The organism is Streptomyces katrae, assembly GCF_000717655.1.
In the GTDB taxonomy this organism is placed as follows: domain Bacteria; phylum Actinomycetota; class Actinomycetes; order Streptomycetales; family Streptomycetaceae; genus Streptomyces; species Streptomyces katrae_B.
Map to the genome: position 1 here is coordinate 55,710 of NZ_JNZY01000011.1, position 56,579 is coordinate 112,288.

A 56,579-nucleotide genomic window follows, 5' to 3' on the forward strand; every position below is an offset into this window, starting at 1 on the left:
GACGTCGGTCACGCTGCCCGACCCGGGCGGCCTGGAGAAGACGGGAGGCCGCTTCTTCGTCTGGATCTTCATCAGCCCGTTCGCGACCATCGCCCCCAAGCCGGTCCGGCGGCGCATCGCGGCCTGGCCGGACCGACCCGTGCTCATCGTCCCGCCGTCGTCGAGATCATGGGCGACACCGGACACGGACCCCGGATCGACCACGCCGACGAGACGAACGCCCGGATGCCGGAGTTCATGGACCCCCTCGGCCGAGCGGAGAGTAGACAGTGTCTACGCGGTCTGGTAGACACGGTCCATGGAACAGCACAGCCCGCTCCGGGAACGTCTGATCGACGTCGGCGTCGACCTCGTACTCACCGAGGGCACCGCCGCCCTCGGCCTGCGTGAGATCGCCCGCCGCGCCGGGGCGTCGCACGGCGCACCCCGGCGCTACTTCCCCACCCACCACTCCCTGCTCTCGGCGATCGCCCGGCGCGGATTCGCCGACCTCGGCGGCCGGTTCGCCGCGGCGACCGCCGGTGCTTCCTCGCCGCGCGAGCAGGTGCGGACGCTCGGATGTGTGTACATCGGCTACGCGCTGGAGCACCGCGGGATGTTCGAGCTGATGTTCCGTCACGACCTGCTCGACAGCGAAGGACAGGAGAGCGCCGGGCCGTCGGACACCGTGCAGGAAGGCTCCGGGCAGGGGGACTCCGGGCAGGGGACCTCAGGGAACCAGCCGAGGCTGCGCGAGTCCACCCTCCCCCTGTTCCGCCTGCTCGTCGGGCTCGTCTCCCGCTGCCGGGCCGGCGGGGACCCCGAGGTCACCGCCGCCGCCCTGTGGGCCAACCTGCACGGCGTGGCCCAGTTGTGGGCCTGGGGCAGTTTGCCCCTGGTCCTCGGCGATACGGCCGGCCACCGGGCCGGCGTCGAACGGCTCGTCGACGCCGCCCTCGACGCCCACCTCGGGGCGGTCCCCGCATGAGCCGCCCCCGGCAGCGGATCGCGCTCCTCGTCAGCGTCGGCGGCGCGATGCTGGTCGCCCTCGACGGCACCGTCCTCAGCGTCGCGCAGCCCAGCCTGCGCCACGGCCTCGGGGCGAGCGTGGCCCAGGTCCAGTGGACCAGCACCGCCTATCTCCTCGCCGTGGCCGCCTTCCTCGTGATCGCCGGCCGCCTCGGCGACCGGTACGGGCATCCGCGGCTGCTCCTCGTCGGCGTGCTCGGCTTCGCCGCGACCTCCGCCGGGATCGCGCTCGCGCCCGGGATCGGCTGGGTCATCGCCCTGCGCGCCGCCCAGGGGGTGTTCGGGGCCCTGCTCCAACCGGCGACCCTCGCTCTGCTGCGGCTCGCGTACCCTGCCGACCGGCTCTCCACCCCGGTGGCGGTCCGGACCGGTGCCATCGGCGTGGCCGCCGCGGCCGGTCCGCTGCTCGGGGGCGTGCTGGTCGCGCAGTCGGGCTGGCGTTCCGTGTTCGTGCTGAACGTGCCGATCGCCCTCGCGATCGCCGCGCTCGTTCTCGTCGTACGGGTGCCGGCGCCGCACCGGGCCGGGCCGGACGGCCCCGGATCGGCCCGGCCCTCGCTGACCGGGGCGGCCCTGCTGGCCGCGGCCCTCGCCGTACTCGTCCATGCCCTGACCGGCGTACCCGCCCAGGGCTGGACCGCGCCGCCGACGCTGCTCGGGCTCGGCGGGGCCGCCGCCCTCGCGGCCGCGCTCGTACGGTACGAACGGCGGGCGCCGCAGCCCCTCGTGCCGGCCGTGGTGGCGCGGTCCCGGCCGGTCGCGGCCTCGATGGCCCTGCTGCTGGCCGTCTCCGGCGGCATGTTCGGGGCGCTGTTCACGGCGACGTTCCTGCTCCAGGACGTACGGGGGCTCGGCCCGCTCGCCACCGGCCTGCTGGTGCTCCCGCTGACCGGCAGCATGGTCGCGGGCGCGCCGCTGGCCGCAACGGCGCTGCGCCGGTACGGGCCGCGCCGGACCGCGCTCACCGGTACGGGCCTGGTCGTCCTGGGGGTCGGCGGACTGGGCGCATGGTCCGGCCCGGCGGTCATGGCGGCCTTCGCGGTGCTCGGCGCCGGGTTCGCCGCCGTCATGGTGACCGCCACCGGCACGGTGGTCGGGGACGCCCCGGCCGGGTACGCGGGGGTCGTCGGCGGGCTCAAGCAGACGGCGATGAACGTCGGTCCGACCCTGGGCATCGCCGTCGCGGCGGGCGGGGGCGCGGGCGCCGGGGCCGCGTCGGCCGCCCTGTACGTCCTGGCGGCGCTGGCCGCCGTGGGACTGCTGCCGGCATCACTGCTGCCCCGCGGCGCGCGCCGTGCAGCTGCGGGCGACGTCGTCGGCGAACACCCGGGCCAGCGGGGACAGGGACGCCCAGCGGCGGACGGCCCAGCCGACCGCGAGCGCGGGCAGCGCCGGGACCGGGACGAGGCGCAGCGGGCCGTCTGATCCGGGGACCCGCCAGCCGGGCAGGGCGGGCACGACGGCGTGGCCGAGGCCGAGTTCGGCCAGCAGCAGGGCGGTGTCCCAGTCGGCCACGCTGGTGTCGGACCGTATCCGGATGCCGGATTCCGCGAAGGCGGCGTCGAGGTGGGCCCGGGACGCGGAGTGCTCCGGGAGCCGGATGTGGCGGATGCCGGCGAGGTCGGCCGGCTCGATGCGGGGCCGGGCGGCGAGGGGGTCGTCGGCGCAGACCGCGAGCACCCAGGGCAATTCCATCACCGGGCGCTGTTCGATGCCGCGCACGGGCCTGCCGATGGTGATCCAGGCGAGGTCCAGGTCGTCGGCGGCGAGCGCGTCGAAGCAGCTGCGGCTGGAGTTCTCGGTCTGGAACTCCAGGCTGACCTGGGGGTGGCGGCGCCGGAAGTCGACGACCGCCTCGGCCATGAAGTGCCGTACGGTCGTCGCGCCCGTGGTGATGCGCACCGAGCCGGTGTCCCCGCGGACGAGGTCGTCGAGGCGGCGCAGGGCGCCGTCGAGCCCGGCGATGCCGTCGGCGGCGGCCGCCTGGAGGATGCGCCCGGCCTCGGTGGGGACGACGCCGCGGGCGTGCCGCTCCAGCAGATCGGTGCCGGTCTGCTTCTCGAGGCGGCGGACGTGCTGGCTGACGGCCGACTGGGTGCAGCCGAGGTCGCGGGCGACGGCGCTGAGGCTGCCGGCCCGGCAGACGGCCACGAAGACGCGGAGATCGTCGAGAGTCATGGGATCCAAGCTACAGCTTGGGTGTTGATAGGAATTCAGAGGATTGACTTGGGTTTACGACTGAACCATGATCAATACAGGGCCCGGGGCGGCAACCCGTCCCCGCCTGCACCACGGTCCGGACCCGGCGCAGGCGGGGACGGGTGTCGACCCACACCATTCGTTCAGGCGCGAGGAAGGACCACGACCATGCCTGTACCGGCACAGCGCGACGGGCCGGAGGCCCGCGCCCTTGCGCTGCTGCGCGAGCTGGGCGCCGGGCGGCTCGAACACCCCGGCGGCACCCTGCTCGCTCATCTGGAACGCGTACAGGCACAGCTCGGGGCGTGGGGTGCCCGGCCGGCGCTCCGACTCGCGGGTCTGTGCCACGCGTTCTACGGTACGGACGGCTTCGCCACCGCCCTGCTCCCGGTCGACCGGCGGGCCGCGCTCACGGCGGTGATCGGAGCGGAGGCCGAGGAGATCGTCTACTTCTACGCCGGTTGCGACCGCGCGGCCTCCTATCCGACGCTCGCTGCAGACGAGGAGGGCGCGGCGGTGTTCCGCGACCGGTTCACCGGCCGTGTTTACTCCCCCGGCCGCAGGGCGCGGCGGGATTTCGCCGAGCTGTCCGCGGCGAACGAACTGGATCTCGCCCGGATCGACCGCGCGTTCCGCGCGGCCCACGGCCCCGGTCTTCTCGCGCTGTTCACCCGGCTGCGGGGCCTGCTGACCGAGCCGGCCTGGCGGGACTGCCAGGCCGTGCTCGGCGGTGCGTCCTGAGCCGTGAGCGGGGTCAGGGTGTGAAGGTCCAGCGCTGGGCGGGGCTGTTGTCGCAGGTGGTGCGGGTGAGTGCAGTGCCGTTCGCCGTGCCGGCGCCGACCGGTGCCAGGCACTGGCCGAGCGTACGGAGGCTGCCGTCCGGCCCCGGCTGCCAGGTCTGGCCGGCGGCTGCGCTGCACGTCTGGACGGTGATCCGGGAGGCACTCGTACCGTCGAGGCAGACCCCTGCCAGGCCCGTGACGTGGCCGTCGGCCTTCAGGCTCCAGCGCTGGTTGGGGCCGCCGTGGCAGGAGTACAGGGTGGGTGCGGTGCCCGGCGCGGTCGCGCTGTGCGGCAGGTCGGCGCAGCGGGCGGAGGCTGCGTTCACGAGGGTGGCGTCGGCCGGGAGCGGGGCGGCGCGCCCGGTGAGGCTGATCTCGGCGGCGCTGGTCCAGGGGCCGCGGCCGCCGGCTTCGGTGAGGGCCCTGAGGCGGAGGTAGCGGCCGGTCTTCGCGGACAGGGACACGGACTTGGCCGCGGCGGTGTCGGCGAAGCTGCCGGTCGCCACCGGGGAGCCCCAGTCGGTGGTGCTGTCGGAGACGTACACCTCGTAGCCGCCGATCCGGCCGTTGACGCCGCCGTCCTGGCGGGGCAGGTAGCCGAGGCCGTCGACCGCATAGCGGCCACCGAGGTCGATGCTGATCTCGTGCGGGAGCGCGGCCGGGGTGCCGGAGGACCAGGCGGTGTGCCAGAGCGTGGCCGGGCTGCCGTCGAAGGCGTTCTTGGCCGCGCCGTTCTCGGCGGCGGTCTCCTGGCTGTCGGCGGAGACCAGGGTCCAGGCCGACTGCGGGATCGGGGCGGAGGTCGCCGGGACCGGGTCGGCCGCCGGGATCGACGTGCCGGTGGCCGTGATGCCGAACGCGCCGGACTTCGTACCGGTCTTGACCCAGAGGATGCCGCCGCGGTCGGCGGGGTCGAAGTACCAGCCGGACGCGGCCGCGTCGTAGCCGGCCTTGGAGGTCTGGCGGGCCAGGGCGCTGCCGTCCGCCGTCACGGTGCCCGGCGCGGAGGCCACGTGGAGGGTGAACTCGTAGCCGCGCGCTGCGGGTTTGCCGGTGTAGCTGCCGGTGGGGGCACCGACGGAGACGCTGACCGTGCCGGAGCCGGCGGCCGGGGCGGTGACGTCCACCTGCTGACGGGCGTACGCGCCGGACTCGTGGGCGCGGGTGAGCCCGTCGTCCTCGTAGAGGCTGAAGGAGGAGTTGCCGCGCGGGTGGATGTCGTAGGTGAGGGTGGAGACGGGCTTCTCGCCCGTGTAGTTCATCTGCGGCCACATCGGCACGATCGCCCCGCCCTTGACGAAGAGCGGAAGGGTGTCGAGCGGCGCCCGGTAGTTGTTGAGCCAGCCCGGGCCGGCGTACGTCTTGCCGGTCCAGTAGTCCGTCCAGGTTCCGGCGGGCAGGTAGATGCCGTCGCGGACGGAGGTGTCGGAGACCACGGGAGCGACGAGGAAGGAGTCGCCGGCCATGAACTGGCCGCTGGTGAGGTTGCCGCGGGCCACCGGGTCGTCCGGGTATTCCAGGACGAGGGCGCGGGTGCTCGGCACGCCGCTCTCGTGCGCGGTGCGGCTCATCGTGTACAGGTACGGCATCAGCCGCATCTTGAGCTGCAGGTACTTGCGGTTGATGGAGAGGTACGGCTCGGCGAAGCGCCAGGGCTGCTTGTCCTGGTAGCCGGCGGACGGGTTGGTCGCGCCCCAGCCCGACATGGTCATGAAGGCGGGCGTGAAGGCCTTCCACTGGAGGTCGCGGGTGTACGTCTTGGGGCTGCCGCCGAAGATCCCGTCGATGTCGCCGGAGGCGTAGTTGAGGCCGGACAGGCCGGCGCCGGCGATGGCGGGGACGTGCCAGCGCATGTCGTCCCAGGTGCCGTTGGTGTCACCGGTCCACACGACGGCGTTGCGCTGGGTACCGGCCCAGCCGTCGACGGTCCAGACGTAGCGGCGGGCGTCGGAGTTCTTCTCGATGCCGTCGACGGCCTGCTGTACGCCGGTGAAGGCGGTCTTGTAGCCGCCGCCGATCCAGGCGACGTCCGTCTTCACGCCGCGGGTTCCGGCCGCGGCGACCTCGTCGGCGATGGATCCGAGACCGGTTGAGGTCCACAGTCCGGTCTGGAAGCCCTTGGCCTTCAGGGCGTCGACCGTCGACTTGAGCGGGGCGGTGTATCCGCAGCCGTAGCCGTCGTTGGGAAGGAACCAGCCCGAGGGCATGTCTGCGGCGCGGGCGTCGGCGGCGTAGCCGGCCACGTCGGGGGTGGTCTGGTGGCGCAGGCGGTTGTGGTCGCCCTGGTAGTCGGGGTTGGAAGCGTTGAAACAGTCGGCATTGCCCAGTTCCAGGCCCCACATCGGGGCCATGAAGGGCTTTCCGCTGACGTCGGTGTACGCGTCGAGCACGGATTTCAGCGAATCGCCGGTGAAGTACCAGGCGTCGAAGCGCTTCTCGTCATGGGTGAGGGTCGTGGGGGCGTTGAATCCGTACGAGCCGGGGGCCCAGGTGTTGCGCATGACGCCGTAGCCGTTGGTGGACATGTAGAAGGGGGCGGGGCTGGCGTTGTTGTTCTCGCGCCATTTGTTGTCGACGGCCACGGGGACGGTCTTGCCGCGCAGCGCCCATTCGCCGAGGCGCAGGCCGGTGCCGTAGAACTGCTCGTCGGCGCCGCGGGCCAGGTACTGGGTGGTCTGGGTACCGGTCCAGGAGGTGGGCTGGGTCTCCTGCCAGACCAGGGTGGAGTTGTCGGCGCGGTAGACCGAGAACTGCAGGGGCGTCTTGTTGACGCGGATGTTCAGGGCTCCGGTGGTGATCCGGTAGTACGCGCCCGCGTCGGTGAAGGTGGTGTCGACGGAGCCGAAGTCGGTGGTCGGGGCGAGGTCGGAACCGGCCGGGTCGTTGGTGAACGCGCCGTCGGGTGACAGCCAGATGCGGAAGACGTCGGCGCGGGCGACGACCACGCGCGCCTTCGCACCGGCGGTCGTGGTGACGGTGAAGGTGTTCCCGGACTGCGTGAGGCCGGTGGCGTTGCCTGCCGTGGCGGGGGCCGGAGCCGCGGCGGCCGGCGAGGTCATCGGTCCGGCGGCGGCCAGCCCGGCGACGGCAAGGGCCCCGGCGAGCATCGCGGCGAGGGGCGCGCGCCGCCGCTTCACCTTTTTGCGGCTGTGGATGCGCCTGGGGATGCGGATGAGTCTCATGGGGCAGCTCCTCGTGCGGTCCGGATTGCGGACACACCGCTTTGGCATGCGCCTGGCAAGATAGCGGCCCACGGAGATCACTTGAAGGATGCTGCTCGAAGTAGTCTTCAATCAAGCAGCTTTGAGCATCCATGAAGTGGCCGAGATGCGGCCTCAGCCGAAGCGGACGGGGAGGTGCTTGATGCCGTTGATGAAGTCGGAGCGCAGGCGCCGGACCTCACCCGTGAGGCCGAAGCCGGGGTGGCGGGCCAGGAGTTCACGGATCAGGGCCTTGATCTGGGTGCGGGCCGGACCGGCGCCCAGGCAGAAGTGGGGACCGCCGCCGCCGAAGGTGAGGTGCTCGTTCGGGTTGCGGCGGATGTCGAAGACGAAGGGGTCGGCGAAGACGTCCTCGTCGCGGTTGGCGGAGGCGTAGTAGGTGACCACCTTCTGCCCCGCGGCGATCGCACGGCCGCGCAGGACGGTGTCCCGGGTGGGCCGCAGCTGACGCCAGGTCAACCCTCGTGCGCATCGCGGTGTGCCGTTTCTCCGGTGAACCGGTCCGGCCAGGCAGTCTCCGGAGTTCTCGGGCCGGTCATCGACAAGCTGGCCGCGGCCGGGGTCAGCCTCGTCGAGCCGCAGGTGGAGCGCCCTGCCGGAGAAGAGGCGCCGAGGGACCGCTCGCCGGGCAGTGCGTGGTGGTCACGGGGAAGATGACGGGTGCGCCGGCGGCGTACGACACGCGGGACAAGGTGCGCGAGCTGATCGAGCGGGCCGGCGGTAAGTCCGCGAGCGGCATATCGGGGCGGACGACACTGCTCGTGGCGGGTGCCAAGGCGGGCAGCAAGGTGGCCAAGGCGAGGAGGCGGGCATCGAGATCGTCGGCGAGGAGGCGTTCGCCGAGCGGATCGCCGCGTTCCTCACCTGCTGAGCGGTGCGGGCCCCTCGGGGGGCGGCGGGGTGACGGCCAGGACCGGCGGGGCCGGCGAGACGTACCGGTGGCCGCAGGGGTCGAAGACCAGCACCACCGGCCGGCCCGGGCGCTGGCGCCAGGAGATGCGCTCCGGTGCGCTCGCGCACTCGGGACAGCGCGGCAGCGGGCTCGTCGCCGCCGTGCGTGTGGGGGCGGACGCGAGCCGGGGCACGGGGTGCGGTTCACGCATGGGGGCTCCCTGGTCCGGCGGTCGTTCTCCTGGCACTGTGTCATGAACCGCCCCTCCGGGGCACGGGCCGATCCTCCAGGATCTTGGCTGGTCAGGGGTGCGTTCCCCGTGCAGACCCGCCGATCCGCCGATCCGCCCGGGCGAACGAAGACACCGACGGCCGGTGGAGGGTACTCCCCCACCGGGCGCCGGCGCCTTCACGGACTCGCGGCGATCACGCGGCCTTGGCGATCTCCGGGTGCTCGGTCAGCCAGGCGCGGACCGCCTGCTGCTCCTTGCCCTTGCCCGCCTCCTGGATCTTCGCCTCCAGGCCGGTCAGCTGGGCCTCGGTCAGCTTGAACGAGCGCAGCCAGGAGGCCACTTCCGGCTCGTCGTCCGCGAAGCCCTTGCGGGTCAGGGTGTGGATGCCGTCGCCCTGGCCCCAGGCCCCCTTGGGGTCCTCGAGCTTCTTCAGGTCGTACGAGGCGTAGGCCCAGTGCGGCGACCAGAGCACGACCGCCACCGGCTCCTGCTTCTCGTAGGCCCGCTTGAGCTCGGCGAGCATGCCGGGGGTCGATCCGTCGACGACCTCGTACTCGCCGTCGAGGCCGTACTCCTGGAGCACCTTGCCCTTCAGGATCCCCATCGCGCCCGCGCTGGGCTCGATGCCGATGATCCGGCCCTTGAACTCGCCGCCCTTGCCCTTGAGGTCGGCGAGGGAGGTGAAGTCCTCCACGTAGGAGGGGACGGACAGTTCGATGGAGGTCGGTCCGTACCAGGAGCCGAGGTCGTCCAGCTTGTTCCGGTACTTATCCCAGTACTGGGCCTGCGTGACCGGCAGCCAGGCGTCGGTCTGGAAGTCGACCTGGCCGCCCGCGAGCCCGGTGAACAGGGCGCCGAGCTCCAGCTGCTTCGCCTCCACCTGGAAGCCTCGGCGCTCCAGGAGCTCCTTCCACAGGTAGGTCGAGGCGATGCCCTCGTCCCAGGGGATGTAGCCGATGCTGATCTTGCGGCCCTTGCCGGTGCCGCCGTCCGCCCCGGCCGCAGCCGGCTGCCCGGAGCCGCCGAAGCCGTTCAGGCCGCCCGCGACGAGGGCGAGGACCAGGGCGCCGGTGACGGCGTACGCGGGCTGGGGGCGGTGGTTCCACAATTTGGCGGCGCCGCTCGCGGCGGCCTGCGCCTTGGCGAGCGCGCGCCGGCCGAGCGGGGACACCTGGCGGCCTAGCGCGCCGGTCATCCGGTCCAGGTACATGGCGAGGATGACGATGGAGATGCCCGCCTCGAAGCCGAGGCCGATGTCGACGTTGCCGATGGCCCGGTAGACGGCGCCGCCGAGCCCGCCGCCGCCGACCATGCCGGCGATGACGACCATGGAGAGGCCGAGCATGATGACCTGGTTGATGCCCGCCATGATGGTGGGCAGGGCCAGCGGGAGCTGGACGCGTACGAGGGTGTCGCGCGGCGTGGTCCCGAAGGCGTCGGCGGCCTCGACGAGTTCCGTGTCGACCTGGCGGATGCCGAGCTCGGTCATCCGTACGCCGGGCGGCAGCGAGAAGATGATGGTCGCGATGATGCCGGGCACCACGCCCACCCCGAAGAAGATGATGCCGGGGATCAGGTAGACCATGGCCGGCATCGTCTGCATGAAGTCCAGGACGGGCCGCAGGACGGCGCTGACCCGGTCGGACCGGGAGGCCCAGATGCCGAGCGGGACCGCGAACACGAGTGTGACGAGGGTCGCGACCAGGACCAGGGAGAGCGTGGACATCGCGTCGGCCCACAGGCCGACGGAGTCGACGAGTGCGAAGCCGGCGAAGGCGAGCAGCGCGGCGAGCAGGCCGCGCAGCCACCAGGCGGCGACGGCGAGGATGCCGGCGAACAGCAGCGGGGCGGGTGCGTCCAGCACGGCGTGGATGCCGTCGTACAGCCCGGTGACGAGCGCACTGACGGCGTCGAACAGCCAGGAGAGGTGGCGCTGGAGGAAGTCGACTGCGCTGTCGACCCAGTCGCCGAGGTGCAGGCGGGGCATCAGGCGGCCACCTCCACGCAGGCCATCGGGGGCCGCTGTTCGTCGCCGATGAAGGCGATGAGGCGGTCCTGCGGCACCGAGCCGACGAGGGCGCCGTCCGCATCGGTGACGGCGACGGCGTGCGGGACGCGGGCGCTGATGGCGCACAGGTCGGCGAGCGGGGTGTCGGCGGTGACGCTGGGGCAACCGCAGGCGCAGCTCCCGGCGACGGGGTCGGTCATCACGGCGTCGGCCGTGAGCACGCGCGAGCGGTCGACGTCCTGGATGAAGGAGGCGACGTAGTCGTCGGCGGGACGGGTCAGGATGTCCTCGGCGGTGCCCTGCTGGACGATGCGGCCGTCGCGCATGACGGCGATGCCGTCGCCGAGGCGCATGGCCTCGTTGAGGTCGTGTGTGATGAACACGATGGTCTTCTTGAGCCGCTGCTGGAGTTCCAGCAGCTGGTCCTGCATGTCGCGGCGGATCAGCGGGTCGAGCGCGCTGAAGGACTCGTCCATCAGGAGCAGATCGGCGTCGGTGGCCAGGGCGCGGGCGAGGCCCACGCGCTGCTGCATGCCGCCGGAGAGCTCGTCCGGCCAGGACGCCTCCCAGCCGGCGAGCCCGCACAGCTCCAGCGCCTCGGTGGCGCGGCGCTCGCGCTCGGCGCGGGCGACGCCCTGCACCTCCAGCCCGTAGGCGGCGTTCTCGAGGACGCTGCGGTGCGGGAAGAGCGCGAAGTGCTGGAAGACCATGCTGATCTTGGTGGAGCGGACGTGGCGCAGCTCACGCCGGGAGAGCGAGGTGAGGTCCTGGCCGTCGAAGAGGATGCGCCCCTCGGTGGGTTCGAGCAGTCCGTTCAGCATGCGCAGCAGCGTGGACTTGCCGGATCCCGACAGACCCATGACGACGAAGATCTCGCCGGGCTCGACGCGGAATGAGGCGTCGATCACAGCGGCCGTGGTACCGCCTGCGCGCAGCTCGTCGCGGCCGGCGCCGCCCCGGAGCGCGCGGACCGCGGCAGCGGCGTCGCCGGGTCGTCTTCCGAACACCTTGAAGACGTGCTCGGCCTGGAGCGTGGACACATACACCTCGCGGGTCGTACCGGAACGGCGCGCGCCCGGCCGGTGGGCCGGGCGCAGCCGTGGAGCGGTGCGGGATACGCCCGCCCCCGCGCCGGCCGCGTCACGGCCGACGGAAGGGTTCGCTCCGGACCCGCGGGTGCCCAGGGCGTTTCGGGGCAAACGCCGGGGTGACCCACCTCACGCCGGGTCGGGGTCCTCCAGCATCGAGGTGCGCAGGTGCTCGAGGAGGCGGGTCAGCAGGCGAGAGACCTGCATCTGCGAGATGCCGAGCGCGGCGCCGATCTGCGCCTGCGTCAGCTCCTCGCCGAAGCGCATCTGCAGCATGCGGCGCTCCCGGTCGGTGAGCTGTTCGAGCAGCGGTGCGAGGGTCTGGATGTCCTCGACGCGCTCCAGGGCCGGCTCCTCCTCGCCCATGACGTCGGCGAGTGTGTGGCCGTCGGCGGAGCCGTCGCCGCGCTCCGCGTGTGCGGTGTGCGGGGCGTCCAGGGAACCGCTGGTGTGGCCGTTGGCGGCAACGAGACCCTCTATGACTTCCTCGTCCGAGAGGCCGAGGTGGTCGGCGAGGTCCGCGACCGTGGGCGAGCGGTCGAGCGTGGTGGTCAGCTGCTCCTTCGCCTTGGCGATGTCGATGCGCAGCTCCTGGAGCCGGCGCGGGACGCGGACGGCCCAGGAGGTGTCGCGGAAGTGGCGTTTGATCTCACCTGTGATGTACGGCATGGCGAGGGTCGCGAATTCGTTCTCGCGGGCCGGGTCGAACCGGTCGATCGCCTTGATCAGGCCGATGGTGCCGACCTGGACGATGTCCTCGATGTCGCCTCCGTCACCCCGGCCGCGGAAGCGGCGGACGGCGTACTGGACGAGTGAGGCGTTCATCTCTATGAGCGCGTTGCGGACGTACTGGTGCTCCGGGGTGCCCTCGGACAGTTCGTGCAGCCGCCGGAAGAACACCCTCGAGAGCTCCCTCGCATCGGCGGGGGCCACCTCCCTTGGCTCCTCGATCCGCGGCAGGTCCGCGATCCGGGCGGCCTGGATGCCGCGGCGCGGACGGGGGACGACTGTGACGGTTTCGGAAGTGGAGGACGGGGCAGGGGCGGGCATGGGGTTCGCTCCTTGGGCTTGTCGGCTTGCGGCGCGGGACCTTGACTGCCGTAGATGGTGGTCTCTTTCAGCTTATACGTCAAGAATCGCCGGAAATGCGGTCGTCCGCTTACCCGCGCGCACGCGAGGAGCGTCCGCGTGCGCGCGACCCCGCCGGCGCCGCCCCCTGTCGGTTCAGGTGATGCGGAATCCGGTCACCGCGCGGTCCCGGTGGAAGGTCAGCCGGTCCCAGGTGGCGAAGGTGAGATCGGTCATGGCCAGCAGCCGGCCGGTGCCGTCGTGCAGGGTGCGCCGCACGGTCAGGCCGCAGACCGCGGCCGCGGCCGGCGGGTGGCTGCTGCGGGTCATGGTGAGGGTCTCGGCGACCCGGCCCTGCTCGGCGGCCCGCTCGAGCCACCGGTGCAGCGGCCCGAGGTCCTCGTCGCGAACGGACGACCGGTCTCGGTAGCGGGCCAGTTCGGGGCTCTCGGGGATCACGCGCGGGCAGAGGTACGTGACGGCGTGCCGGAGCGTCTCCCCCGACGGGCCGCGCTCGCGGCGGTGGTGGACCAGGGTGCGGTCCCCGCCGTGCATGCCGAGCAGCGCGGCGAGCGAGGGCGGCACGGTGACCAGGGTGAGCCAGCTCTGGTCGGGCGTGGCGGCGGGCGATGACGCGGGTGCGGCGGCGGCCGGTGCGACCACGGTGCGCCGCGGCGCGGCCGGGGCCTCGACGGCCGAGCGGGTGCCGCGGCGCTCGGTGACGACGAGGCCGTCCTCGCGCAGGTGCTGGAGCGCGGCCCGGATGGTCTGCCGGTTGACCTGGTAGCGGGCGGCCAGGGTACGTTCGGAGGGCAGTCTGCCGCCGGGGGTCGCGGCGCGCTCGAGCTCGCGCCGCAGCGCTGCGGCGATCCACTGGTACTTGGGCATGACGGCCGGGCCGCCGCCCCGCGAAGGGGAGGGCATGGCTTCTCCTCTGACGGGTGGTCAAGGACTGCGCGGTCTGCCCGACCAACCTAGCAGTGGTCTATACCTTTCAGTGAGAGGGACTCCAGGATCGCGGCCCACCTTGGCCGGATCCCGACGCCCCGACACCGGAGCCCGCCAAGTCACTGGCCGCGCACCGGGTTCGGGAGCGGGATGTAGCGCGCGTCCGCGCCGTCGGCGCGGGTCCAGCGCAGCAGCAGGTTCGTCTTCGCCGGGAGCGCCGGGGCCGAGAGCAGCTCCGCGATCTCGGGAAGGCCGCGTTCGGCGTCGTGGCGCAGGAACTCCTCGCGCACCGCCGGCCACACCGCGGCGGCCACGCCCGGGTGCTCCTCGGCGAGGGCCCCCGCCACCTCGGTCAGGTGGTTGACGACCAGGCAGTAGACCAGCCGCTGCCAGGCGGCACCGCGCTCCACGTCCGGCAGTAGTTTCACCCCCTCCGCGTCGCGGAAAAGGGCCTGCACCGGCATGCCCTGGGCGTCGACCGCCACGAGGGTGTTCTGCAGGTGCGCCTCCAGTACGACGCCGTGCCGGGCGAACAAGTCGAGCACCGGCGGCACGACGTGGCGCAGATACGCCCGCCACCAGCCGACCGGATCGCCCGTCACGGCCAGCGGGCTGCCCGCGAAGCCCTCCGCGAGCGCGGCGGCGGCCAACGGCGTGGCCCCCGGCTCCACTTGCGCGTGCAGGCCGTCGCGGACCAGGACGGCGAGCTCCTCGAAGGCGAAGGACGCCGTCCGGTAGCCACGGTCGGCGAGCCAGACCGCGTTCGACCCGGAGCTGCGCAGACCGGCGAATCCGGCCTCGACCGCGGCGTCCGTACGGCGCAGCTTCAGCAGGTCGTGCCGCCACAGCCGGCGCACGTCGTTGGTGATCCGGACGTCGAGGCTGAACTTCACGAAGAGGTCCCGCTCGCCGTTCCCTTCGCCGGGTACGTACAACGTCCGGATCGAGGCGGTCGGCCAGGCCGGGAGCCGCCCCGGGCCGAGCCGCAGCAGCCGCCCGTCGGCGAAGGCCTCGCGTACGGGCTCCGAGCAGCCCACCAGGTCCAGCTGCCACGGATGCGCGGGCAGCAGCCGGTACCCGGCCGGCGCGCGGGGGCCGTCGAGCAGCCCGGCCAGCGAGTCGATCGCACCGGCCGCCGCGGGCCCGCCCTCCTCGGCCGCCTGGTCCTCGCGCAGCCCCAGGAAGACCAGCGGGAAGCGGGCGTACGCCTCCGGCGCGTACGGCAGCCAGCTCGCGGCGGGCGCGCCGCCCCGGGCCTTGGGGGCGGGGTGGTACGGGTGTCCCATGACCAGGGACTGCTCGGAGAGCACGTACGGGTCCTGCGGGGGCGCGGCCGCGGCGCGGGCGGCCAGCAGCGCGGCGACGGCCTCGCGGCTGTCGGCGATCTCGACCGGGAGCTCGTCGTTCGCCGCGCCCGTGTACCGGTGCAGCTCGTCGGCGGTCAGTTTGACCAGCTCGGTGTGGCTGAGCGCATGCCACCCGTCCGCCGTGCGCAGTTCGGGGCGCACCGGTCGGCGCCCGCCCCGCACCCGCAGCAGCCGTCCGCTGCCGCGCAGCCGGTGGACGTGCCCCGCACGGGCATCGTCCGGCGTGGCGTCGAGCTCCTCGGCGGGATCGGCCGCTTCCCGCAGCAGGCAGTTCAGCAGAGGGCTGCCGGCGTACGCGTCGGCTGCGGCGTTGAGGTCCACGGATTCCCTTCGGTCCATCCAATGCGCCGGGAGCCCGCCGGGCGTACCACCGGCCGTGATCTTCAGTATCCGCGATGATGAAGTGATCATCACGTCAACCGTGAGAGGAGCAGGGCCCTGGACTCCAGCATGAACCTTCCCGCCTCCCCGGCCGAAGAGGCCGTCTACGCCGAACTGGCCGAGGTGCGCCCCGCGCTCGGTTCCGCGTACGGGGCCGCGCTCCCCGGCGCCCGGGCCGCCGTGCTGACCCGGCTGTGGCGGGCGCTGGCCTTCGAACCGCTGCCCTGGGTGGAGCGCCGGGAGCGCGGGCCCGGCGGGCTGACGCTCCTGCTGTCCGGGGGCGGACGGCTGGAGGGTCCGCTGCCGGACCCGTACGCGACCGACCCGTACGGGTCCGAGGTGCTGCTCGACGGAGCCCCGTACCGGCAGGCCGGGCGGCTGGTGGCGGCGCTGCGGGTGCCGCACGGGGACGCGTTCGCCGCCGAGCTGGACGACAGCACGGCCTCGCTCGCGCTGTCCAGGGCCGGGCAGCCGGCCGCGGAGGACGAGGCCCCGCAGGCCGGCTGGGCGTGGGAGCAGCGGGTGGTCGACGGGCATCCGTACCACCCCAACTGCCGCTCCCGGCCCGGATTCTCGGTGGCCGAGCAGCTGGCGTACGCGCCGGAGCACCGGCCGGTGGTCGAGCTCGGGCTGGCCGCCGTACGGGCCGAGGAATGCCTGGTCACGGGGGCCTGGCCGGCCGAGCTGCGGGAGGGCGGCCGGCTCCTGCTGCCGGTGCACCCGTGGCAGGCGGAACACGTCCTGAAACAGACGGGCCGGGAACCGGGGGCGCTGCTCCCCGGCTTCGCGGCGCATCCCCTGATGGCCCTGCGCACCCTCGCCCCCGTGGCGGGCGGTGCACACGTCAAGACGGCGCTGAGCACGCGGCTGACGTCCTCCGTACGGGACATCTCGGAGTACTCCATCGAGACGGCGGCCGCGGTGTCCGCGTTCGCGCAAGCCCTTTCCGAGCGGCTCGACGGTCGGCTGCACATCACCCGGACCCTGGGCGCGGCGACCGCGCACGGCCCTGACCTGGCCGCGGTGCTGCGCGAGCCGCCCGAGGTGTATGCGGACGCCGCGGCGGGCGAGTGGGTCGCACCGGTGGCGGCCCTGGCCCTGTCGCCGCTCGCGCGCTCGGCGTCGTGGCGGGCCGAGTTCGCCCGGCTCGCGCTCTCGGTGTGCCTGCGGGTGCTGGACCTCGGGGTGGCGCTGGAGGCCCACGGCCAGAACCTCCTCGTCGTCCTGTCCCCGGCCGGGGCTCCGCTGCGGCTGGTCTACCGCGACCTCGCCGACATCCGGATCAGCCCGGACCGGCTCGTCCGGCACGGTCTGCCGGTGCCGCCGCTGTCGGGCCGGCTGATCACCGACGACGTGATCCTGCTGCGGCGCAAACTGTTCGGCTCCCTGCTGACCGGGACTCTGGGGGCCGTGACGGGCTCGGCGACGGCCTTCGGCGAGGCGCTGGCCGAAGCCGCGGGCCTCCCGGCCACCGCCGATACGGAGGCCCTGCTGACCGCGCCCCTGCCGACCAAGGCCCTGACGCTGATGCGGCTGAGCCCCGGAATCCCGGGCGACCAGTGGGCGCAGCTGGACAATCCCCTGGCCGGGTCCGTCGGGCGGGGACGGCGTCAGGGCTGGTGACCCGCGAACACCCTTAGGCCCTGCTGCCCTCCAGCACCTCCAGCCGCTGCCGGGTCAGTCGCAGGAGTCGCGGTTCGAGGCTCGGCAGGGCGCTCAGCAGGCGGACGAGTTCGGGGCCGGCGTCGCGGGCCTCCGCCTGGTCCTTGAGCTGGGTCCAGCAGTAGAGGGCGCCCGCCGCGGCCGCGAGGACCTCGGGGGCGTCCGGCGGCTGGTGCTCCAGGCGGGTGCGCCCGGCGTTGATCCACAGCTGGGTCGCCGACCGGTAGTTTCCGGCCATGCGGGCGAGGTCGGCGCGGATCTCCGCCCAGTGGGTGGCCTCGGGCGAGGTGTACCCGTGGGTCTGCAGCACGTGTTGCTCCCAGGCCTGGGCGAGCGTGGCCGCCTCCTGGTGACGGCCGCCGGCGGCGAGGGCGTGGATGTGCGGCCGGGGGTCCGGAACCTGCACCGGCGGCGCCTGCTGCACCTGCTGCTCCTGGGCGGCGGGCGCGCTCAGTTCGCGCGTCGCCGGGAGGACGAGGGTGCCCGGCGGCAGGGCGGCGGCTCCGACGGCGAAAGCGTGCAGCTGGAGGTTGGCGGGGCGGGTGGGGCTGCGGCGCAGCTGATCGATCCAGTGGCGGGTGTACGAGCTCACCCGGTCCACTCCGCCGGCGAAGGCGGGCGGGACGACGACCCCGTACACCTCGGCGGTGGGCGGGGCGGGCAGGCACCCGTATTCCTGGAGCACCGGCCAGGCGGACTTGTCGGCGACGAGGTCGAGCACCACGGTGGTCGGCCCGGCGGACCTGGCCCCGAGCTCGGTGCCCAGCCAGTCCCAAGGCAGGGCCGTGTAGCGGACGGTGGAGGCCGTGGTCCCGGCCAGCGCGAGGTGGAGTCGGTGCCCGCGGCGGTCGAGGGTGAGCCGCCCCGACAGGTAGACGAGCAGCGGCCCCGGCGTGGCGGCGGCGGTGCGCAGCCGCATGAGCACGGTGTTCGGGTCCCGGGCCCCGTCGAGGTACGTGGTGTCGGTCGGGATCTGGCTGTTCAACAGCGCCGACGCGGGCAGCACCCCGAGCGCGGCCAGATTCGCACTGGGCGCGACCTGGACGGCCCGCCGCCGTACGGCGGCGTCGCCCGCTATGAGAAGAACATGCCCCCGCTGCTGCCTGCCGGCTCCGTCGATCTGCATGGGCAGACCGTACTCACCTCACGAGCCCCTCGCAGCCCGGGGTGTCGAACCATCCCCTGGGGCCCCCGTCGGGCCCGCCCGTACACGGGAGGCTTCAGCAGTCGAACCAGACGACGAGACGAACGCCCTCGTCACCATGGAGCCCCGCAAGGGTACGCATGACGGCCCGGGCCGCTCCCCAGTCGGAGTCCTCCACGGCCTGCTTGCGCGTGAGCCCGCCGAGGCGGGAAGAGTCGGCCGCCGTCGTGCCGTTCGGTCCCCTCGGGGTGTGTACGCCCCGCCCGGTACGGATCGTGGGGGCCGCTCAGGCCGGACGCCTCGGCGAAGCGGGTGAGGCTGGTGTTCTCGATCAACGCCGCCGGAAGCGTGCTGATTTCGCCCCGCTCCCCTGGGCCGTTCGGGGGGCAGCGTTGTCTGCCTGGGCCCGCCTTCGCTCCGATCGGCCCGGGCGATGGCAGGAAGGAGGGATGAGCCTCCATCGCCGCCAGTTGCTGGGCAGCGCACCCGCAGCCGTGCTGGGCGCCTTCGGTGTCGCGGCGGCACCGGCCCGCGGCCCCGACTGGGCGGCGCTCGCCCGCGGGATCGACGGGCGGGTGGTGCTGCGGGGCGACCGCGACTACCCCGAGGCCCGGCAGTTGTTCCAGCCCCGGTACGACACGGTCGCGCCGGGCGCGGTGGCCTATCCCGCGCACGCCGCCGACGTGGCCGTCTGCCTGGACTTCGCCCGCCGCTCCGCCGTCCCCGTCGTACCGCGCGGTGGCGGCCACAGCTACGCCGGCTGGTCCACCTGCGCAGGCGGGCTCGTCGTCGACGTCGGAGCCATGGCCGGACTCACCGTCGAGGGGGCGGAGGGCGTGCGGATCGGCGCCGGAGCCCGGCTCGGCGACGTCAACCGAACCCTCGCCGCGCAGCGCCTCGGCATCCCGACCGGGCTGTGCCCCACCGTCGGGATCGCGGGGCTCACCCTGGGCGGGGGCCTGGGCCTGGCCTCCCGGGCCTACGGGACGACCTCCGACGCCCTCACCGGTGCCACCGTGGTCACCCCCGACGGGGTCGTGCGCGAGGTCGACGCCACCCACGACCCGGGGCTGTTCTGGGCCTTGCGCGGCGGCGGGGGCGGCAACTTCGGCGTGGTCACGGAGTTCCGATTCCGTACCCACCCGGCCACCGACTGCGCCTACGCCGAACTCCACTGGGCCGAAGCCGACTCCGCTGCCGTGCTGTCCGCCTGGCAGCGCTGGCTGGCCGCCCTCCCCGACCCCTTCTGGAGCCAGGTCGAGTTCCTCGTCGATGGGACTGCGGCCCAGGCCCCCGCCGTACGCGTCCTGTGCCTCGACGGACGCGTCGAGCTCGACCGGCAGCTGACCCGGCTGTCCGACCTGGTCGGCAAGCCGCTCCGGGACAGCTGGACCGTCGTGCGCACGTACGAGGAGACGCTGCGGGCCATGTCGGGCTGCGAGGAACGGGATGCCGCCCAGTGCCATCTGACCGGTACCCTGCCCGGCCGCACCGCCGAGGGCCGGATCGGCCGGGACTCGTACGACGGGCGCTCCGACTTCTGGGACGCCGCCGGGCTGCCGGGCGCGGGGGTCGCCGCGGTGCTGGCCGCCGTCCGGAGGTACGGGCAGAGCGTGCCGGCCGGCGGGCTCGGGGTCGTGCAGTTCAGCGGCGAATGCGGCGGTGCGGTGAACCGCCCGGCGTCGGCCGACACCGCGTTCGTGCACCGCGACAGCGCCTTCCTCACCCAGTACCTCGCCTACTGGCCCGCGTCCGCGACGCCCGCTCAGGTGGCCGGGCACCAGCGCTGGCTCGACGGACTGTGGCAGGACCTGCGCCCGTGGGCGAGCGGCCGCGCGTACCAGAACTACGTCGACCCGAAACTGCCCTCCTGGCGCGAGGCCTACTACGGGCCGAACCTCACCCGCCTCGTAGAGGTCCGGCGCACCTACGACCCGGACCGGCTGTTCCGCTTCCCGCAGGCCATCTAGGGGCGTCGTGCGGATCGGGCCGGGCTCGCGGCGTGATCCGCACGACACCCCCCAAAGGAGCTCGACATGCGACGTACGTTGACCGTGGCGGCGGCGACGGCCGCCCTGCTGCTGCCCGCCGGGCCGTTGCCGGTGGCCGAGGCCGGGAGCGCCCTGCCGCCGCCCGGCAGGTGGTCCGCCCGCGAGGCGGAGAACTTCTGGACGGCCGACCGGATGGCGGCCGCGGCCCCCATGACCTTCGCATCGGCCGCTCCGGCCACCGACCCCGGCACCGGGCAGGACTTCGACGGGATCCCGGTCGTCGGCCGGATGTTCGTGATGAAGGGCGGCGGCGCGTACTTCTGCACGGCGAGCGTGGTCGCCTCCCCCGGCCGCAACCTGGTGCTGAGCGCGGCCCACTGCCTGCTCGGCACCGACGCCCGCCAGGTGGCCTTCGTACCGCTGTACACGGCGGACAACCCGCAGCCGTACGGGATGTTCCCGGTGCAGCGGGCCGCCGACGGAAAGTCCAAGGTGTGGATCGACCCGCGCTACAAGAGCCTGGGCGCCGACAAGGGGGCCACCCTCGACGTCGCCTTCGCACAGGTCGGGCCGGATGCCGACGGGTTCCCCGTCGAGGACGTGGTCGGCGGGAACCGCCTGGTCACCGGCGCCGGTTACGAGCACGCGAACGTGTCGCTGATCGGCTATCCGGCGTCGGCTGCGCGCCCGCGGCTGTGCGTGAACCGTACGACCAAGTTCACGAGCAAGGACGCGGGCATCCCCGGATCGTTCCTGCGCATCGACTGCACCGGATACCCCGGCGGGACCAGCGGCGGCCCCTTCCTCAAGAACTACGACAAGGTGACCGAGACCGGGGACGTCGTCGGGGCCATCGGCGGCTGGAAGACGGGCGGGGACACCGCCGACACCTCGTACAGCTCGTACTTCGGCCCGGACGTCAGGAAGTTGTACGAACAGGCGGTTGCCGGGGCGAAGGCGCCGTGAGCACCTGCACCCGGCGGGTGCGCCGCGGGTTCCCCACCGTGCGCGGGGCCGCCGGGAGACCGTCGGCGGTCAGCCGGTCGGCGGGCGGGAGCCCGAGCCGGCGCCGCAGGTCGGCGAGGGCGGCGTGCACCGGCGCCAGGATCACCTCGGCGCGCGGATGTGCGTGCGCGAGTGCGTGCGCGGTGGTCTCGATGGTCTCGGCGGCGTCCTCCGCGGCCGTACGGCTCCACCCGCCGGGCTCGGCGCAGCTCCAGGGGGCGACGGCGTCGTAGAGGTGACAGGCGGCATCGGCCGCGGCATCGGCCCGTTCACCGACGCCCGGCGCCGCAATGGTCGGCAGCAGCTCCATGCCGGGTCAACGACAGAAGCCCCCGCGGGGAACGACCGGCCGGCCGCCGGATCCGTCCGCCTCCTCAGGCGGCCACGGTCTGCAGCCAGACAGGGAGCAGCAGCAGGGAGACCACCGAGCTCTTGATCACCAGCGAGGCGGAGAGGTCCACACCGACGTCGTAGCGCTGGGCGAAGACGAAGAGGTTCTGCGGGGTGGGCATCGCGGCGATCAGGACGAGGTACGTCAGCCACTCCCCCCGTACGCCGAACAGCGGCCCGCACACCGCCCAGGCCAGCAGCGGGAAGCCGAGGCACTTGAAGGCGATGAGGGCCAGCTCCTCGCGGCCGGTGCCCCGGATGTCCAGTCCCAGGCCGCCGAGGTGGAGGCCGAGGGCGAACAGGGCGATCGGCGAGGCGCTGTCGCCGACGAAGGCGGCCCCGTCCAGGACCACCTCCGGGACGTGCACCGAGAGCAGGTTGAGCAGGATCCCTGCATTGCAGGCCAGCACCAGCGGCGTCGAGAGCGAGGCGCCGACGGCCCGGAGGAGCCGCTGCCCGGGCCCGGCCGCGGCCGGGCCGGCGCGGCCGAGCTCCATGATGGAGATGACGACGAGGGACAGCACGCAGACCTGGAACAGCAGGACGGGGAAGATCGGCGCGGCCGTCCCGAAGAGGGTGATGAACACCGGGACGGCGAAGTAGGCCGTGTTCACCTGGACTCCGGCCATCACGCGCAGCGCCACGTCGCGGGGCTCGCGCACGCCGTGGGCGCCCGAGGCGAAGGCTATGGCGAGCACGGCGACGGCGGCGGCCGCGGCGTAGGCGCCGATGGCCCGCCAGTTGAACAGGGCGCCGAGGTCGCTCGCGTAGATGTTGCCGAAGAGGTAGCAGGGGACCGCGAAGAGGAACGCGTAGTCGGCGAAGGCCTTGGACGCCTCGGCGGGGACGATCTTGCGGCGGGCGAGGACGACACCGCCGCCGAAGGCCAGCAGGACCGGCACGAGCTTCTCGAGTGCGGCTGCCGTGCCCATGCGTACCGGCTCCCCCTGTGATCGACCGCGAGCAGCCTACTCGGGCCCGCCCGGAGGGCTTCGGCCGCATAGGCTGGTCCGATCATGAGCGATCGCGACGAAGCCCGGCCCCGTACACCGGCGCCCGCGAAGGCGGCCCGGGCGCCGATGCGGTTCACGGTGGTGCTGCGCACGCCGGCCCGGGCGGCGGAACCCCTTTTCGCGCAGGCGCCCAAAGCCTGGCAGCGGATGCTGCCGTACATCGTCGTCGGCGTCTTCGTGGTGTCGCTGCTGCCGACGACCATCGCCGTGCTGACCAGCGACTACGAGGCCGGCGGCGGCTGGGCCGGGGCGCTCGGCGTGGCCCAGACCGTGCCGCTGCTGCTGGCGGTGACGCGGCCGCTGCCCGCCTGGGCCCTGGTCCTGGCCGCGGACACGGTCGGGGCGGTGGTGCTGAAGCACGCCCACGAGGTGGCCGGGCACCCCTGGCCGTGGACCCCGATGGCCATCGTCGGCTACCTGCTGCTGATGGTCTGCCTGGGGCTGCGCGAGTCGATCCGGACGCTGATCGGGGTGTGGCTGGTCACGGGCGCCGTCGGGGTGGTGCTCGGCTTCGTCCAGCCCGAGGGGGTGACCACCACGGTCGCGCTGCTGTTCGTACTGAGCGGCAGCCTGCTCGCCGTGACGGGGGCGCTGCGCGGGGTCGGCGACGCGCAGCAGCGGATCGCCGAGCAGGAGAGCATCAGCGAGGCCGAGCGGGCCCGGCGGACCCTGCTCGAGGAGCGGGCGCGCATCGCCCGGGAGCTGCACGACGTGGTGGCCCACCACATGTCGGTGATCACCGTGCAGGCGGATTCCGCGCCGTACCGGCTGCCCGGCATGCCGGAGCCGGTGAAGGAGGAGTTCGCGGCGATCGCGGCCGGTGCGCGCGAGTCGCTGGGCGAGATGCGGCGGCTGCTGACGGTGCTGCGCAGCGACCGGGCGAACGGCGGCAACGGCCGGAGCGGGACGCCCGGCAGCGCGGGCGTACTGGCCCCGCAGCCCGGCATCGGCCGGATCCAGCAGCTGGTGGAGGCGACCGTACGGGCCGGGCAGCCGGTGGATTTGTCGCTCGCCGCCGGAGCGGCGCAGGCGGCGCCGCCGGCCGTGGACCTGTCGGCGTACCGGATCGTGCAGGAGGCCCTGGCGAACGTGGTGCGGCACGCGCCGGGGGCCGAGACCCGGGTGTCGGTGAGGCACGACGCCGAGGAGGTCCTCGTGCTCGTGGTGAACGGCCTGGCCGCCCGGGATGCCGTGGCGGCGCTGGAGAGTTCGGGCACCGGGCACGGTCTGGTGGGCATGCAGGAACGCGTACGGTTGACGGGCGGGACGCTGGACACCGGCCCGCTGCCCGACGGCGGCTTCCGGGTCGCGGCCCGCCTGCCCCTGCACGAACCGACGGACGAAGCGCCGAACGACCCGACCGAGGAGGCCAGTTGACCATCCGTGTGATCATCGTCGACGACCAGGCCATGGTGCGGGCGGGGTTCGCCGCCCTGCTGTCGGCGCAGGCCGACATCGACGTGGTGGGCGAGGCAGCCGACGGGCGGCAGGGGGTGCAGGTCTCGCGCACGGTGCGTCCCGACGTGGTGCTGATGGACGTGCGCATGCCCGAGATGGACGGGCTGACGGCGGCCCGGGAGCTGCTCAGCCCGCCGCCGGGGGTCGTCCACCGGCCGAAGGTGCTGATGCTGACCACCTTCGACATCGACGACTACGTGTACGAGGCGCTGCGCGCGGGTGCCTCCGGGTTCCTGCTGAAGGACGCGCCGCCGGCCGATCTGATCGCGGCGGTCCGCGTGGTCGCGTCGGGCGAGGCACTGCTGGCGCCCTCGGTGACCCGGCGGCTGATCGCGGACTTCGTCCAGCAGCGGCCGGCCCCGCGCAAGGAACCGGCGCTGCGGCTGAACGGGCTGACCCCGCGGGAGACCGAGGTACTGGAGCTCATCGCGCGCGGGCTGTCGAACCAGGAGATCGCCGGGCGCCTGGTGCTGGCGGAGCAGACGGTGAAGACGCACATCGGCAGGGTGCTGGCCAAGCTGGGCCTGCGGGACCGGGCGCAGGCAGTGATCTTCGCCTACGAGGCGGGGCTGGTGCGGCCGGGCGACGCCGACTGAGGCCTTCCGGGCCTTCCCGAGCGCGGCGGTCTCCTCCACCGCCCCCTACCGGGGTATGACATCCGACTTGGCTCCACGGTCCGACGTGCGCTCCGACACCTTCTCCTTAGTTTCCTCCTCGTCACGAGGAGAGGAGAAGGGGCATGCGCCGCTTCGGAAGGACCCTGGTCACAGCCGCCCTGGCCGTGGCCGTGGTCGGGGGGACCGCGGGATGGGCCTCCGGCGACAGCCAGCACGCGGTCACCGGACCGCCGCCCGGCACCGCCGCCTGGCGGGCCGAGTCCGCGTCCGGCCGTTCGCTCCCCGATCCCGCGAGCGCCTCGCCGCACGACGTGGCCCGGTTCTTCGCCGGGCTGGACGATGCCGGGCGCCGGGAGCTCGTACGGCGCCACCCGCTGGTGGTCGGCAACCTCGACGGAGCCCCGGTCACCCTCAGGTACGAGGCCAACCGGCTGGGCGTCCTCGCGACCGGCGAGGCGCGCTACGCCTCGCTCGCTTCGCCGGGGCGGCAGATCCTCGCGTTCGACCCGCGCGGGCGCGGCCAGGTCGTCGAGGTCTTCGGGGATCTGGAGCGGGCTGCTCACGTGTCGGTGGTCGTACCGGGTTCCGACAGCGACGCCACCACGTACGACGCGAAGCGCGCGCCGGCCACCGGTCCGGCCGGGATGGCCCGGTCGCTGCGCGCCGCGGCCGGTGAGAACACCGCGGTGGTGGCCTGGGCCGGCTACACCACCCCGGTCGGCGTCGGTCTGGACGCGGCCTCCGGGCGGCTCGCCGAGGCGGGCGCGGACCGGCTGGCCCGGTTCACGGCCGGGCTCGACGCGGTCGGCGCGCCCGACCCGGTGCTGTTCTGCCACAGCTACGGCTCGGTGGTCGGGGGGCTCGCGGCCGGGCGTACGGACGCCAGGGACATCGTCGTGTTCGGCTCGCCCGGCATGCGTGCCGACACCGCCGCCGGCCTGCACACCCGCGCCCGCGTCTGGGCGGCCCGGGGGCCCTCCGACTGGATCGCCGACGTGCCGAACGTGCAGCTCGCCGGCATCGGCCACGGCGCCGATCCGGCCTCCGCCGGCTTCGGCGCCCGCAAGGTGCCCGCCGCCGACGTGCACGGCCACACCGGCTACCTCGTGCCCGGCACCCAGTCCCTGGCGGCCTTCGCCGCGATCGCGAAGGGAGAGGTCCGATGAGCACCCTGACCACGCTCAGGAAGGCCGCCGACCGGATCGAGCGGCAGACCCCCGCCCACCGCGACCGGGCCGTGGACGGGCTGCGCGCCCTCGCCCTGCTGGCCGTGCCGACCGGGCACTGGCTGCTCGGCGGGTTCACCCTCGACGCGGAGGGCGGCCTGCACAATGCCAGCCCGCTGTCCGCCTTCGGCGGGCTGGCGCCGGTCGGCTGGGTGCTCCAGATGCTCGGCATCTTCTTCCTGGTGGGCGGCTACGCCTCGGTGCTCGCGTACCGCCGCCGCCCGGGGTCCGTCCGGGCCTGGCTGAAGGGCCGGATCGCCCGGCTGGGGCGGCCGGTGCTCGGGGTCACGGCGGTGTGGGCGCTGGCGGCGCCGGTGCTGTATGCGGCGGGCGTGCCCGAGGCGACGCTGCGGACGGGAGCCACGCTGGTGATCCAGCCGCTGTGGTTCGTCGGGGTGTACGTGGTGGTCACCGCGCTGACTCCGTACTGCGTACGGGCGGCGCACCGGCTCGGCGGCTGGGCGGCGGCCCCGCTGCTGGCCTCGGTCGCGGCGGTGGACTTCCTGCGCTACGGGCCGCTCGCCGGCTCCGTGCCCTCCTGGCTGGCGCTGGTGAACATCCTGCCGGGCTGGCTGTTCGCGTACCAGCTGGGCGTGTCCTGGGGCGAGCGGCGGATCGGGCGGCGCGGGGCCTGGCTGCTGCTGGCGGGCGGGACCGTGCTGTTCGCGGCGCTGCTGATGGTGTTCCACTACCCGGCGTCGGTGGTCGGCGTACCGGGCGAGGCGCGGACGAACTCGCACCCGCCGTCGCTGCTGGTGCTGGCCCTGGCCGCGGCGCAGTCGGGGGCGGCGATGCTGCTGCGGGACCGGCTGGGGAGGCTGCTGGCCCGGCCGGCGCTGTGGGCGCCGGTGGTCGTGATCAACCTGTGCGCGATGACGGTCCTGTGCTGGCACCAGACGGCCATGCTGGCGGCGGCCGTGCCCGGTGCGTTCGTGGGAGAGCTGGCGGGTCTGACGACGGCGCCGGACAGTCCGGGGTGGATCGCGGCGCGGCTCGCGTGGATGCCGGTGTTCGCGGCGCTGCTCGTGGGCATCGCCCGGTACGCGCGCCGGTTCGAGGAGCCGTGGAAGCGGGCCACGGCGGTGCGGCGGGCGCTCGCGGGCCTGCTGGCGGCCGGGTTCGCGGTGTTCGCGCTGGGCCTGGCTTAGGCCGTCTCTTCCGGATCACTCTTCCGGATCACACCTGACCCGCGGCCTGATCCGAAAGAGACGGGCCTGGCGGATCCGGTGCGGACGTACCGGAGCACGGGGATTTACCAGGACCGTTGCCGCCCGTCAAGCCACGGCTTTCAGGGGCATGACGGGGCGCGGCGGCCGGGCCTTACTGGAAGCGGGTCCACGTGGAGAAGTGGCCCACCCGCACAGGCCACCGACTCAAGGAGCATTCCCATGACTCACCCCTTTCGGACCCGGCGTTTCCTCGTCTTCGCCGCCTCGACCGCCGCGGCCGCCGGAGCCGTGCTGCTGCCCACCGGGGCATTCGCCGCCACTCCCGCGACGCCGCACACGGTCGTAGCCGACGACGGACCCGGCAACCCTGCGCACAGCGAGAGCTCCACCCTCCTCTGGATCACTCCCGAGGGCAGTGACGAAGGCCGGATCGTCGTCAAGCCCGACGTTCAGAAACCCCAGGACAACCGGGCCGTCAACAAGGCCGACCACGGCAAGATCCGCGTCCACGACAACGTCGGCCGCGGCGGCGGCCTGCTGGATCCCCCCAAGGATCCCGTGTGGATCTGCGTCGCCGCTCCCTGTGGTCCCCCGTCGCACGCCCGGACCGTCGCCACCTAGGCGGCCAGGCCACCGGACGAGAGCGCCGCTCCTCGGGGGGAGCGGCGCTCTCGTCGTGGTCGGGCAAGCGGGTCAGGCGATCGACGCGGCGACGATGGCGGCCACCGCCAGGTTGCAGCAGGCCGTGACCCAGACCGCCGGGTGCGGCTCCGGGTCGACGACGATGGCGCCGAGCTTGCCGGGGGTCACCCAGTCCAGCACGAGGAAGGCCACGCCCATCAGGACCAGGCCGAGCACGCCGAAGGCGGCGGTGGACAGCAGGCCCTTGCCGAAGTCGTCGTACGTGGTCCAGATCGAGGTGAAGACGATCCCGCCGACACCGAGGAGCGCGGAGCTCAGCATGACGGCCGCATTCCGGTTGCGCTCCTCCCAGATCTGCTTGGGGAGCTTCCCGGGCGTCAGCACGTCCACCAGGACGATGCCGAGGATCAGCAGCACCAGGCCGAGGGCACCGAAGGCGCTGGTGCGGCCAAGTCCGTTGATGATGTCGCTCATTGAGAAGCCGTTCTCCGCGGGGGTAGGAAGGTCCTGCCGTACCTGACGCGCACCTGCCGTCAGGGTGGCCGAATCTATCGCACGGTCTTGCGGCAGACCATGGGGAGGTCAGGGAATGGTAAAGCTCAGAGCGGCGGGGGCCGGTGAGGCGGAGGCGCTCACGGCGCTGGTGCTGCGTTCCAAGGCGTACTGGGGGTACGACGCGGAGCTCCTGGCCTCCTTCGCGCACGAACTGCGGATCCGGGCCGGGGAGGTGGCGGACCGCCGGATCGTGGTGGCCGAAGACGCGGGGGCCGGCGGCCGGGTACTGGGGCTCGCCTCCCTGGAGGGCACGGCGCCGGTGGCCAGGCTGGGGCTGCTGTTCGTGGAGCCGGAGGCCGTCGGGCGGGGCGTGGGGCGGCGGCTGTACCGGGATGCGCTGCGCCGGGCCGCCGCACTGGGGTTCCGCAGGCTGCTGATCGACGCCGATCCGCATGCGGCCGGGTTCTACCGGGCGATGGGCGCGCTGGCTTCACCGGCGTCCTGCCGGCCGGGCGACGAGGACGTGCCCGCGGGCCTGGTGCGGTTCGAGGCGGCGCCCGCGCCGCTCGCCGACTGGGCACGGGCCTGGACCGGCGGCGGACCGGCCGTGCACATCGGCAATGTCGCCGAGTACAACGCACAGTTCGCCGACGCCTCCCTGGACCGCGAACAGCGGGCCGCGCACCACTACGCCTGCCTGGCCGCGTTCTACAGCCCGTGGCCGGGGGCGCTGGTGCTGCCCGGGGCGGTGCCGCGGGACTGGATCGACCGGGTCTGCCACGTCTTGGAGTGGGAGGGATCGGAAGGGGAGGGGCTGGAGGTGTACGACGGCCTGGTGGACGGGGGTTGCGGACTGTCGGATGCCGTACGGGCCCGCCCGGCGCTGGCCGGGCGGCTGACCGCGGCCGGGCTGCCCCTCGTACCGTGGGGCCGGACGGAGGCGTTCGCGCGGCTGACCGGGCGGCCGTGGCGGCCGCGCGAGCTGCGCTACGAGTCGAAGTCGGCGGCGCACGGCCTGTTCGCGCGGACCCTGGCGGGCGGCGGGCACCCCCTGATCGTGCTCCCCGCCCAGTGGCGGGCCGCCAACCGGCGGGCCGCGGCGCGGCTGCTGGCCGCCCGGGCCGGGGCGGGCGAGAGCACCGTTCTCAAATCGGAGCACGGTGTCGGCGGCTCGGGCACCACCGTGGTGACGCCCGACCGGGTCCGGGAGGCGGGCGGCGCCCGCGCGGTCCTGCGTGCTCTGCCGCGCGGGCCGCTGCTGGTGGAGGAGTACGTGGCAGGCCCGACGGAACCCGGCGCGCCGCGCGATCTGACGTACGACGGGTTCGTGGACGGGGCGGGCCGGGTGCACGAGGCCGGCGGCGCGGTGATGGACGTGGCGGGCACCGGGTACCGCGGCGCCACGGTGGGCCCGGGGGTGGTGCCCGCATGGGCGGAGAAACCGCTGCTCGCTTTCGGGGAGGCGGTGGGCCGGGAGCTGGCGGCCGCCGGCTACCGGGGCTGGTTCGACGTGGACTTCGTCGCCGACGGCGCGGGACGGCTCGCGCCGACCGAGACGAACCTACGGCTCACCGGGCCGTCCGTCGCCTTCATGGTGGCGGCCCGGCTCGACGCGCTGCGGGGCGCGGGCCATCTCGTACGGATCGTGGACCGGGTGGAGCTGGGGGCCCGGCTGCCCGAAGCCCCGCTCGAGGAACTGTGCGAGATGCTGGCCCGGCGCTGTACGGAGCTCGGGGCGGTGTTCCTCCCCGCCATCCCGACCGGGGCTTTCGACCCGGCGCCCTGGCTGGGCGTGTTCGTGGCCGCGCACAGCAGGGAGGTGCTGGACGCGGCCGAGGCACTTGTACGGGCGGAGGCACTCGCGGTGGGGACGGCGTTCGCCGAGGATCAGCGGGTGGTGGAGCCCTCGGCGTCGTCGGCCTCGTCGAAGTCGAACGGCGAGGGCGGTTTCCGGGTGACGTAGAGGGCGACGACGACGGCCGCGATCATCAGCGGGATGTTGAAGACGTAGACGAGCGCGGCCTGGACCGGCCAGTCCTGCTTGGCCGCGAGCCGGTAGAAGTTGTCCTGCGGCCACCAGGCGAGGAGCAGGTAGACCACCGCCAGGTGAGCGGCCGCGGTGGAGCCGGCCCTCTGGCCCGGGCTCGCGCCCGGGCCGTGGCGCATCATCATCGCGCGGCCTGCGAAGAGGAAGATCAGCCCGACGGCGAACGCGGCTCCCTCGAACAGGTAGAGCACGAAGAAGAGGAACGCCCATGGGTTGGGCACACCGCTCAGGTCGGTCGCGCCCGGCCAGAAGATCTTCGAGAGGACGAAGAAGAGAAGGCCGGTGCCGACCAGGAACGGAATGCCGAAACCGACGAGCCCGAACGCCGTGAGGCTGCCGCTGCCGGCGGCCCTGTACTTTCCGGCGCCCCCCTCGCCCGGCTTCGCCGCGAGCACGGGCTTCGCCAGGGCCTCCCGGTTCTCCTGGCCCGCGCGGTTGCGGGGCAGGGTGCGCAGCCGGACCACGGCGCTCGGGGTCCGCGTCGGGAGCACCTTCCCGGTGAGGTGGGCACGGAGCTCACCGCTGTCGGGCAGGCCGGCGCCCGGCGGCCAGGAGTGGCCGTCGGCGGGCGGGGCCACGTAGGCGACCAGCCGGCCCGGACCGCCGTGGTCCGGGACCTTGGCCACGAGTGCGGCGCCGACGTCCGGGTGGGTCCGGATGACGGATTCGACGGCGTGCGGGTGGAGCACCGCACCGGCCACGGTGATCTGGTCCCGGATGCGGCCGCGGAACTCCAGCAGCCCGTCCGGGCGGATTTCCGCGCGGTCGCCGGTGGGTATCGCATCGCCGCCGTCGGGCGGGGTGAGGCAGATCTCCCCGTCGCGCAGGTCCACGCGGCAGCCGGGGAAAGGGGTGCCGATCAGGGCGATCTGCTCAGGATCGTCCAACGGGCGGGGCAGCTGGGGCAGTTCGAACCAGGCGCCGACACCCGCGGTGTCGGTGGGTCCGTAGACGTTGAGCAGCCGGGCGCCGGGGCGGAGCGTGCGCTGCAGGGCGGCCTGCTCGTCGAGGAAGAGCCGGTCCCCGGTGACCGTGACCAGCCGCAGCGACCGCAGGGCCGGGTCGGGGTCGCGGCGCCTGCGCGGCGCGGCGGAGGAGCCTGATCCTGCACCGCTCGCGGGCTGCAGGAGCAGCCGGGCCGCACCGGCCGGGTCGGTGTGCACCACACTGACCTGTTCGGTGTCGACGGCCCGGCGGATCCCCTCGGGCGTCCAGGGCCCGCGCTCCGGCACGACGAGGGCGCCGCCGGAGCACAGGGCCCGGGTCCAGCCGGCGGCGAAGGCGGTGACGTCCGCTCCGGGGGTGATCAGGTGGCGGTCCCCGGGGGCCGGCCGGGTGACTTCGGCCCAGCCCTCTTGGGCGGCGCGCAGCCGGGCGTGGCCGACGGGGACGGCGCGCGGCACCGTCGCTCCGGTGAACAGGACGGCGGCGGCCGCCGTCCAGGGCGCGGGCCGCTCCGGGGGTTCGGTGGGCCGGCCGGTGATCGCGGCCGCTTCCGCGTCGAGGCGGATCACCCGCAGGCCGCTGCCGTCGTCGAGCCGGGCGTGGTGCGCGGCGTGGGTGAGCAGGATGTACGGCGTGCCGGCGGAGAGCTGCCGCTGCCCGGTGAGCGGGACCTCGACGTCGATGACCGTGTAGACCCCGCCGGCCTTGAGGACCGCGAGGAGGGCGACGACGAGTTCGGGCCGCCTGGCGGTCCCGATCGCCACGACGGCGCCGGGCGGCAGCCCCCCGGCCATGAGATGGTGCGCCAACTGGTTGGCGCGGGCGTCGAGTTGTCCGTAGGTGAGACTGTCCGCACCGGCGATGACGGCGTATGCCTGCGGGGTGTCCCGTGCCTGCTGCTCGAAGAGGTGCAGGACGGTGGCGGCGGTGGCCCGGCCGGAGCGATCGGACCCTGGTTCCTGCGTCGATCCCTGCGTCATCCCCCGATGATGACACCCGCCGCCGACAGCGGGCAGGAGACGTGAACATCCCCCGTACGAGCGGGAGTTCGGTACCGATCCAGCCAAAGGGTTGACCTCAAGTTTGGTTGAGGTCCTAGCGTTCCCACCATGGACATGGAAGTCACCGCCTGGACATCGCTGCACAGCGCGATGAACGCCCAGCAGGACCGGCGCCCGCTCTCCCGGGCGAGCCTGCGCCGGGTCGCCGCATTCGCCCGCCCGCACCGCCGCGGGCTCACCCTGTTCTTGCTGCTCAGCGTGGTGACCGCACTGCTCGCGGTGGCCACGCCGGTCCTCGCGAGCCGGGTGGTCACCGCCATCGTGGACGGCCGGGACAGCGCTGCGGTCACCCGGCTCGCCCTGCTCATCGCGGTCATCGCGGTCGCGGAGGCCGGGCTCGGGCTGCTCACCCGCAAGCTGTCGGCCACGCTCGGGGAGGGGCTGATCCTGGACCTGCGGACGGCTGTCTTCGACCACGTGCAGCGGATGCCGGTGGCCTTCTTCACCCGGACCCGGACCGGGGCGCTGGTCAGCCGGCTCAACAACGACGTGATCGGCGCGCAGCGGGCGTTCAGCAACACCCTGTCCGGGGTGGTCGCCAACACGGTGACCCTGCTGCTGACGCTGGCCGTGATGCTGAGCATCTCCTGGCAGATCACCCTGCTGGCGCTCGTCCTGCTGCCGGTGTTCGTGCTGCCGGCCCGCCGGATGGGGGCTCGGATGGCCGCCATGCAGCGGGAGGCGTCGGCGCTGAACGCGGCGATGGGCACGCAGATGACGGAGCGTTTCTCGGCGCCGGGGGCCACCCTCGTCAAACTCTTCGGGCGGCCCGCGGACGAGTCCGCGGAGTTCGCGGCGCGGGCGGCGCGCGTACGGGACATCGGGATCCGTACGGCGATGGCCCAGTCGGCGTTCATCACCGCGCTCACCCTGGTCTCGGCCCTCGCACTCGCGCTCGTCTACGGGCTCGGCGGGTACTACGCCCTGCGCGGGACCCTGGACGCCGGGAACGTCGTCGCCCTCGCCCTGCTCCTCACCAGGCTGTACGCCCCGCTGACCTCGCTCGCCGGGGCCCGCGTCGAGGTGATGAGCGCCCTGGTGAGCTTCGAGCGGGTCTTCGAGATCCTCGACCTGAAGCCGCTGATCGCCCAGAAGCCGGACGCACGCCGGCTGCCGGACGGGCCGGTGGCCGTGGAGTTCGACCGGGTCTCCTTCGGCTACCCCTCACCCGACAAGGTCTCGCTCGCCTCGCTGGAGGAGGTCGCGGTCCTCGACGCCCGGGGTGGCACGCAGGTCCTGCACGAGGTGTCGTTCCGTGCCGAGCCCGGGCAGATGATCGCCCTGGTCGGCTCGTCCGGCGCCGGCAAGTCCACCATCGCGCAGCTGCTGCCGCGGCTGTACGACGCCGACGCGGGCGCCGTCCGCCTGGGCGGGGTCGACGTACGGGACCTCACGGCCGACTCCATCCGGGAGACGCTCGGCATGGTCACCCAGGACGGCCATCTGTTCCACGAGTCGGTGCGGTCCAACCTGCTGCTGGCCCGGCCGGGTGCGGGCGAGGAGGAGATCTGGGAGGCCCTGCGGCGTTCGCGGCTGGACGGGCTGGTCGCCTCGCTCCCCGACGGCCTGGACACGGTGGTCGGCGAGCGGGGCTACCGCCTCTCGGGCGGTGAGCGGCAGCGGCTGACCATCGCGCGGCTGCTGCTGGCCCGGCAGCGGGTGGTGATCCTGGACGAGGCCACGGCACACCTGGACTCCACCTCGGAGGCGGCGGTGCAGGAGGCGCTCGGCGAGGCCCTGGCGGGCCGGACCGCGGTGGTCATCGCGCACCGGCTGTCGACCGTACAGGCGGCCGACCTGATCCTGGTGGTCGAGGACGGCCGGATCGTGGAGCGCGGAACGCACCCGGAGTTGCTGGCCGCGGGCGGCCGGTACGAGGAGCTGTACCGGACCCAGTTCGCCGCGTCGGACGCCGCACCGGGCGGCGCCGTACCGGCGGCGGGAGCATGATGCCGGGAGGCCCTCATGCGGCGGGCCCCTGCCGACCACCGACCGTGGAGCACGTGGAGCACCGATGGACATCAAGCTGGAGCTGGTCGCCGTCCCCGTCACCGACGTCGACCGGGCCAAGGCCTTCTACGAGCGGGTGGGCTTCCACGCCGATCACGACGTCACCGTGAGCGAGGACATCCGCTTCGTGCAGCTGACCCCGCCGGGGTCGGCCTGCTCGATCGCCCTGGGCAAGGGCCTCACCCGGATGGCCCCGGGCTCGCTGGACAACATGCAGGTCGTCGTCACCGACATCGAGGAGGCGTACGCGGACCTGCGCGGCCGGGGCATCGAGGTGACGGAGATCCAGGACATGCCGTGGGGCTCGTTCGTCTACTTCTCCGACCCCGACGGCAACGGCTGGGCGGTGCAGCAGACGACCCCGCGCAAGGCGGCAGCCGCCGGGGGATAGGCGTATCCGGCGGCGAGTGCCCTCGGCTCTGACCGGGCCACCGGGCAGGTTCCTGATCGAGACGGACGCCCTGGTCGCCCTGGGGCGGGGGCGGCCCGGGCCGCCCGGGTGACGGCCGGCCCCCAGGGGCCCGGATCCCGCTCACGGTCCGGCATCCCGGCGGCTCCCGCGAGGTGGTCCCGGCCGGCGGCGCGTTCCCCGCGTACCGGGAGATGCCGGCGGCCCTCGACGGTCCCGCCCGCCGGGTGGTCGTGGACCGGCCCGCGCTGGGCCGCGACCGGCTGCTCGTGTCCCGGCCGGACACCGGTGCATGCTCCGCCCGGCCGGCCGCCGTACGCGAGGAGGCCGGGGCGGTGCGGACCGGCTTCGGCCCGGCGGTGCCGGCGCCTGCGCTGGAGGCCGCGATGGGCGCCGAGACCGAGGCCTGGGGACGGCACGCCGCCGCGCGGGACCCCGTCCGCCGGGGGCGGCCCCGGGCGTGGGGCGACCAGGCGGTGGCGCGCGGCGTCCAGACTGGACGGGCAACTGGACGTACAGGGAAGGGAAGTGACGCCGTGGAGACCGTCGCGCTGCTGGGCACGGGGATCATGGGCTCGGGGATGGCCCGGAACCTGCTGCGGGCCGGGCTCGGGCTGCGGGTGTGGAACCGGACCCGGGAGAAGGCCGAGCCGCTGGCCGCGGAGGGCGCGGTCGTCGTGGACAGCCCCGCCGAGGCGGTCGCCGGGGCCGGTGTGGTGCTGACCATGCTGACGGACGGCGCGGCGGTGGCGCAGGCCATGGCCGCAGCCGCGCCGGGGCTGCGGGCCGGGCAGGTGTGGGCGCAGATGAGCACGGTCGGCGTGGCCGCGCTCGAGGAACTGGCCGGCTTCGCCCGGGAGCACGGCCTGGTGTTCGTCGACGCCCCGGTGCAGGGGACCCGGCAGCCCGCCGAAGCCGGGTCGCTGGTGGTACTGGCCTCCGGGCCGGCGGATCCGCGGCTGGAGCCGGTGTTCGCCGCGGTGGGCGCCAAGACGCTCCGCGCCGGGGAGGAGGCCGGGGCGGCGACCCGCCTGAAGCTGACGACGGTCGGGTACGCGATCACCTTGACGGCGGCGGTCGGCGAGGCCCTCGCGCTGGCGGAGGGGCTGGAGGTGGATCCGGGCCTGTTCGCCCAGGCGGTGACCGGCGGCCCGATGGACAACCCGTACCTCCAGGCGAAGATGAAGGCGGTCCTGGAACGGGACTTCTCCCCGAGCTTCACGGTGCACGGCGCCGAGAAGGACACCGGCCTGATCGCGGAGGCGGCGGACCGGGCGGGCGTGGCCGTCGACCTGGCCCGGGCCGCCGCGGCCCGCCTCCACCGCGCCGCGGCGGCCGGCCACGCCGAACAGGACATGGCCGCCGCCTACTTCGCCGGCTTCGAGAAGGCGCCTTAAGCCTTCGCAGCGTGCAGGCGGCGCATGACCGCCATCAGTTCGTCGGGCGGGACCACGGAGAAGGACCGGGTCGCGTCGTCGATCTGCGTCAAGCTCGTCACGGCGCCCTGGCGCCACCAGTACAACCGCGGTGAGAGGGGGCCCGGATTGTTGTCCTGGTAGGCACCGAGCCCGAAGGCGGCCAGGTCGTTGACGGCGTCGACCACGTGGTGGTCCGCCAGCGGGTGGAAGACGAGGTGGTGCCGGCTGGGCACGGTGAACAGGGCGCCGTCATCCGGCAGCGGGCTCCCCGTCACGGAGCGGACGAGCTCGTCGAGGACCAGCGCCTTGCTCGCGACGAACATGGACTCGCCCGAGACGATGTGCAGCAGCCCGCCGCTCTGCGTGCGCGTCGTCTCGTACTCGACGGGCTCGGCGACGAGGTTGGCCCGGCCGGCGGCGCGCACCGCCTCGAGGCCGATGCGGGCGACGTCCTGGTCGTCGAGGATCCGTACGGCGTCGGGAAGGTCGAGTGCGAGCGTCTCGAGCAGTCCGGGCGCGATACGGCGGGCGTAACTGAAGGAGGGGGCGGCCTGCGGCGGGATGGCGTCCTCGGGCACGAGCCGCAGGTACGCGCTGCGCAGCGTCCGGTCGGAGGCGTCCGCCGTCGACCGGGAGGCATTGTCGAGGGCGGTGAAGTGCTGCTCCACGATGCGGGGCCAGTCCCGCGGGTCGGCGCGGCGCACGAACTCGGCGAGGTTGTGCAGGGCCCGGGTGCCCTGGGGGGCGTGGACGGAGTCACCGGTGACGGTGACCTGCGCGCCCCGTTCGGCGTGGTGACGGTGCACCAGTTCCCGAAGGTGCTCGGCCTGGCGGGCCGTCAGGGCGGAAAGATGGGGATCGTACGAGGTGGCCGACTTGGACCGGAAGAACTTCATGGCCCGACTCTATTGAATGACTTGTTCCGTTCCGTCGGCCGGGAGGCCCGTCACGGGAAGGCGGGCGCCGGCGGATGACGCGCGGGTGTAGACGTTCCACTCCTCGGCGGGGCGGACCGTGACGCCGACCCGTCGGCGGGACTCGACCAGCTGCATGGACTCAGCTCGCGGACGACCTCGCGGAGCACGGTGCGCGGGGCGCCGAAGCGCTCGGCGATCTCGTCGGTGCGCAGCACGGTGCCGGGCGGGTGCTCCCCCGCGGTGATCGCCAAGGCCGACTTAGGCTTCTGGGAGGGTCGCACGAACCGATGTCGACGAAGACAGTGAGGTACGACGTGAGCGGCACCCAGCGCGTGATCGTGGTGATGGGCGTGGCCGGGACGGGCAAGACGACCGTGGGCAGACTGCTCGCGGACGCGCTCGGTCTCCCGTACGTGGAGGGCGACGCGTTCCACCCGGCGGCCAACGTGGCCAAGATGTCCGCCGGGATCCCGCTGGACGACGCCGACCGGTGGCCCTGGCTGGACGCCATCGGCGAGTGGATCCGCGCCCGGCCCGCGGGACGGGGCGCGGTGGTGGCCTCGTCGGCGCTCAAGCGCGCCTACCGCGACCGGCTGCGCAGCGCCGCGCCCGACGCGGTGTTCGTGCACCTCACCGGAGAGCGCCCGCTGATCGAGCGGCGGATGGCGGCCCGCACGGGTCATTTCATGCCGGCCGCCCTGCTGGATTCGCAGTTCGCCACGCTGGAGCCGCTCGAGCAGGACGAACTCGGCGTCGTCGTCGACGTGTCCGGATCACCCGAGGAGATCACCGAACGGGCCCTGGCCGCGCTGTCCGCGCTGCCCGGCGTGTGCCCGCCCGCCGCTCCCTCCCGGGAAAGCCGAGAACCCCCACCGTGACAGGCCTCGGCGCCGAGATACCGGCAGCGGCCGCGCCCGCCCCGATCACCTCGGGTTCGCTGTTCTTCGGCCACGTGAACGACGCCGGGTTCTGGCTGGTCAAGGAGTACTTCGGAATGACCGCCGGCCAGACGATCAAGACCTCGTCGGTCATGGAGACCGTCGTCTCGGTGGTCGGCCTGGGCTTCGTCCTGCTCCTGTCACTCGTCCTGTAGCTGCGCGGCGGCCACGGCGAGGCCGTTCGCGGCGGTGGCGCAGCGATCGGCCAGGGCGGCGACCTCGGCGCGGAACGCGTCGGCCTGCGGGCCCTGCCAGTCCAGCGCTTCGGCTGCCGCGCGCAGCCGGAGCGCGTGGCCGCGCAGGACGGCGGAGTGGCTGCGCAGGCCGTCGGCCGGGTCCGGCGGCCCGGACCGCAGCCTCGTGGCGGGGCTCACCGGCTGCGCCAGGGCTGGACGAGGAGGACGCCGCCGGTGCCGATGAGGCCGATGGTGTGGACGCAGCCCTTGTGCGTGGGGGCCGGGGCGGCCGGGGCCGGAGGTGGGGCCTGATAGCGATCCCGGTCGCGGTCCCGGTCGAGGAAGGCCCGTACGGCGGCGCCGAGCCCCAGCAGCGGTTCGGCGGGCACGGCGCGGCCGGTGGCCACCTGCCAGCCGGCGTGGTCGTTGAAGGGGTTCACGTCGGTCAGGGCGTTCCACGCGAACAGGTCGGCGAAGGACGGGGACAGCAGCGCGAACGCCCGCTCCGCTCCCCGGTCCCGCACGAGTCGGCGGAACACGCGGACGGCCGCCGCCTGCCGGTCCTCGTCCACGGCGCGCAGGATCGCCGCGCAGTCGGGGTCGTCCAGCAGATCGGGGCGGCCCGCACTCGCCACCCGGATCCGGGCCTTGAGGCCACAGACGGCGAGGCTGACGGCGAGGCTCTCGCGGCCGGTGAGGATCCCGGCGAACCAGCCGGCCCGCGCGACACCCCGGCCGCGCGGGGCCCAGCCCAGGCCCGCCGGATCGGTGAGGGTGCGCAGCAGGGTGCGCCAGCCGCGCCGGGAGCGGGCGCGGGCACGGGCCCTGCGGCGGCCCAGGGCGGCGGCCGGGAGACGGGGGCCGAGGGCCAGTTCGGAGGCGTGCCGGGCGGCTTCGCCGACGGCGTCGGCGGCCTCGGCGAGCTCGCGGCACAGGGCGTCGAGCAGCTCGTCGTCCGGGTCGGTGGGCGCGGAGGTCGCGGCGTCGGACATGGAATCCTCGCGGGATGTCGGTGGGGAAGGTGGCGTCAGCGGCGGGTGAGGGTGAGCCGGATGCCGCGCGGGTCGAGCGCCACGGGCAGCGGTCCGGGCGGGTCGAGCACCGGACGGGTGCCCGTGATGCGGCGCCGGCGCAAGACCTCGGCGCACAGCGCGGTGGTGATCAGCAGGCCCAGCCGGTCGCCCGGGCAGCGGCCCGGGCCGTGCCCGAACGGAGCCATCCGGATGTCCTCGTCCGCGCCGGGGGTCTTCCAGCGGCCCGGTACGAAGACGTGCGGGGCGGGCACGTGCTCCGGGTCGCGCTGGTGGAAATGGGCGGGCAGCAGGACGCAGGTGCCGGCCGGGTGGCGCACGCCCCTCCACTCGGTCTCGGCGCGGGTCACCCGGATCAGGTCCGGCACCGCGGGGTACAGGCGCAGGCACTCCCGTACGCAGGCGCGCAGCCGGGGCAGCTCTCCCGGGGCCGCCGATCCGGCGGCTTCGGCGGCCGCCGCGTCCTGTTCGGCGGGATGGGCGGCGAGCAGGAGCAGGGTGCGCAGCAGGGCCGCGGGGATGCAGTCCATGGCCCGCAGGGCCCGCTCCTCCCGGTCGGCGTACGCGCCGGCCCGGCCGAGCCGGGCGTGCCCGTCGGCCGCCCCGGCACGCTCCCGGCCGCGGCGGCGCAGGCGGCCGAGCAGGCCGGTGAGGTGCTCGTCCGCGGCGGCGGCGTCGCCGAGCACGATGCGCCGGGCGGCGCGGGCCACGGTGTGCCGGGCGCGGGCCAGGTCGAGGGTGGCGGCGGCGGTGAGGTGCCGGGCCTCCTCGGCGATGATGCTGCTGACGGCTCCGCACGGGCGGATCCCGCCGGCGCCGGACGACAGCACCGCGGCCTCGGCGTCGGCCTCGGCTTCGTAGAACTGCCGCAGTTCCTGCCGGTCCAGCAGGACGAGTACGGCCCCGGACAGCCCGCGGACGAGGACGGGAGCCCCGCCGTGGCGGGCCCGCAGGGCGCGCAGCGCGTCGGCGGAGAAGACCGGGCGGGCACCGCCGGAGCCCCGGACGAAGAGCGGGAGGGCGCGTCCGGCGACGAACCGGACGGACCCGGCGCGCCCGGCCCGCGCCTGCTGTCCTCGTGAAACGGCCGACTGGGTCGTGCGGGGACCGGTCATGGCTGCACCACCTCCCCGGGATCGGGCCGCCGGAGGCCGCGCGGGGCGGCCGTTGCGGGCGGCGGGGTCCTCCGGCGGGCGCCGACGCCGTACGCGCAGCACGTCGAGGGCGGCCTCGTGAAGCGTGCGCATCCGTGTACCTCCGTGCGCAGCCGGAAACCAACGGTCGGTGACATCGAGCTCACCGTACGTCGGCCTCGCGGCGACCGCGCCCCGAGCACCACGCGAGCGGGTCCGGTCGCACGCAGCGCGTCGATGTCGAGCCCGGGCGGAGAGGTACGAGGTACGGGCGTCGTGCTCGGTGCCCGGGCCGACCGGCGCCGCCGCACGGGCGTCACTGCCTCGTCGGCCTTGTCGGCCGGCATCCCCGCTCTACGAGTACCTCTCCCCCTCGCCCCCTCACCTCAATGTGCGCTCAGGGAGAGGGAGTCGGCGCGAAGGCGGCGTCGCGGAAGGTCTGGCGGAGGGGGCCCGGGGGGTGGGTGGGGAGGAGGATCGCCCAACGGCGGAGCCGGGGGGACACCCAGACCGCGGGGGCTTCGCCGTACGACCAGGTGCCGTGCCGGGACGGGTGCCAGAGCAGGCCCCGGGCGGGGGTCAGCTCGCCCGTCCGGATGCGGAGGGACTCGGTGATCCAGGCGCGGGAGACCGGGTGGTGGTCCACCGGAGAGACGAGGTGGATCAGAAAGCGGCCGAGGTCGGCCAGGGGGGCGCGCAGGGTGCCGTCGGCGAAGCGGGTGCCGGTCATGCCGAGGGGGTGCCAGATGCGGGTGGCGGCGAGCTCGGCGAGGGGGCTGCCGGTGAGGTGCTCGGCGAGACGGGTGAGAGCGGCGTGGGCCACGGGGCCGGTGGAGTGGCTGAGCAGGTGGTGGGTGGTGATGCCGGCTTCGGCTTCGACGCCGTACGCAGCGAGGGGGGTGTGCAGCCGCAGCTCGTTCTCGGCGACGAGGCTGCCGATCACGGGCCACAGCGCGAGCACGGGAACCAGCCCGCCGACGTCGAGGGCCGAGCCGTCAACCGCCGTGGCGCCGTGAACCCCGCCCGGCCCTCCGAGGGCCCACACCGCATCGGGATCCGCGCCCTGCACCACGCCCCGCACCCGCCCGGCCACGCAGAGCGCAGCGACGGGGTCGGCCAGGTCCGCCACGCCGGCCGCGTCGGCCACCCGGCCCACGTCGGCCGCATGGTCCCCGCCCGCCCGCTCGGCACCGTCGGCTGTCTTGGCCGCGTCGGCCACGGCGGCTCGCGCGGCTGTGTCGGCCGGCTCGGCCGCATCGGCATGGTCGCTCTGGAGCGTCATGGTTCCCCACGCTAGCCACACGCCGACCGCCCTCGCGAGAGCGTCGCCATGAAGTCGGCGCGGATTCGCCCCGGGGCCACCCGAATGCCAGCCGTGTGCCAATTGCCGCCCGCCGGCCGACAGCCGAAGGCCGAAGGCGGGCTGCCCCCGGCCCGGCAGGGCCCGTGACCCGGCGGCCCGCCGGCCCGTGGGTCCGGCGGCCCGGCAGGCCGCGTGCCCCGGCAGGGCCCGCGCCCGTGGCCGGAAAAGCATGTGCCGTTCGGCAGGGCGGCTGGCAGGGTCTGTTCGTGACCTTGATCCTGCCGCCCCGTATCACCGACTCCGCCGCCCGGCTCCGGGACGCCGCCCGCGCGCGCGGGCTGGACACCGTACGGCTGGACACCTTCGCCGTGCCCGACGGGCTGCGCGCACGGCACCTGCATGCCGGTCCGGCCTTCGCCGATGCCGTGGCGCCGCGGGTCGGGATCGGCCTGCTGGAGGCCCCTGCGGACTGGCTGGCGCGGCTGCCGCAGGAGTTCACCGGGCGGGAGGTCCGCCTGGTGCCGATCCGCGAGGCCTACGCACTGCGCCGGCCCGTCTTCGTGAAGTCGCCGAACGACAAGTCGATCCCGGCCCTCGTCTACGCCGACGGCTCCCGCCTCCCCGGCCCGGACGCCGTGGACCCGGAGACCGAGGTGCTGGTCAGCGACGTCACGCGCTTCACGGCCGAGTACCGGATGTACCTCCTCGACGGCGCCGTGCACACCGCGAGCCGCTACGCCGAGGACGGCGGCCTGAGCCTCGGCCCGGCGGCTCCTGAGGCGGTGGCCTTCGCCGAGCGGCTGCCCTTCGCCACCCTCCCGTCCGCGATCGTCGTCGACGTCGGCGTCGCGGACGGCCGCTGGTCGGTGATCGAGGCCAACGCCGCCTGGGCCAGCGGCATGTACACCTGCGATCCGCAGCGCGCCCTCGACGTCGTCCTGCGCGCCGCGGCCCCGCTGCACACCGTCGCGGACCTCGACCGGCCGTTCCTGCGGTGACACGGGAGGGGCGGGGCGCCCCACGGCGCCCCGCCCCCGGAAAGACCCGCCCGACCGCGTCAGCTCTTGTCGGGGCGGTCCGTCACCCGCAGGGAGTTCAGCAACGGCTTGCCGTAGCCCCCGTGCGCGACGAAGCGGACGTTGAGGACCCCGTCCGCGACCGTGACCGTGTACGTCCGGGTCAGGGCCGTGTACGTGCCCGCCTCCAGCGAGATGTCCAGCGACGGCAGGACCTGCGTGCCCTCGGCCAGGACGTCGAAGACGCGCTTGTTCGGCTTCGTCGAGGACAGCTCCGCGAAGCCGAGCTCCACGGTGTACGTGCCGTTCGGGACGTTGTCGAAGCGGTATTCGTACATGCCCTCACGGGCGTTGCGGAACAGCTTCTGCTCGGCCGTGCCGGCGATGGTCCGCCCGGTGGCCTGCACCGAGGAGTTGCCCTGGTAGCCGTACGAGCCGGCCGTGTACTTGCGGTCCGGGGACCAGCTGTCGCCCAGGGTGTCCGTGGCCGTGTAGTCGGAGCCCGCGTCCAGGGCGACCTGGTAGCGCGGGACGACGACCTTGACCGGCACCGTGAGCACCGGCGCCCGCCCACTGGCCGAGGTGATCTTCAGGTCGGCCGTGAGGACCGTCCCGGCGGCCAGGCCCTTGGTGTCCACGGCCAGCGTGACCGCGGCCTTGCCACCGGTCGGCAGGTTCCCCGTCCCCGGGGTGGCGGTCAGCCAGGCCGCGTCCTCGGTCACCGTGAAGTCCGTGCCGAGGCCCGGGTTGGTGAGGTCGAGGGTGCGGGTCCGCTTCTGGTCCGCGGGGAGGACCACCTCCACCGCGGGCTTGGCGGCGGTGACCCGGCCCGTGCGCAGCGACTGCGTCACCGTCGTGACGCCGGCCGCCTTGACGTCGACCGTCGCCGCCGCGGATTCGTACGAGGGGGCGGTGAGGGACACCGTCCGCGCACCGGACGGGCTCTGGACGACGTATCCGCCGTCCGCCGCCGTGGTCGCCGACACCGCCGTGTCGCCGGTGCCGACGGTCACCGTGGCTCCCGCCACGCCGTTGCCGTCGTTCGCGTCGAGCACCCGGCCCGCGACCACGCCGCTCTTGGTGGTCCGGAAGGCGATGGCGAGCCCGTCGGTGACGACCGCCTGGTTGAAGGAGTACTTGAAGGCGTCCGTGCCCGCCGCGTTCTCCACGCCGACCGTGGCCGTGGAACCGCCCTTGATGCCGGTGCCGCCCGTCCCCTTGTACGTGTAGGCGACGGTGCCGTCTTCGCCGATCGCCGCCGAGAACGAGAACTTGTCGGTCTGCGCCGACCAGTGGGACACCTCGCGCCACTCGATCACGTACGTCCGGTGCGGGGCGGTGCCGGTGACGGCGGTGAAGACGCCCGAGCCGCTGCCGGCCGCGCCCACGATCAGGTCGTCCCAGAACGGGTACAGGGCTGCATTGGGCGTGGCCGTGCTCGGGATGTCCCCGTTGATGTCACCGGTGTTGTTGCCGCCGAAGCTGACCGTGCCGTTCGTCCCGATCCAGGCCTGGCCGTACGTCTTGCCGTACAGCGGGACGGGGAAGGGGAGGTCGACGCGCTCGGTGGTGTTGTCGCCGGTCAGCGCGAGCTGCCGGTCCCCCGCCGCGTACGGGCGGCTGCCCGCGCTGGAGCAGGCGTAGCCGTAGCCGTCGGTGCGCTCGGGCAGGGTGACCGCCACCGTGGTGTCGCCGGCGACGGTGGTCGTGGCGCTGCCGCCGGTGACGCAGCGGGAGGAGTGCGCGGCCCGTACCTCGTACGTGCCGTGCGGCAGGGTGACCTCGAAGCGGCCCTGCGCGTCGGCGGTCGCGGTCACCGGGGTGTCCGTGACGGTGACGGTGGCGCCCGCGGCGGGTCCGGCGGCCGAGGTGACGGTGCCGGTGAGCTTGCCGGAGGGGGCCTGGGTGAGGGTGAAGTCTCCGGTGGCGGTGGCGTTCTCGGTCACCGTCGCCGTGGCGGTCTCCTGGCCGTAGCCGAACTTGGAGGCCGTCAGGGTGTAGGCGCCGACCGACAGGGAGCGGAAGGTGTAGCTGCCGTCGGCCGCGGTGGTCGTCGTACGTCCGATCGGTCCGGTGGCGGTGACCTTCACGCCCGCGACCGGCTCCCCGCCGGAGCGGACGGTGCCGGAGACGGCCCCGATGGCGCCGCGCGGGGCGCCCGAGACGGCGGCGAGCGCGTCGAGCTTGCCCTCGCCGAAGACGTTGTTGTCGGCGGCGTTGCCGCCGCACTGGCCGTTGTCGGTGTCCTGGGCGGTGCCGTTCAGCAGCTGCTCGGTCTGCGCGACGTCGCCTTCGAGGGCGGGTGCGGCGGACCAGAGCAGGGCCACGGTGGCCGCGGTGTGCGGTGAGGCCATGGAGGTGCCGGAGAAGGCCTCGTACCCGCCGCCGGGGACGGAGGAGCGGACGTTCACGCCGGGGGCCGCGATGTCGGGCTTGATGATGCCGCCGGGTCCCGCGCCGCGCGAGGAGAACGGCGCGATCGCCCCGTTGATGTCGAAGGCGCCGGAGCTGTAGGAGCTCGCGTAGTCGCCGGGTGATCCGCTGGTGGCGCAGCCGGGGCCGGAGTTCCCGTTGGAGAAGGCGGGGAAGATGCCGGCGGCGCGCCAGGCGTCGACGATCTGCTGGTACCAGTCGTCGTGCGTCGCGCTGCCCCAGGAGTTGTTGACGATGTGCGGGGCGAGGTCGGGGCGGGGGTTCCGGCCGTTCAGGTCGGTCGGGGCGACGATCCACTGGCCGGCGGCGAGGAGGGAGGCCTCGGAGCAGGAGTTGGTCTCGCAGCCCTTCGCGGCGATCCATTGGGCGCCGGGAGCCACGCCGATCTTGTTGGCGCCGCCGTCGTCGCCGACCATCGTGCCCATGGTGTGGGTGCCGTGGTCGTTGTTGTCGCAGGGGGCTGCGGTGGGGCAGACGCCGGCCGGGTCGAACCAGTTGTAGTCGTGGTCGTACGAGCCGTCGGCGTTCCTGCCGCGGTACTGGCCGTTCACGGCCGGGTGCGTGTAGTCGACGCCGCTGTCGATGTTGGCGACGACGATGCCCTCGCCGCGCACCCCGAGCTGGTCCCAGACCTGCGGGGCCTTGATGCGGTCGATGTTCCACTCGACGGCGTCGGCGGCGGCCTTCTCCCGCTTGCCCTCGGCGGGCTTGGGGAGGGTGACCTTGTCGTCGGCGTCGATCCGGGAGACCTCGGGGCGCTGCGCGAGGGTTCCGGCGAGTTTCTGGCTGCCGACGACGCGGACGGCGTTCACGATCCAGTAGGAGGTGTACTCGGCCTTGGCGCCGTCCAGGGCCTTGATCACCTCGGCCTGGCTGCGCGCGGCGTGCTGCTGCTTGGCATGCAGAACCGTTTCCGCTTTGGCGGCGCGGGTCCGCTCCCTGCCCGCCGCCGAGAGGTCGGCGGCGCTGCCCAGGTAGACCCAGAAGGCGGCTTTGCCGGAGTCGTCGAGCTGGGCACGGAGCTTCGGCTCGATCTTGCGCTCCGCCGCTCCGGGGGTGGGCCCGGGTTCCGGCGCGGCCGCGGCCACGCCCGCGCCGACGGGTAACAGCAGGGCGGCGGTGAGAGCGGCCAGCGCCGCGCGTAAGGATCGTCGTCTGTTGCGTTGGGCCACGTGTGGTCCTCCTCGGACGCCGTGTGCAGGTTGTGCGGGAAGGGCGTGCGTGACGTGCGCGGTCATGGTGAAGGAGGGGTCATGCGCATTACAAGAGGGCCTAATGAGCCGTATGCTGCCCGCCCGGGGTGGCCATTGCGGCCCCGGCGGGCGAGCCTGAAGGCATGACCGATCCAGCGCCGGGTACGGAAGAGCACGTTCCGGCCGGGCCCGGTGTGCCGCTCGCCTCCGCCCGGGGCCGCTGGATCGTGCTGGCCACCGTGCTCGGGTCGACCATGGCCCTGCTCGACTCGACCGTCGTCAACGTCGCCCTCCCCACCATCGGGGTGGACCTGGGCGCCGACCTGGCCGTCCTCCAGTGGACGGTCAACGCGTACATGCTCACCCTGGCCGCGCTGATCCTGGTCGGCGGGGCGCTGGGCGACCGGTTCGGGCGGCGCCGGGTCTTCGTCCTCGGCGTGGTGTGGTTCGCGGCCGCCTCGTTGCTCTGCGGGATCGCGCCGAACGCCGGGATCCTGATCGCCGCGCGGGCGCTCCAGGGCATCGGCGGCGCCCTGCTGACCCCCGGTTCGCTCGCGCTGATCCAGGGCTCGATCGCCGCCGGGGACCGGGCCCGGGCCGTCGGGCTGTGGTCGGGGTTCGGCGGGGTGGGCGCGGCCGTGGGGCCGTTCGTCGGAGGCTGGCTGGTGGACGGGCCCGGCTGGCGCTGGGTGTTCCTGCTGAACGTGCCGGTGGCCGCGGTGTGCGCGCCGATCGCCCTGCGGCACGTACCGGAATCGCGTGATCCGCAGGCGCACGGGCGGTTCGACGTGCTCGGTGCGGCCCTGGGGGCCGCAGCCCTGGCCCTGGTGACGTACGCGCTGATCGAGGCCCGTTCCGGATCCCCGCTGGTGATCGCCTCGGCCGTCGGGGGCGTGCTGCTGGCCGCCGTGTTCATCTACGTCGAACGGCACCGGGCCGATCCGATGCTGCCGCCCGACATCTTCGCCTCCCGGCAGTTCACCGCCGTCAACGTGGTCACCCTGTTCGTGTACGCGGCCTTCAGCGGGTTCTTCTTCCTCGTCGTCCTCCAGCTGCAGGTGGTCTCCGGCTACTCGGCGCTGGCCGCGGGGGCGGCGCTGCTGCCGACGACCGCGCTGATGCTGCTGCTTTCGGCGCGGTCGGGGGCGCTCGGGGAGAAGATCGGGCCGCGGATCCCGCTCACCGTGGGGCCGCTGCTGTGCGCGGCCGGGCTGCTGCTGATGCTGCGGGTGGGGCCGGATGCCTCGTACGTACAGGACGTGCTGCCGGCGCTGGTCGTGATGGGCATGGGCATGGTGGCCCTGGTGGCTCCGCTGACGGCGACCGTGCTGTCCTCGGTGGACCCCGGCCGGGCGGGCCTGGCCAGCGGCATCAACAACGCGGCCGCGCGGGCGGCCGGACTGCTGGCGGTGGCGGCGCTGCCGCTGCTGGCCGGCATGGGGCCGGACGCGTACCGTTCGGCGTCCGAGTTCGACGCCGCGTTCGGGCGGGCCATGCTGTGGTGCGCGGGGCTGCTGGTGGCGGGCGCCGCCGTGGCCTGGACCACCGTGCGCAAGCCCGTGCCGGGGGCGGGGTGCCACCCGGAGTGCCACACCTTCTGCGCGACGACCTCCCCGCCGCTCGAACCCCCGAGGACGGCGAAGCCCTGACCTGCGCGCCATGTGCTGGAACGCCCCGGCCGATCTGACGGCGGGTGCGGTCATCACCGCCGCCGGGATCGTGTGCGTGGCGCGCGTACGGCGGCCCCGCGACCTGCCCGTCGCCGCGCTGCCGTTGCTGCTGGGGGCCCATCAGCTGGTGGAGGCCGTGGTGTGGCACGCGGGCGGCGGTTGCGTCCCGGCCACCACGGCCTGGGTGGTGATCGCCCTGCCGGTGCTGCCGGTGTGGGTGCCGTTCGGGGTGCTGCTCGCCGCCGCTCCGGCGGACCGCCGTCTCCTGTGGGGGCCGGCCGTCGCCGGTCTCGCCACGGCCGCGGTGCTCTCGTACTGCCTCGCGAGCCGTCCGGCGACCGCCGAGATCCGGGGCCACACCCATGGCTACGGCGTGAATGTTCCGTGGATGCCGCTCGTCCTCGCGGGCTGCCTCTTCGCCACCCTGGGCGTCCTGCTGCTGTCGGGCGAGCGGTGGCTGCGGCTCTCCGGCGCGGTGCTCGGCGCCGGGGCATTGGCCTGCTCAGCACTGTGGCGGCTGGAATTCGCCTCCACCTCGTGCGCCTTCGCGGCGGTCGCGTCCCTGCTGGTGCCGGGGTGGGTGCGGCGCCCCCGGCCCGGCGCCCCTGTGACATGACAGGCCGGAAGTTACCTAGACGTATGTAGTGACTTCCCATGCGACCGGCAGTAGAACTCGTTCCCATTCCGCCGAGAGTGAGGAACGTCACATGAGTGACAGGGCCCTGCACGAACCCGGCTCCAAGGGAATCTCGCGCCGTGGATTCATAGCTAGAACAAGTTCTCTTCTCGGGGCGGCTGCCCTTGCCGGTCAGATCACCCCGGCCCACGCGCAGACGGTCGCCTCAGCGGCAGGGGCCGGCGGCCCCATCGACAACGGCGCGCACGTACCGGCGCTGGTGATCGGCACCGGCTACGGAGGGTCCGTAGCCGCCCTGCGACTCGCCCAGGCCGGCGTCGACGTCCACATGATCGAGATGGGCATGGCCTGGGACACCCCGGGACCGGACGGCAAGATCTTCTGCAACACGACCAGTCCGGACCAGCGTTCCTACTGGCTGCGGACCAAGACCAAGCAGCCGCTGAGCAACTTCCTCGGCTTCCCGATCGACAGGGACATCCCCCGCTACACCGGGATCCTGGACGCCGAGGAGATGGGCGGCATCATCGTCTACCAGGGCCGCGGCGTCGGTGGCGGTTCGCTGGTCAACGGCGGTATGGCGGTCACCCCGAAGCGCGCGAACTTCGCCGCCGTCCTCCCGTCGGTGAACGCCGACGAGATGTACACGACCTACTACCCGCGGGCCAACGCCGGGCTCGGGGTCGGCCTGGTCGACCCGGCCTGGTTCGACACCGTCGACTGCTACCAGTTCGCCCGTGTCGGCCGCAAGCACGCCCAGCGCTCCGGCTTCCCGTTCGTCTTCGTCCCGGACGTCTACGACTGGGACTACATGAAGCAGGAGGCCGCGGGGACCGCACCCAAGTCCGCCGTCGCCGGCGAGATCCTGTACGGCAACAACTACGGAAAGAAGTCCCTTCAGACGACCTATCTCGCCCGGGCCAGAGCCACGGGAAAGGTCACCGTCTCCCCACTGCACAAGGTCACTTCCGTCTCCCCCGCGTCGGGCGGCGGCTACACCGTCGTCATCGACCAGATCAACACCACCGGCGCCACCATCGCCACCAAGACCGTGATCGCCGACAAGGTGTTCTTCGCGGCCGGCAGCGTCGGCACCAGCAAACTGCTCGTCAGGCTCAAGGCCACCGGCGCACTGCCCTCCCTGAACGGCGAGATCGGCAAGGGCTGGGGCGACAACGGCAACGTCATGTGCGGGCGGGCCAACCACATGTGGGATCCGACCGGCAAGGTCCAGGCGTCCATCCCCTGCGGTGGCATCGACAATTGGGACGCGGGCGGGGCGTTCGCCGAGGTGGCGCCGCTGCCGACCGGGATCGAGACGTACGCCTCCTTCTACCTGTCGATCACCAAGAACCCGCACCGCGCCGAGTTCACGTACAACGCGGCCTCGGGCGCGGTGGAGCTGAACTGGCAGACGGCGTGGAAGCAGCCGTCCATCGACATGGCCAAGAGCATCTTCGACAAGATCAACTCCAAGGAGGGGACGATCTACCGCACGGACCTGTTCGGCACCAACAAGATCTGGGGCGACCACCTCACCTACCACCCGCTCGGTGGCGCGGTCCTGAACAAGGCCACCGACAACTACGGCCGCCTGTACGGCTACACCGGCCTGTACGTGATCGACGGCGCGCTGATCCCCGGCAACACCAGCGTCAACCCGTTCGTCACCATCACGGCGCTCGCGGAACGCAACATCGAGAAGATCATCGCCACCGACCTGTAGGCGATCCGCCCACAGCCCCGGGGCCGTCGGACGTACCGACCGGCCCCGGACCCGTTGCCCTGCAACCGGCGTCAGTGCCCCGGCAGTACGCAGACACTGTCGAGGCCGAGCACGTGGTTGAGCCGGCCGAAGGCCAGCCAGGACCCGATGCTCATCGTCAGCTCCACGATCTCGAGCTGGCTGTAGTGCGCGGTCATCCGCTCCCAGAACTCCTCGTCGAGGTTGTGGTGGTCGAGCGTGTACCGCTCCGCGTACTCCGCGGCCAGCCGGGTCCGTTCGTCGAAGCGGTCCGTGGTGCGCCACTCGGTGACGGCGTCGGAGAACTCCTCCTCGACCTTCTCCCCGTCCCGTTCGGTCCGCCAGTCGAGGCAGAACACGCACCCGTTGATCTGCGCGACGCGCAGCCGGGCGGCCTCGAACTCGCGCAGCCCCAGGGTGGTGTGGGCGTACACGGACAGGGAGAAGTTCGCGGCGGCCATCCCGATCCCGGGGACCATGTCGCCCCACACGTACTCGATCGGGTGCTGGCCCTCGGGTATGTCGATCCTCATGGCTTTTTCCTTCCGAGCTTGCCGATGGCGGGGCGCAGGGGGATGTCGAGGGCGTCGTAGAGGCCCGGTTCGGCCTCCACCAGCCAGTCGATGGCGCCGACCAGGCGGCCGACGGCGGTGGCGTTGCCGCCTGCCGAGCGGTTCTCGCCCTCGTCGGTGGCCTCGACGGTGACCTCGATGCGCGGGCGGCCCTCGATGACCACCCGGTGGGCGCCGTCACCTCCGTCGGGCGGCGTGGGCCAGTCGGGGGCGCAAGAGGCGTGGATACGGGTGACGTGCTCGATGACGAGGCGGGGTTCACCCTCGACGATGCCCTGCACCTCGAAGCGGATGGCGCCCTGGGTACCGGCCGCGAACTCGCCCATGGTGCGGGTCGTGACGGTGGTGTCGAGGGCGCGGCGGTCCACGGTCTCGCGTATCCCGTCGAGTTCGACGCCCAGCGCCCGGGCCATCATGCGGATCTGCCCGCCCCACAGCATGGTCGGGACGGACGGCATCAGCATCATCGGCTCGAAGTCCATGGGCTGGCCCATGCCGACGAGGTAGCGGACGGAGTCCGGCTGGTCGTAGGTGGAGTAGTCGAATATCTCCTGGCAGCGGATGGCGTCGATGGTGCTGCCGAGTCCGCTGAGCAGGAGCGGGAGTACGTCGTTGCCCCAGCCGGGGTCGACGCCGGAGGCGAAGAGCGAGCCGCCGCCCTCCGCGACGGCGGCGGCCACCGGATCGCGGAACTCGGGCGGGGCGTTGCGGTGGTCGTAGAGCGGGTAGAGGGCGGGGCTGACGACGACCGCGCCGGCCCGGACGGCCCGGGTGATGTCGGCGAGGGCGTCGTCGGGGCGGGTGTCGCCGGAGGCCGCGTAGACGACGGCCTGCGGCCGGGCGGCCAGGACCGCCTCGATGTCGTCGGTGGCCAGGACCCCGGTGTCGTGGTCGAGTTCGCCGAGCCGGCCCGCGTCGCGGCCGATTTTGCCGGGATGGTGGACGATGACGGCGGCCAGTTTCAGCGCCGGATGGGCCTCTACGGCACGGATGGCCAAACGGCCGACGTTGCCGGTACCCCAGACAACCGTGGAAATCATGCGCGGAGGGTAGCGACAGGACCTGCACGTTTCCAGAGTCGCGGGCCCCGGCCTTCGGTCACTGGTTCTGGCCGCCCAGGACGAAGAGGAGGTAGACGAAGAAGGCGAAGAGGTGGCCGACGAACAAGTAGGCGATCAGCCGGATCACCAGACCACGCGGGAACTTGGACTGGATGTTCATGGTGGGGCTCCTGGGCTAGGGCTGCTGGTGGGCGCTTGTGCCGCCGCCGAGGCACAGCCCGGCGAGGCTGCTCTGCAGCAGGGTGTGGACGAACAGCAGGTCGGCTCCGCCCGCGGTGGCCGCGCCGATCCGGTGCGGGGTCAGCGAGTCGAAGTGCGCGCTGTCCCCCGGCTCCAGCAGGTACTCGGTCTCCGCCAGGTGCAGCCGCAGCCGCCCCTTGAGGACGTACAGCCATTCCTCGCCGGGGTGGACACGGACCAGCTCGCCCTGGCTGCGCCCGTGCGGGACGTGCACGCGCAGCGCCTGCATCCCGCGGCCGGGGCCGCCTGCCTGCCAGTACGTCCACCCGTCGGCCTCGCGGGCGCCGGGCCCGCCCGCCCGTACGATGGGATCGGCGACGGCGGGGGTCTCGCCGAGCAGTTCCGAGACCGTCGTACCGTAGGTGCGGGCGAGTCCGAGCAGCAGCGGCAGCGAGGGCTGGCGCCGCCCGGTCTCCAGCCGGGACAGGTGCGCGGGCGAGAGCCGGGCCCGCGCGGCGGCGGCCTCCAGGGTGAGCCCGGCGCGGCGCCGCAGCTCACGCAGCTGCGGAGCCACGGAGGGCAGCTCATCGGCGCCGACGTCGGTGCCGACCGGATCGTCGGGACGCTCGGGGCCTTCGGGGCCGGGGGCAGGACCGGATATCATAGCCCGATTGAGCCAGAATCCTGCCTGTCTGGCAATTTCCCTTGCCTCTGAGGCAAAACGGGGGTTCCCTCAGCTCCCGCCGAGCACCGTCTCCACCGTGTCCGCCTCGTCCGCACGCTTGTCCGGGCGGTGTCGCAGCACCCGCGCGAAGCGCAGGGCGACCCCGGCCGGGTAGCGCGGGGAGCGCTGGAGGCCGTCGTACGCGATCTCCACGACCAGCTCGGGCCGCACCCGGACGGTGAAGCCGTCGTCCTCCACCGCCAGCTCCCGCAGCCGGGCGGTCTGCCAGCGCAGCATCTCGTCGGTGAGCCCCTTGAAGGTCTTGCCGAGCATGGCGTACGTGCCGTCGGCGGCCCGGGCCCCGAGGTGCAGGTTCGACAGCAGCCCGGTGCGCCGGCCGTGCCCCCATTCGACCGCGAGCACCACGAGGTCGAGCGTGTGCACCGGTTTCACCTTGAGCCAGTGTCTGCCGCGCCGCCCGGCCGCGTAGGTGGAGTCGAGGCCCTTGACCATCACCCCCTCGTGGCCGCGGCGCAGGGTCTCGGCCCAGAACTCCTCGGCGGCGGCCGCCTGCTCCTGCGGAGCCTCGACGGCGAGCCGGCGGACCCGGGACTCCTGCGGCACGAGGGCGGCGAGCACCGCGTACCGCTCGCGAACCGGGAGGTCGAGGAGCACCTCGTCCCCCGCCGCCAGCACGTCGAAGAAGTACGGGACGACGGGCAGTGTCCGCCGCGCGGTCTCGACGTCGACCCGCGATCCGACCCGGCTCGCGACCTCCTGGAAGGGCACCGGCCGGCCGTCCGGTGTCTGCCCGATCACCTCGCCGTCGAGGATGAACCGCTCGCCCGGCAGCGCCCGCGCAAGCTGCGCCACCTCCGGCAGCCGGCCGGTGATCTCGTCAAGGGAGCGCGTGTACACCCGTACGTCGTCCCCGTCCCGGTGCACCTGCACCCGGATCCCGTCGAGTTTCTCCTCCACCGCGCAGGGCCCGAGCGCGGCCAGGGCCTCGGCCACCGACTTGGCGGTGTTCGCCAGCATCGGCTGTACGGGCTGCCCGACGCGCAGCGTGACCTCGCGCAGGACCGCCGCGCCGCCGGCCAGCGCCGCCGCAGCCACCCGGGGCAGCGATCCGTCCACCATCACGGCCCGGCGCAGCTCGGCGGCCGGCACCCCCGAGGCCGCGGCGACCCCTTCCAGCGCGACCGCGTCGAGGGCGCCCTGGCGGACCTCGCCGGAGAGCAGGCTGCGCAGGAACCGCTGCTCGGGTCCGGTGGCCGCGCCGAGCAGGGCGTCGAGGATCCGGCGCCGCTCGGCCTGCGAGCCCGCGCCCGCCACTGCGGCGAGCTCCGTCACCGCCGCGTCGACGGCGGTGACGGTCAGGGTGGGTTCGGCGGCGGGCTCGACCTCCCGGCCGAGCGCTCGCCACCCGATGCCGGGCCGGCCCTGCGGGAGCCGCCCGGCGAGGTACGAGATGACCAGGCCGGCCTCCTCGGGGGGCGCCGCGGCGAACAGCTCCGCGAGCAGGGCGGTCTTCCGGGACCGGGCGGAGGTCTCGGCGACCTCCCGGGACACGCGCGCGACCTCGGCGAGCAGCATGCCGTCATCCTCCCGCCGCTCGGCGTGCGGCGCAGGTCGGGTCCGGGTACCGCGGGTGCGGTATGCCGGGCCGCCCGTGTACTCCTCGAGGAGGTGGGCGGTTCCGCCTGGGGGCGCTCAGGGCCGGGCGGCCCGGCGTCTAGGGTTCCCGTATGAAGCTCCGATTGCCGAAGCTCCGGCCGCCACGGCGCCGCCGAAGCCGCCTGTTCGCGGGCGCCGCCGCGCTCGCCGTCGTCGCGGGGGCCGGTACGTGGACCGCCGCCGCGTCCGGCGGGGCGACTCCCGTGCACCGCCAGGACCGGACGGTGGAGATGCCCGGCGCCGGGATCGACACCTCGTACTTCACGGCGGGCGGCGGCGGCAAGCGGCCCGCCGTGCTCCTCGGGCACGGTTTCGGCGGCAGCAAGGACGACGTCCGCGCGCAGGCCGAGCAGCTGGCCCGGGCCGGGTACGCCGTCCTGACCTGGTCGGCGCGCGGCTTCGGCCGCTCCGGCGGGCAGATCGGGCTGAACGACCCGGAGCACGAGGTCAAGGACGTGTCGCGGCTCGTCGACTGGCTCGCGCAGCAGCCCGAGGTGCGGCTCGACGGCGACGGCGACCCGCGCGTCGGCGTCGCCGGGGCCTCGTACGGCGGGGCGGTCTCGCTGCTCGCCGCCGGATACGACCGGCGGATCGACGCGATCGCCCCGCAGATCACGTACTGGAACCTCGCGGACTCCCTCTTCCCTCAGGGCGTGTTCAAGAAGCTGTGGGCGGGGCTGTTCTTCACCACCGGTTCCGCCGACGGGATGCAGCCCGGGGCCCTGCCGGCGGGCAACCCCGCAGCGGAGGGTGCCCCCGCCTCCGGCACCGCGGACACGGCTACGGCCACGGCCTGCGGGCGGTTCCAGCCGGAGCTGTGCGCCATGTACGAGCGGGTCGCGGTGGCCGGGAAACCCGACGCCGAGGCCCGCGCCCTGCTGGAGCGGCGCAGCCCGTCGGCGGTCGGCGACCGGATCAAGGTGCCGACCCTGATCGTGCAGGGCCAGGAGGACTCCCTCTTCCCGCTGGACCAGGCCGACGCCATGGCGAAGGCGATCGCGGCGAACGGTGCGCCCGTGTCCGTGGACTGGGCGGCCGGCGGACACGACGGCGGCATGCGCGAGTCGGGCCGGGTCGAGGCCCGGGTGGCCGCCTGGTTCGACCGCTACCTGAAGGACGGCCGGGGCGCGGACACCGGCCCGGCCTTCCGCGTCTCGCGCTCCGGCGGTATCGACTCCACCGACGGGGCGGTCCGGTTGCGCGGCGCGAGCGGCGAGCGCTACCCGGGGCTGACGTCCGGTCCCCGGGAGTTCGCCCTGAGTGGCCGGGAGCAGAGCTTCGGCAATCCGGCGGGCGGCGCTCCGCCCGCGCTGTCGTCCCTGCCGGGGATCGGCGGGCAGCTCGCCGCGTTCGGGGCCGGGCTCTCGCTGGACTTCCCCGGGCAGAACGCCCGGTTCGAGTCGCAGCCGCTGGCCGGGGAGGTACGGATCACCGGGACGCCGACCGTCACCCTGAACGTGAGGTCGACGGCGGCGGACGGTTCTGCCGTCCTGTTCGGCAAGCTGTACGACGTCGGGCCCGACGGGCGCCAGGCGGTGCTGCCGAGCCAGCTGGTCGCCCCGGTGCGCGTGGAGAACGCGCAGCAGGGGGCGACAGTGCAGCTGCGGCTCCCGGCCGTCGACCACGCCGTGGAGGCCGGGCACCGGCTGCGGCTGGTCGTCGCCGCCACCGACCTCGGCTACGCGTCCCCGGCCGCGCCGGCCACCTACACGGTCGCGGCGCAGGGCGCCCTGGCCGTTCCGGTGGCCGACGGGGTACGGACCGCCTCGGCGGGGCTGCCCGCGTGGACCTGGGGGCTGCCGCTGGGTGCTGCGCTGCTGGCCGCGGCGCTGCTGGGGATCCGGAGGACCGGCCGGGAGGGTGCGGGGGCGCGGGCCGGGGTACCGCAGCCCGACCCCGCGCTGGCCGGCGTACCGCTTGAAATCACCGGTCTGACGAAGCGGTACGCAAGGGCACAGGACCGGTATGCGGTGCGAGACCTGTCGTTCCGGGTGGAGAAGGGGCAGGTCCTGGGCCTGCTCGGGCCCAACGGCGCCGGAAAGACCACCACCCTGCGGATGCTGATGGGGCTGATCTCGCCGGACGCCGGGGAGATCCGGGTGTTCGGGCACGCGGTACGGGCCGGTGCTCCGGTGCTGTCGCGCGTCGGGGCGTTCGTCGAGGGGGCCGGTTTCCTGCCGCACCTGTCGGGGCGGGCCAACCTGGAGCTGTACTGGCAGGCCACCGGCCGCCCGGCCGAGGACGCGCACATGGCGCAGGCCCTGGAGATCGCCGGCCTGGGCGATGCGCTGGAGCGCGCGGTGCGCACGTACTCGCAGGGCATGCGACAGCGGCTCGC

General features: G+C 73.8%; 45 protein-coding genes and 4 pseudogenes (2 of these 49 cut by a window edge). 23 read left to right on the forward strand and 26 right to left on the reverse strand.

From position 1 onward, the window contains the following. From IF09_RS48490 to IF09_RS43055, 3 genes and pseudogenes are all read left to right on the forward strand, one after another. Positions 1-390, forward strand: a pseudogene (locus IF09_RS48490) (hypothetical protein); its annotated part reaches 14 nt to the left of the window's first position; the annotation flags it as partial. Beyond that, entirely contained in the window at positions 299-967 is a 669-nt protein-coding gene (locus IF09_RS0116490; protein WP_030296364.1) for a TetR/AcrR family transcriptional regulator, read from the forward strand. The pseudogene IF09_RS48490 and the gene IF09_RS0116490, both read left to right, overlap by 92 nt. Beyond that, positions 964-2,295, forward strand: a pseudogene (locus IF09_RS43055) (MFS transporter); the annotation flags it as partial. The gene IF09_RS0116490 and the pseudogene IF09_RS43055, both read left to right, overlap by 4 nt. Here the strand turns inward: IF09_RS43055 and IF09_RS0116500 are convergent. Next, positions 2,278-3,186 (reverse strand): LysR substrate-binding domain-containing protein, encoded by a 909-nt coding sequence (locus tag IF09_RS0116500; protein ID WP_037635121.1) that lies wholly within the window; start codon positions 3,184-3,186, stop codon positions 2,278-2,280. The pseudogene IF09_RS43055 and the gene IF09_RS0116500 sit on opposite strands and share 18 nt — an antisense overlap. Positions 3,187-3,375: 189 nt before the next feature. Between IF09_RS0116500 and IF09_RS0116505 the strand changes: the two genes are divergently transcribed. After that, positions 3,376-3,948, forward strand: coding sequence for a DUF6817 domain-containing protein (locus IF09_RS0116505; protein ID WP_030296369.1), 573 nt, complete (start codon positions 3,376-3,378; stop codon positions 3,946-3,948). 13 nt (positions 3,949-3,961) lie between these two features. Here the strand turns inward: IF09_RS0116505 and IF09_RS47955 are convergent, their stop codons facing one another. From IF09_RS47955 to IF09_RS0116545, 8 genes are all read right to left on the reverse strand, one after another. Next, positions 3,962-7,171, reverse strand: a complete 3,210-nt coding sequence (locus tag IF09_RS47955) for a TIM-barrel domain-containing protein (RefSeq protein ID WP_078613292.1) — start codon at positions 7,169-7,171, stop codon at positions 3,962-3,964. A gap of 153 nt (positions 7,172-7,324) precedes the next feature. Beyond that, positions 7,325-7,669 carry a cytochrome P450 gene (locus IF09_RS47960; protein WP_030296380.1) on the reverse strand — a complete coding sequence of 115 codons (345 nt, stop codon included), beginning with the start codon at positions 7,667-7,669 and terminating at the stop codon, positions 7,325-7,327. A 401-nt stretch (positions 7,670-8,070) separates the two neighbouring features. After that, a complete protein-coding gene (locus IF09_RS0116520) occupies positions 8,071-8,313 on the reverse strand; it encodes a hypothetical protein (protein ID WP_030296381.1) in 243 nt (80 codons plus the stop codon). Between the two features lie 214 nt (positions 8,314-8,527). Next, positions 8,528-10,321 carry an ABC transporter permease/substrate binding protein gene (locus IF09_RS0116525; protein WP_030296382.1) on the reverse strand — a complete coding sequence of 598 codons (1,794 nt, stop codon included), beginning with the start codon at positions 10,319-10,321 and terminating at the stop codon, positions 8,528-8,530. After that, positions 10,321-11,382 (reverse strand): quaternary amine ABC transporter ATP-binding protein, encoded by a 1,062-nt coding sequence (locus IF09_RS0116530; RefSeq protein WP_037635124.1) that lies wholly within the window; start codon positions 11,380-11,382, stop codon positions 10,321-10,323. Before IF09_RS0116530 ends, IF09_RS0116525 begins: the two co-directional genes overlap by 1 nt. 177 nt (positions 11,383-11,559) lie before the next feature. After that, entirely contained in the window at positions 11,560-12,480 is a 921-nt protein-coding gene (locus IF09_RS0116535) for a SigB/SigF/SigG family RNA polymerase sigma factor (RefSeq protein ID WP_030296384.1), read from the reverse strand. A 174-nt stretch (positions 12,481-12,654) separates the two neighbouring features. Continuing rightward, positions 12,655-13,422, reverse strand: a complete 768-nt coding sequence (locus IF09_RS0116540) for a GntR family transcriptional regulator (protein WP_030296385.1) — start codon at positions 13,420-13,422, stop codon at positions 12,655-12,657. A gap of 143 nt (positions 13,423-13,565) precedes the next feature. After that, the gene (locus IF09_RS0116545; protein WP_030296387.1) at positions 13,566-15,152 is read right to left on the reverse strand and encodes an IucA/IucC family protein; all 1,587 of its coding nucleotides are present in this window, start codon (positions 15,150-15,152) and stop codon (positions 13,566-13,568) included. Positions 15,153-15,263: 111 nt separating this feature from the next. Here IF09_RS0116545 and IF09_RS0116550 point away from each other — a divergent pair, with 111 nt between their 5' ends. Next, positions 15,264-16,817, forward strand: coding sequence for an IucA/IucC family protein (locus tag IF09_RS0116550; RefSeq protein WP_051832543.1), 1,554 nt, complete (start codon positions 15,264-15,266; stop codon positions 16,815-16,817). A 13-nt stretch (positions 16,818-16,830) separates the two neighbouring features. Here IF09_RS0116550 and IF09_RS0116555 read toward each other — a convergent pair whose 3' ends face one another. After that, the gene (locus IF09_RS0116555; protein WP_030296391.1) at positions 16,831-17,982 is read right to left on the reverse strand and encodes a hypothetical protein; all 1,152 of its coding nucleotides are present in this window, start codon (positions 17,980-17,982) and stop codon (positions 16,831-16,833) included. Positions 17,983-18,449: 467 nt separating this feature from the next. Here IF09_RS0116555 and IF09_RS0116560 point away from each other — a divergent pair, with 467 nt between their 5' ends. Continuing rightward, positions 18,450-19,970 carry an FAD-binding oxidoreductase gene (locus IF09_RS0116560; RefSeq protein WP_030296393.1) on the forward strand — a complete coding sequence of 507 codons (1,521 nt, stop codon included), beginning with the start codon at positions 18,450-18,452 and terminating at the stop codon, positions 19,968-19,970. Positions 19,971-20,036: 66 nt separating this feature from the next. Then, positions 20,037-20,957 carry a S1 family peptidase gene (locus tag IF09_RS0116565; RefSeq protein WP_037635125.1) on the forward strand — a complete coding sequence of 307 codons (921 nt, stop codon included), beginning with the start codon at positions 20,037-20,039 and terminating at the stop codon, positions 20,955-20,957. Here IF09_RS0116565 and IF09_RS0116570 read toward each other — a convergent pair. Both IF09_RS0116570 and IF09_RS0116575 read right to left on the reverse strand, forming a co-directional pair. Continuing rightward, positions 20,911-21,306 (reverse strand): hypothetical protein, encoded by a 396-nt coding sequence (locus tag IF09_RS0116570; RefSeq protein WP_051832545.1) that lies wholly within the window; start codon positions 21,304-21,306, stop codon positions 20,911-20,913. The two genes, IF09_RS0116565 and IF09_RS0116570, sit on opposite strands and share 47 nt — an antisense overlap. Before the next feature lie 64 nt (positions 21,307-21,370). After that, on the reverse strand, positions 21,371-22,318 hold the full coding sequence (locus IF09_RS0116575) for an AEC family transporter (RefSeq protein ID WP_030296398.1): 948 nt from the start codon (positions 22,316-22,318) through the stop codon (positions 21,371-21,373). Between the two features lie 84 nt (positions 22,319-22,402). On the opposite strand from IF09_RS0116575, the gene IF09_RS0116580 reads away from it, so the two are divergent. From IF09_RS0116580 to IF09_RS0116600, 5 genes are all read left to right on the forward strand, one after another. Next, entirely contained in the window at positions 22,403-23,776 is a 1,374-nt protein-coding gene (locus IF09_RS0116580) for a histidine kinase (protein ID WP_051832547.1), read from the forward strand. Beyond that, entirely contained in the window at positions 23,773-24,453 is a 681-nt protein-coding gene (locus IF09_RS0116585) for a response regulator (protein WP_030296402.1), read from the forward strand. The genes IF09_RS0116580 and IF09_RS0116585 overlap by 4 nt, the downstream gene beginning before the upstream one ends. Before the next feature lie 143 nt (positions 24,454-24,596). Beyond that, the gene (locus IF09_RS0116590; protein ID WP_030296404.1) at positions 24,597-25,640 is read left to right on the forward strand and encodes an alpha/beta hydrolase; all 1,044 of its coding nucleotides are present in this window, start codon (positions 24,597-24,599) and stop codon (positions 25,638-25,640) included. Further along, positions 25,637-26,848: an acyltransferase family protein gene (locus tag IF09_RS0116595; protein WP_030296406.1), complete on the forward strand. Its 1,212-nt coding sequence runs from the start codon at positions 25,637-25,639 to the stop codon at positions 26,846-26,848. The genes IF09_RS0116590 and IF09_RS0116595 overlap by 4 nt, the downstream gene beginning before the upstream one ends. Before the next feature lie 240 nt (positions 26,849-27,088). After that, positions 27,089-27,490, forward strand: a complete 402-nt coding sequence (locus IF09_RS0116600; RefSeq protein ID WP_030296408.1) for a hypothetical protein — start codon at positions 27,089-27,091, stop codon at positions 27,488-27,490. A 72-nt stretch (positions 27,491-27,562) separates the two neighbouring features. Here the strand turns inward: IF09_RS0116600 and IF09_RS0116605 are convergent, their stop codons facing one another. Beyond that, complete coding sequence (locus tag IF09_RS0116605; protein ID WP_030296410.1) at positions 27,563-27,985, reverse strand: DUF350 domain-containing protein; 423 nt, start codon at positions 27,983-27,985, stop codon at positions 27,563-27,565. Between the two features lie 115 nt (positions 27,986-28,100). Here IF09_RS0116605 and IF09_RS47035 point away from each other — a divergent pair, with 115 nt between their 5' ends. Next, complete coding sequence (locus tag IF09_RS47035) at positions 28,101-29,969, forward strand: GNAT family N-acetyltransferase (protein WP_063607388.1); 1,869 nt, start codon at positions 28,101-28,103, stop codon at positions 29,967-29,969. Here IF09_RS47035 and IF09_RS0116615 read toward each other — a convergent pair. Next, the gene (locus IF09_RS0116615) at positions 29,894-31,978 is read right to left on the reverse strand and encodes an AMP-binding protein (RefSeq protein WP_030296414.1); all 2,085 of its coding nucleotides are present in this window, start codon (positions 31,976-31,978) and stop codon (positions 29,894-29,896) included. The genes IF09_RS47035 and IF09_RS0116615 overlap by 76 nt on opposite strands. Before the next feature lie 129 nt (positions 31,979-32,107). On the opposite strand from IF09_RS0116615, the gene IF09_RS0116620 reads away from it, so the two are divergent. The 3 genes from IF09_RS0116620 (at position 32,108) to IF09_RS0116630 (ending at position 35,875) form a co-directional block, all read left to right on the forward strand. Then, entirely contained in the window at positions 32,108-34,009 is a 1,902-nt protein-coding gene (locus tag IF09_RS0116620) for an ABC transporter ATP-binding protein (protein ID WP_030296416.1), read from the forward strand. 64 nt (positions 34,010-34,073) lie between these two features. After that, the gene (locus IF09_RS0116625; protein ID WP_030296418.1) at positions 34,074-34,460 is read left to right on the forward strand and encodes a VOC family protein; all 387 of its coding nucleotides are present in this window, start codon (positions 34,074-34,076) and stop codon (positions 34,458-34,460) included. Positions 34,461-34,633: 173 nt separating this feature from the next. Further along, positions 34,634-35,875: an NAD(P)-dependent oxidoreductase gene (locus IF09_RS0116630; protein ID WP_324606850.1), complete on the forward strand. Its 1,242-nt coding sequence runs from the start codon at positions 34,634-34,636 to the stop codon at positions 35,873-35,875. Here IF09_RS0116630 and IF09_RS0116635 read toward each other — a convergent pair. Then, positions 35,872-36,792: a hypothetical protein gene (locus IF09_RS0116635; protein WP_051832549.1), complete on the reverse strand. Its 921-nt coding sequence runs from the start codon at positions 36,790-36,792 to the stop codon at positions 35,872-35,874. The two genes, IF09_RS0116630 and IF09_RS0116635, sit on opposite strands and share 4 nt — an antisense overlap. Before the next feature lie 22 nt (positions 36,793-36,814). Next, positions 36,815-37,094: pseudogene (locus tag IF09_RS47040) on the reverse strand (GntR family transcriptional regulator); the annotation flags it as partial. A 63-nt stretch (positions 37,095-37,157) separates the two neighbouring features. Here IF09_RS47040 and IF09_RS0116645 point away from each other — a divergent pair. Then, on the forward strand, positions 37,158-37,691 hold the full coding sequence (locus tag IF09_RS0116645) for a gluconokinase (protein ID WP_234321036.1): 534 nt from the start codon (positions 37,158-37,160) through the stop codon (positions 37,689-37,691). 50 nt (positions 37,692-37,741) lie between these two features. Continuing rightward, a pseudogene (locus IF09_RS0116650) lies at positions 37,742-37,906 on the forward strand (gluconate transporter); the annotation flags it as partial. On the opposite strand, the gene IF09_RS44720 reads toward IF09_RS0116650, so the two are convergent. The 4 genes from IF09_RS44720 to IF09_RS0116670 all read right to left on the reverse strand — a co-directional run bounded on the left by IF09_RS44720 (position 37,892) and on the right by IF09_RS0116670 (position 41,373). Continuing rightward, a complete protein-coding gene (locus tag IF09_RS44720) occupies positions 37,892-38,125 on the reverse strand; it encodes a hypothetical protein (RefSeq protein ID WP_030296428.1) in 234 nt (77 codons plus the stop codon). The pseudogene IF09_RS0116650 and the gene IF09_RS44720 sit on opposite strands and share 15 nt — an antisense overlap. After that, the gene (locus IF09_RS0116660) at positions 38,122-38,919 is read right to left on the reverse strand and encodes a hypothetical protein (protein WP_051832553.1); all 798 of its coding nucleotides are present in this window, start codon (positions 38,917-38,919) and stop codon (positions 38,122-38,124) included. The genes IF09_RS44720 and IF09_RS0116660 overlap by 4 nt, the downstream gene beginning before the upstream one ends. A 35-nt stretch (positions 38,920-38,954) precedes the next feature. Further along, positions 38,955-40,073, reverse strand: coding sequence for a cytochrome P450 (locus IF09_RS0116665; RefSeq protein ID WP_158709993.1), 1,119 nt, complete (start codon positions 40,071-40,073; stop codon positions 38,955-38,957). Positions 40,074-40,488: 415 nt separating this feature from the next. After that, positions 40,489-41,373, reverse strand: a complete 885-nt coding sequence (locus IF09_RS0116670; protein ID WP_030296433.1) for a hypothetical protein — start codon at positions 41,371-41,373, stop codon at positions 40,489-40,491. Between the two features lie 287 nt (positions 41,374-41,660). Here IF09_RS0116670 and IF09_RS0116675 point away from each other — a divergent pair, with 287 nt between their 5' ends. Beyond that, entirely contained in the window at positions 41,661-42,392 is a 732-nt protein-coding gene (locus tag IF09_RS0116675) for an ATP-grasp domain-containing protein (protein ID WP_030296434.1), read from the forward strand. A gap of 59 nt (positions 42,393-42,451) precedes the next feature. On the opposite strand, the gene IF09_RS0116680 is transcribed toward IF09_RS0116675, so the two are convergent. Next, on the reverse strand, positions 42,452-46,015 hold the full coding sequence (locus IF09_RS0116680) for a S8 family serine peptidase (protein ID WP_030296436.1): 3,564 nt from the start codon (positions 46,013-46,015) through the stop codon (positions 42,452-42,454). Positions 46,016-46,179: 164 nt separating this feature from the next. Here IF09_RS0116680 and IF09_RS0116685 point away from each other — a divergent pair, with 164 nt between their 5' ends. The 3 genes from IF09_RS0116685 (at position 46,180) to IF09_RS0116695 (ending at position 50,069) form a co-directional block, all read left to right on the forward strand. Continuing rightward, complete coding sequence (locus tag IF09_RS0116685) at positions 46,180-47,685, forward strand: MFS transporter (protein WP_051832555.1); 1,506 nt, start codon at positions 46,180-46,182, stop codon at positions 47,683-47,685. Positions 47,686-47,695: 10 nt separating this feature from the next. Then, positions 47,696-48,322, forward strand: a complete 627-nt coding sequence (locus tag IF09_RS0116690) for a DUF6629 family protein (RefSeq protein ID WP_030296439.1) — start codon at positions 47,696-47,698, stop codon at positions 48,320-48,322. A 91-nt stretch (positions 48,323-48,413) separates the two neighbouring features. After that, the gene (locus IF09_RS0116695) at positions 48,414-50,069 is read left to right on the forward strand and encodes a GMC oxidoreductase (protein WP_030296441.1); all 1,656 of its coding nucleotides are present in this window, start codon (positions 48,414-48,416) and stop codon (positions 50,067-50,069) included. Positions 50,070-50,140: 71 nt separating this feature from the next. Here IF09_RS0116695 and IF09_RS0116700 read toward each other — a convergent pair whose 3' ends face one another. From IF09_RS0116700 to IF09_RS0116720, 5 genes are all read right to left on the reverse strand, one after another. Continuing rightward, positions 50,141-50,620, reverse strand: coding sequence for a carboxymuconolactone decarboxylase family protein (locus IF09_RS0116700; protein ID WP_030296442.1), 480 nt, complete (start codon positions 50,618-50,620; stop codon positions 50,141-50,143). Next, positions 50,617-51,699, reverse strand: coding sequence for a dihydrodipicolinate reductase (locus tag IF09_RS0116705; protein ID WP_030296444.1), 1,083 nt, complete (start codon positions 51,697-51,699; stop codon positions 50,617-50,619). Before IF09_RS0116705 ends, IF09_RS0116700 begins: the two co-directional genes overlap by 4 nt. 58 nt (positions 51,700-51,757) lie before the next feature. After that, the gene (locus tag IF09_RS40310) at positions 51,758-51,880 is read right to left on the reverse strand and encodes a DUF6126 family protein (RefSeq protein WP_037635127.1); all 123 of its coding nucleotides are present in this window, start codon (positions 51,878-51,880) and stop codon (positions 51,758-51,760) included. 15 nt (positions 51,881-51,895) lie between these two features. Further along, positions 51,896-52,564 (reverse strand): helix-turn-helix domain-containing protein, encoded by a 669-nt coding sequence (locus IF09_RS0116715; protein ID WP_418953054.1) that lies wholly within the window; start codon positions 52,562-52,564, stop codon positions 51,896-51,898. 69 nt (positions 52,565-52,633) lie between these two features. Then, the gene (locus IF09_RS0116720; protein ID WP_030296448.1) at positions 52,634-54,160 is read right to left on the reverse strand and encodes an ATP-dependent DNA ligase; all 1,527 of its coding nucleotides are present in this window, start codon (positions 54,158-54,160) and stop codon (positions 52,634-52,636) included. A 152-nt stretch (positions 54,161-54,312) separates the two neighbouring features. On the opposite strand from IF09_RS0116720, the gene IF09_RS0116725 reads away from it, so the two are divergent. Then, positions 54,313-56,579 carry the 5' portion of an alpha/beta fold hydrolase gene (locus IF09_RS0116725; protein WP_030296450.1) on the forward strand. 484 nt of this gene lie beyond the right edge of the window, so the window shows 2,267 of its 2,751 coding nt (coding positions 1-2,267); its start codon is at positions 54,313-54,315; its stop codon lies off the right edge, out of view.

Coding starts and splice junctions, on each gene's coding strand:
- IF09_RS0116505 (WP_030296369.1), top strand. CDS start 3,376: ATGCCTGTACCGGCACAGCGCGACGGGCCGGAGGCCCGCGCCCTTGCG.
- IF09_RS0116570 (WP_051832545.1), bottom strand. CDS start 21,306: ATGGAGCTGCTGCCGACCATTGCGGCGCCGGGCGTCGGTGAACGGGCC.
- IF09_RS0116540 (WP_030296385.1), bottom strand. CDS start 13,422: ATGCCCTCCCCTTCGCGGGGCGGCGGCCCGGCCGTCATGCCCAAGTAC.
- IF09_RS0116705 (WP_030296444.1), bottom strand. CDS start 51,699: ATGATTTCCACGGTTGTCTGGGGTACCGGCAACGTCGGCCGTTTGGCC.
- IF09_RS0116635 (WP_051832549.1), bottom strand. CDS start 36,792: ATGAAGTTCTTCCGGTCCAAGTCGGCCACCTCGTACGATCCCCATCTT.
- IF09_RS0116595 (WP_030296406.1), top strand. CDS start 25,637: ATGAGCACCCTGACCACGCTCAGGAAGGCCGCCGACCGGATCGAGCGG.
- IF09_RS0116665 (WP_158709993.1), bottom strand. CDS start 40,073: ATGACCGGTCCCCGCACGACCCAGTCGGCCGTTTCACGAGGACAGCAG.
- IF09_RS0116620 (WP_030296416.1), top strand. CDS start 32,108: ATGGACATGGAAGTCACCGCCTGGACATCGCTGCACAGCGCGATGAAC.
- IF09_RS0116560 (WP_030296393.1), top strand. CDS start 18,450: ATGAGCCTCCATCGCCGCCAGTTGCTGGGCAGCGCACCCGCAGCCGTG.
- IF09_RS0116690 (WP_030296439.1), top strand. CDS start 47,696: ATGTGCTGGAACGCCCCGGCCGATCTGACGGCGGGTGCGGTCATCACC.
- IF09_RS0116490 (WP_030296364.1), top strand. CDS start 299: ATGGAACAGCACAGCCCGCTCCGGGAACGTCTGATCGACGTCGGCGTC.
- IF09_RS0116565 (WP_037635125.1), top strand. CDS start 20,037: ATGCGACGTACGTTGACCGTGGCGGCGGCGACGGCCGCCCTGCTGCTG.
- IF09_RS47955 (WP_078613292.1), bottom strand. CDS start 7,171: ATGAGACTCATCCGCATCCCCAGGCGCATCCACAGCCGCAAAAAGGTG.
- IF09_RS0116720 (WP_030296448.1), bottom strand. CDS start 54,160: ATGCTGCTCGCCGAGGTCGCGCGCGTGTCCCGGGAGGTCGCCGAGACC.
- IF09_RS0116600 (WP_030296408.1), top strand. CDS start 27,089: ATGACTCACCCCTTTCGGACCCGGCGTTTCCTCGTCTTCGCCGCCTCG.
- IF09_RS0116520 (WP_030296381.1), bottom strand. CDS start 8,313: ATGCGTGAACCGCACCCCGTGCCCCGGCTCGCGTCCGCCCCCACACGC.
- IF09_RS0116605 (WP_030296410.1), bottom strand. CDS start 27,985: ATGAGCGACATCATCAACGGACTTGGCCGCACCAGCGCCTTCGGTGCC.
- IF09_RS0116550 (WP_051832543.1), top strand. CDS start 15,264: ATGAACCTTCCCGCCTCCCCGGCCGAAGAGGCCGTCTACGCCGAACTG.
- IF09_RS0116525 (WP_030296382.1), bottom strand. CDS start 10,321: ATGCCCCGCCTGCACCTCGGCGACTGGGTCGACAGCGCAGTCGACTTC.
- IF09_RS0116715 (WP_418953054.1), bottom strand. CDS start 52,564: ATGATATCCGGTCCTGCCCCCGGCCCCGAAGGCCCCGAGCGTCCCGAC.
- IF09_RS0116685 (WP_051832555.1), top strand. CDS start 46,180: ATGACCGATCCAGCGCCGGGTACGGAAGAGCACGTTCCGGCCGGGCCC.
- IF09_RS47035 (WP_063607388.1), top strand. CDS start 28,101: ATGGTAAAGCTCAGAGCGGCGGGGGCCGGTGAGGCGGAGGCGCTCACG.
- IF09_RS0116645 (WP_234321036.1), top strand. CDS start 37,158: ATGGGCGTGGCCGGGACGGGCAAGACGACCGTGGGCAGACTGCTCGCG.
- IF09_RS0116535 (WP_030296384.1), bottom strand. CDS start 12,480: ATGCCCGCCCCTGCCCCGTCCTCCACTTCCGAAACCGTCACAGTCGTC.
- IF09_RS0116670 (WP_030296433.1), bottom strand. CDS start 41,373: ATGACGCTCCAGAGCGACCATGCCGATGCGGCCGAGCCGGCCGACACA.
- IF09_RS0116545 (WP_030296387.1), bottom strand. CDS start 15,152: ATGGACCGAAGGGAATCCGTGGACCTCAACGCCGCAGCCGACGCGTAC.
- IF09_RS0116580 (WP_051832547.1), top strand. CDS start 22,403: ATGAGCGATCGCGACGAAGCCCGGCCCCGTACACCGGCGCCCGCGAAG.
- IF09_RS0116590 (WP_030296404.1), top strand. CDS start 24,597: ATGCGCCGCTTCGGAAGGACCCTGGTCACAGCCGCCCTGGCCGTGGCC.
- IF09_RS40310 (WP_037635127.1), bottom strand. CDS start 51,880: ATGAACATCCAGTCCAAGTTCCCGCGTGGTCTGGTGATCCGGCTGATC.
- IF09_RS0116625 (WP_030296418.1), top strand. CDS start 34,074: ATGGACATCAAGCTGGAGCTGGTCGCCGTCCCCGTCACCGACGTCGAC.
- IF09_RS0116500 (WP_037635121.1), bottom strand. CDS start 3,186: ATGACTCTCGACGATCTCCGCGTCTTCGTGGCCGTCTGCCGGGCCGGC.
- IF09_RS0116695 (WP_030296441.1), top strand. CDS start 48,414: ATGAGTGACAGGGCCCTGCACGAACCCGGCTCCAAGGGAATCTCGCGC.
- IF09_RS0116660 (WP_051832553.1), bottom strand. CDS start 38,919: ATGTCCGACGCCGCGACCTCCGCGCCCACCGACCCGGACGACGAGCTG.
- IF09_RS0116615 (WP_030296414.1), bottom strand. CDS start 31,978: ATGACGCAGGGATCGACGCAGGAACCAGGGTCCGATCGCTCCGGCCGG.
- IF09_RS0116700 (WP_030296442.1), bottom strand. CDS start 50,620: ATGAGGATCGACATACCCGAGGGCCAGCACCCGATCGAGTACGTGTGG.
- IF09_RS0116555 (WP_030296391.1), bottom strand. CDS start 17,982: ATGCAGATCGACGGAGCCGGCAGGCAGCAGCGGGGGCATGTTCTTCTC.
- IF09_RS0116575 (WP_030296398.1), bottom strand. CDS start 22,318: ATGGGCACGGCAGCCGCACTCGAGAAGCTCGTGCCGGTCCTGCTGGCC.